The organism is Nocardiopsis codii (assembly GCF_036327455.1).
In the GTDB taxonomy this organism is placed as follows: Bacteria; Actinomycetota; Actinomycetes; order Streptosporangiales; family Streptosporangiaceae; genus Nocardiopsis; species Nocardiopsis codii.
On sequence record NZ_JAUZMY010000003.1, the window covers coordinates 115,344 to 172,749 of the forward strand.

General features: G+C 71.1%; 48 protein-coding genes and 1 pseudogene (1 of these 49 running past the window's edge). 16 read left to right on the plus strand and 33 right to left on the minus strand.

Annotation, left to right across the window (positions count from 1 at the left end):
• From Q8791_RS04275 to Q8791_RS04300, 6 genes are all read right to left on the minus strand, one after another.
• Nucleotides 1-633, minus strand: the beginning of a protein-coding gene (locus Q8791_RS04275) for a 3' terminal RNA ribose 2'-O-methyltransferase Hen1 (RefSeq protein WP_330090243.1). Its footprint begins 969 nt before the window's first position; only the first 633 of its 1,602 coding nucleotides appear in the window; its start codon is at nucleotides 631-633; its stop codon lies beyond the left edge, outside the window.
• A gap of 124 nt (nucleotides 634-757) precedes the next feature.
• Complete coding sequence (locus tag Q8791_RS04280; RefSeq protein ID WP_330090244.1) at nucleotides 758-1,240, minus strand: transporter; 483 nt, start codon at nucleotides 1,238-1,240, stop codon at nucleotides 758-760.
• A 149-nt stretch (nucleotides 1,241-1,389) separates the two neighbouring features.
• The gene (locus tag Q8791_RS04285) at nucleotides 1,390-2,427 is read right to left on the minus strand and encodes a hypothetical protein (protein ID WP_407941953.1); all 1,038 of its coding nucleotides are present in this window, start codon (nucleotides 2,425-2,427) and stop codon (nucleotides 1,390-1,392) included.
• 67 nt (nucleotides 2,428-2,494) lie between these two features.
• Nucleotides 2,495-4,795 (minus strand): TRAP transporter permease, encoded by a 2,301-nt coding sequence (locus Q8791_RS04290; RefSeq protein ID WP_330090246.1) that lies wholly within the window; start codon nucleotides 4,793-4,795, stop codon nucleotides 2,495-2,497.
• A gap of 74 nt (nucleotides 4,796-4,869) precedes the next feature.
• The gene (locus Q8791_RS04295; protein ID WP_330090247.1) at nucleotides 4,870-5,427 is read right to left on the minus strand and encodes a DUF1850 domain-containing protein; all 558 of its coding nucleotides are present in this window, start codon (nucleotides 5,425-5,427) and stop codon (nucleotides 4,870-4,872) included.
• A 13-nt stretch (nucleotides 5,428-5,440) separates the two neighbouring features.
• Nucleotides 5,441-6,466 carry a TAXI family TRAP transporter solute-binding subunit gene (locus tag Q8791_RS04300; RefSeq protein WP_330090248.1) on the minus strand — a complete coding sequence of 342 codons (1,026 nt, stop codon included), beginning with the start codon at nucleotides 6,464-6,466 and terminating at the stop codon, nucleotides 5,441-5,443.
• Nucleotides 6,467-6,672: 206 nt separating this feature from the next.
• Between Q8791_RS04300 and Q8791_RS04305 the strand changes: the two genes are divergently transcribed.
• Nucleotides 6,673-7,800, plus strand: coding sequence for a TAXI family TRAP transporter solute-binding subunit (locus tag Q8791_RS04305; protein ID WP_330090249.1), 1,128 nt, complete (start codon nucleotides 6,673-6,675; stop codon nucleotides 7,798-7,800).
• Here the strand turns inward: Q8791_RS04305 and Q8791_RS04310 are convergent.
• From Q8791_RS04310 to Q8791_RS04325, 4 genes are all read right to left on the minus strand, one after another.
• The gene (locus Q8791_RS04310; RefSeq protein WP_330090250.1) at nucleotides 7,712-9,121 is read right to left on the minus strand and encodes a sensor histidine kinase; all 1,410 of its coding nucleotides are present in this window, start codon (nucleotides 9,119-9,121) and stop codon (nucleotides 7,712-7,714) included. The genes Q8791_RS04305 and Q8791_RS04310 overlap by 89 nt on opposite strands.
• Nucleotides 9,122-9,151: 30 nt before the next feature.
• The gene (locus tag Q8791_RS04315) at nucleotides 9,152-9,895 is read right to left on the minus strand and encodes a response regulator transcription factor (RefSeq protein ID WP_330090251.1); all 744 of its coding nucleotides are present in this window, start codon (nucleotides 9,893-9,895) and stop codon (nucleotides 9,152-9,154) included.
• Nucleotides 9,896-10,062: 167 nt separating this feature from the next.
• A complete protein-coding gene (gene glpD / locus Q8791_RS04320) occupies nucleotides 10,063-11,784 on the minus strand; it encodes a glycerol-3-phosphate dehydrogenase (RefSeq protein WP_330090252.1) in 1,722 nt (573 codons plus the stop codon).
• 178 nt (nucleotides 11,785-11,962) lie between these two features.
• Nucleotides 11,963-13,471, minus strand: a complete 1,509-nt coding sequence (locus tag Q8791_RS04325) for an MFS transporter (RefSeq protein WP_330090253.1) — start codon at nucleotides 13,469-13,471, stop codon at nucleotides 11,963-11,965.
• A 109-nt stretch (nucleotides 13,472-13,580) separates the two neighbouring features.
• On the opposite strand from Q8791_RS04325, the gene Q8791_RS04330 reads away from it, so the two are divergent.
• Complete coding sequence (locus tag Q8791_RS04330; RefSeq protein WP_330090254.1) at nucleotides 13,581-14,291, plus strand: MarR family winged helix-turn-helix transcriptional regulator; 711 nt, start codon at nucleotides 13,581-13,583, stop codon at nucleotides 14,289-14,291.
• Nucleotides 14,292-14,400: 109 nt separating this feature from the next.
• Here Q8791_RS04330 and Q8791_RS04335 read toward each other — a convergent pair whose 3' ends face one another.
• The 3 genes from Q8791_RS04335 to Q8791_RS04345 all read right to left on the minus strand — a co-directional run bounded on the left by Q8791_RS04335 (nucleotide 14,401) and on the right by Q8791_RS04345 (nucleotide 17,565).
• Nucleotides 14,401-14,973: a hypothetical protein gene (locus Q8791_RS04335; RefSeq protein ID WP_330090255.1), complete on the minus strand. Its 573-nt coding sequence runs from the start codon at nucleotides 14,971-14,973 to the stop codon at nucleotides 14,401-14,403.
• Between the two features lie 357 nt (nucleotides 14,974-15,330).
• A complete protein-coding gene (locus tag Q8791_RS04340) occupies nucleotides 15,331-16,209 on the minus strand; it encodes a lytic transglycosylase domain-containing protein (RefSeq protein WP_330090256.1) in 879 nt (292 codons plus the stop codon).
• A gap of 249 nt (nucleotides 16,210-16,458) precedes the next feature.
• Nucleotides 16,459-17,565 (minus strand): GuaB3 family IMP dehydrogenase-related protein, encoded by a 1,107-nt coding sequence (locus Q8791_RS04345; RefSeq protein WP_330090444.1) that lies wholly within the window; start codon nucleotides 17,563-17,565, stop codon nucleotides 16,459-16,461.
• A 192-nt stretch (nucleotides 17,566-17,757) separates the two neighbouring features.
• On the opposite strand from Q8791_RS04345, the gene Q8791_RS04350 reads away from it, so the two are divergent.
• Nucleotides 17,758-18,069 (plus strand): nuclear transport factor 2-like protein, encoded by a 312-nt coding sequence (locus Q8791_RS04350; protein WP_407941954.1) that lies wholly within the window; start codon nucleotides 17,758-17,760, stop codon nucleotides 18,067-18,069.
• Between the two features lie 87 nt (nucleotides 18,070-18,156).
• Here the strand turns inward: Q8791_RS04350 and Q8791_RS04355 are convergent, their stop codons facing one another.
• The 5 genes from Q8791_RS04355 to groES form a co-directional block, all read right to left on the minus strand.
• Entirely contained in the window at nucleotides 18,157-19,374 is a 1,218-nt protein-coding gene (locus Q8791_RS04355; RefSeq protein ID WP_330090258.1) for a right-handed parallel beta-helix repeat-containing protein, read from the minus strand.
• Between the two features lie 166 nt (nucleotides 19,375-19,540).
• The gene (gene guaB / locus Q8791_RS04360; protein ID WP_330090259.1) at nucleotides 19,541-21,031 is read right to left on the minus strand and encodes an IMP dehydrogenase; all 1,491 of its coding nucleotides are present in this window, start codon (nucleotides 21,029-21,031) and stop codon (nucleotides 19,541-19,543) included.
• A gap of 384 nt (nucleotides 21,032-21,415) precedes the next feature.
• Nucleotides 21,416-22,057, minus strand: a complete 642-nt coding sequence (locus tag Q8791_RS04365; protein WP_407941955.1) for a sigma-70 family RNA polymerase sigma factor — start codon at nucleotides 22,055-22,057, stop codon at nucleotides 21,416-21,418.
• Between the two features lie 207 nt (nucleotides 22,058-22,264).
• On the minus strand, nucleotides 22,265-23,872 hold the full coding sequence (groL, locus tag Q8791_RS04370; protein ID WP_330090260.1) for a chaperonin GroEL: 1,608 nt from the start codon (nucleotides 23,870-23,872) through the stop codon (nucleotides 22,265-22,267).
• A 114-nt stretch (nucleotides 23,873-23,986) separates the two neighbouring features.
• On the minus strand, nucleotides 23,987-24,298 hold the full coding sequence (gene groES / locus Q8791_RS04375; protein ID WP_330090261.1) for a co-chaperone GroES: 312 nt from the start codon (nucleotides 24,296-24,298) through the stop codon (nucleotides 23,987-23,989).
• Between the two features lie 299 nt (nucleotides 24,299-24,597).
• Between groES and Q8791_RS04380 the strand changes: the two genes are divergently transcribed.
• Both Q8791_RS04380 and Q8791_RS04385 read left to right on the plus strand, forming a co-directional pair.
• Complete coding sequence (locus Q8791_RS04380) at nucleotides 24,598-25,896, plus strand: class I SAM-dependent methyltransferase (RefSeq protein WP_330090262.1); 1,299 nt, start codon at nucleotides 24,598-24,600, stop codon at nucleotides 25,894-25,896.
• 371 nt (nucleotides 25,897-26,267) lie between these two features.
• Entirely contained in the window at nucleotides 26,268-28,472 is a 2,205-nt protein-coding gene (locus tag Q8791_RS04385; protein WP_330090263.1) for a hypothetical protein, read from the plus strand.
• A 267-nt stretch (nucleotides 28,473-28,739) separates the two neighbouring features.
• Here Q8791_RS04385 and Q8791_RS04390 read toward each other — a convergent pair whose 3' ends face one another.
• Nucleotides 28,740-29,708: a zinc-binding dehydrogenase gene (locus Q8791_RS04390; RefSeq protein WP_330090264.1), complete on the minus strand. Its 969-nt coding sequence runs from the start codon at nucleotides 29,706-29,708 to the stop codon at nucleotides 28,740-28,742.
• 159 nt (nucleotides 29,709-29,867) lie between these two features.
• On the minus strand, nucleotides 29,868-30,626 hold the full coding sequence (locus tag Q8791_RS04395) for an NUDIX hydrolase (RefSeq protein ID WP_330090265.1): 759 nt from the start codon (nucleotides 30,624-30,626) through the stop codon (nucleotides 29,868-29,870).
• A 116-nt stretch (nucleotides 30,627-30,742) separates the two neighbouring features.
• Between Q8791_RS04395 and Q8791_RS04400 the strand changes: the two genes are divergently transcribed.
• The 3 genes from Q8791_RS04400 to Q8791_RS04410 all read left to right on the plus strand — a co-directional run bounded on the left by Q8791_RS04400 (nucleotide 30,743) and on the right by Q8791_RS04410 (nucleotide 34,594).
• Nucleotides 30,743-31,504 (plus strand): hypothetical protein, encoded by a 762-nt coding sequence (locus tag Q8791_RS04400; RefSeq protein ID WP_330090266.1) that lies wholly within the window; start codon nucleotides 30,743-30,745, stop codon nucleotides 31,502-31,504.
• Nucleotides 31,505-31,635: 131 nt separating this feature from the next.
• Nucleotides 31,636-33,591: a hypothetical protein gene (locus tag Q8791_RS04405; RefSeq protein WP_330090267.1), complete on the plus strand. Its 1,956-nt coding sequence runs from the start codon at nucleotides 31,636-31,638 to the stop codon at nucleotides 33,589-33,591.
• A gap of 97 nt (nucleotides 33,592-33,688) precedes the next feature.
• Nucleotides 33,689-34,594, plus strand: a complete 906-nt coding sequence (locus tag Q8791_RS04410; RefSeq protein WP_330090268.1) for a 5'-methylthioadenosine/S-adenosylhomocysteine nucleosidase family protein — start codon at nucleotides 33,689-33,691, stop codon at nucleotides 34,592-34,594.
• A 91-nt stretch (nucleotides 34,595-34,685) separates the two neighbouring features.
• Here the strand turns inward: Q8791_RS04410 and Q8791_RS04415 are convergent, their stop codons facing one another.
• The 7 genes from Q8791_RS04415 to Q8791_RS04445 all read right to left on the minus strand — a co-directional run bounded on the left by Q8791_RS04415 (nucleotide 34,686) and on the right by Q8791_RS04445 (nucleotide 43,393).
• A complete protein-coding gene (locus Q8791_RS04415) occupies nucleotides 34,686-35,993 on the minus strand; it encodes an outer membrane protein assembly factor BamB family protein (protein WP_330090269.1) in 1,308 nt (435 codons plus the stop codon).
• A gap of 88 nt (nucleotides 35,994-36,081) precedes the next feature.
• Nucleotides 36,082-37,332: a hypothetical protein gene (locus tag Q8791_RS04420; protein WP_330090270.1), complete on the minus strand. Its 1,251-nt coding sequence runs from the start codon at nucleotides 37,330-37,332 to the stop codon at nucleotides 36,082-36,084.
• Nucleotides 37,333-37,463: 131 nt separating this feature from the next.
• A complete protein-coding gene (locus tag Q8791_RS04425) occupies nucleotides 37,464-38,543 on the minus strand; it encodes a hypothetical protein (RefSeq protein ID WP_330090271.1) in 1,080 nt (359 codons plus the stop codon).
• Between the two features lie 94 nt (nucleotides 38,544-38,637).
• A complete protein-coding gene (locus Q8791_RS04430; RefSeq protein ID WP_330090272.1) occupies nucleotides 38,638-39,954 on the minus strand; it encodes an outer membrane protein assembly factor BamB family protein in 1,317 nt (438 codons plus the stop codon).
• Nucleotides 39,955-42,375, minus strand: coding sequence for a TPR repeat region-containing protein (locus tag Q8791_RS04435; RefSeq protein ID WP_330090273.1), 2,421 nt, complete (start codon nucleotides 42,373-42,375; stop codon nucleotides 39,955-39,957).
• 48 nt (nucleotides 42,376-42,423) lie between these two features.
• On the minus strand, nucleotides 42,424-42,756 hold the full coding sequence (locus Q8791_RS04440) for a hypothetical protein (RefSeq protein WP_330090274.1): 333 nt from the start codon (nucleotides 42,754-42,756) through the stop codon (nucleotides 42,424-42,426).
• A 259-nt stretch (nucleotides 42,757-43,015) separates the two neighbouring features.
• Entirely contained in the window at nucleotides 43,016-43,393 is a 378-nt protein-coding gene (locus Q8791_RS04445) for an ATP-binding protein (RefSeq protein ID WP_330090275.1), read from the minus strand.
• A gap of 273 nt (nucleotides 43,394-43,666) precedes the next feature.
• Between Q8791_RS04445 and Q8791_RS04450 the strand changes: the two genes are divergently transcribed.
• The 3 genes from Q8791_RS04450 (at nucleotide 43,667) to Q8791_RS04460 (ending at nucleotide 45,557) form a co-directional block, all read left to right on the plus strand.
• Nucleotides 43,667-44,473: a helix-turn-helix domain-containing protein gene (locus Q8791_RS04450; protein WP_330090276.1), complete on the plus strand. Its 807-nt coding sequence runs from the start codon at nucleotides 43,667-43,669 to the stop codon at nucleotides 44,471-44,473.
• Entirely contained in the window at nucleotides 44,470-44,652 is a 183-nt protein-coding gene (locus tag Q8791_RS04455) for a DUF397 domain-containing protein (RefSeq protein WP_330090277.1), read from the plus strand. Before Q8791_RS04450 ends, Q8791_RS04455 begins: the two co-directional genes overlap by 4 nt.
• A gap of 305 nt (nucleotides 44,653-44,957) precedes the next feature.
• Nucleotides 44,958-45,557, plus strand: a complete 600-nt coding sequence (locus tag Q8791_RS04460; protein ID WP_330090278.1) for a hypothetical protein — start codon at nucleotides 44,958-44,960, stop codon at nucleotides 45,555-45,557.
• A 168-nt stretch (nucleotides 45,558-45,725) separates the two neighbouring features.
• On the opposite strand, the gene Q8791_RS04465 is transcribed toward Q8791_RS04460, so the two are convergent.
• The 6 genes and pseudogenes from Q8791_RS04465 to alr form a co-directional block, all read right to left on the minus strand.
• Nucleotides 45,726-46,556 carry an SDR family NAD(P)-dependent oxidoreductase gene (locus Q8791_RS04465; RefSeq protein WP_330090279.1) on the minus strand — a complete coding sequence of 277 codons (831 nt, stop codon included), beginning with the start codon at nucleotides 46,554-46,556 and terminating at the stop codon, nucleotides 45,726-45,728.
• Between the two features lie 315 nt (nucleotides 46,557-46,871).
• Entirely contained in the window at nucleotides 46,872-47,906 is a 1,035-nt protein-coding gene (gene tsaD, locus Q8791_RS04470; protein WP_330090280.1) for a tRNA (adenosine(37)-N6)-threonylcarbamoyltransferase complex transferase subunit TsaD, read from the minus strand.
• Nucleotides 47,899-48,333: a ribosomal protein S18-alanine N-acetyltransferase gene (gene rimI / locus Q8791_RS04475; RefSeq protein ID WP_330090446.1), complete on the minus strand. Its 435-nt coding sequence runs from the start codon at nucleotides 48,331-48,333 to the stop codon at nucleotides 47,899-47,901. The genes tsaD and rimI overlap by 8 nt, the downstream gene beginning before the upstream one ends.
• 59 nt (nucleotides 48,334-48,392) lie before the next feature.
• The gene (gene tsaB / locus Q8791_RS04480; RefSeq protein ID WP_330090281.1) at nucleotides 48,393-49,070 is read right to left on the minus strand and encodes a tRNA (adenosine(37)-N6)-threonylcarbamoyltransferase complex dimerization subunit type 1 TsaB; all 678 of its coding nucleotides are present in this window, start codon (nucleotides 49,068-49,070) and stop codon (nucleotides 48,393-48,395) included.
• A 130-nt stretch (nucleotides 49,071-49,200) separates the two neighbouring features.
• A pseudogene (gene tsaE, locus Q8791_RS04485) lies at nucleotides 49,201-49,701 on the minus strand (tRNA (adenosine(37)-N6)-threonylcarbamoyltransferase complex ATPase subunit type 1 TsaE); the annotation flags it as partial.
• Between the two features lie 211 nt (nucleotides 49,702-49,912).
• Nucleotides 49,913-51,043, minus strand: coding sequence for an alanine racemase (gene alr, locus Q8791_RS04490; protein ID WP_330090282.1), 1,131 nt, complete (start codon nucleotides 51,041-51,043; stop codon nucleotides 49,913-49,915).
• Between the two features lie 193 nt (nucleotides 51,044-51,236).
• Here alr and Q8791_RS04495 point away from each other — a divergent pair, with 193 nt between their 5' ends.
• The 5 genes from Q8791_RS04495 to Q8791_RS04515 all read left to right on the plus strand — a co-directional run bounded on the left by Q8791_RS04495 (nucleotide 51,237) and on the right by Q8791_RS04515 (nucleotide 57,392).
• On the plus strand, nucleotides 51,237-51,956 hold the full coding sequence (locus tag Q8791_RS04495) for a DUF6069 family protein (protein ID WP_330090283.1): 720 nt from the start codon (nucleotides 51,237-51,239) through the stop codon (nucleotides 51,954-51,956).
• A gap of 473 nt (nucleotides 51,957-52,429) precedes the next feature.
• A complete protein-coding gene (locus Q8791_RS04500; RefSeq protein WP_330090284.1) occupies nucleotides 52,430-52,780 on the plus strand; it encodes a hypothetical protein in 351 nt (116 codons plus the stop codon).
• Nucleotides 52,777-53,154, plus strand: a complete 378-nt coding sequence (locus Q8791_RS04505; RefSeq protein WP_330090285.1) for a DUF6507 family protein — start codon at nucleotides 52,777-52,779, stop codon at nucleotides 53,152-53,154. Before Q8791_RS04500 ends, Q8791_RS04505 begins: the two co-directional genes overlap by 4 nt.
• A gap of 63 nt (nucleotides 53,155-53,217) precedes the next feature.
• Complete coding sequence (locus Q8791_RS04510; RefSeq protein ID WP_330090286.1) at nucleotides 53,218-56,496, plus strand: hypothetical protein; 3,279 nt, start codon at nucleotides 53,218-53,220, stop codon at nucleotides 56,494-56,496.
• A gap of 5 nt (nucleotides 56,497-56,501) precedes the next feature.
• Nucleotides 56,502-57,392, plus strand: coding sequence for an immunity 49 family protein (locus tag Q8791_RS04515; RefSeq protein ID WP_330090287.1), 891 nt, complete (start codon nucleotides 56,502-56,504; stop codon nucleotides 57,390-57,392).
• The last annotated feature ends 14 nt before the right edge of the window (nucleotides 57,393-57,406 follow it).

Sequence of the window (57,406 nt, forward strand, 5' to 3'; positions counted from 1 at the left end):
CCCTCCGGCGCGGAGGAGCTTGTCGACCTCGCTCCGGTCGACCCAGTAGTGCTTGCTGCCGTCCATCGCGGGGAGCAGCACGTACAGGTGGCTGAGGGCCTCGGACAGGCGCATGGTCCCGGTGAGGGCGAGGGTCAGGTAGTGGGAGTCGCCCCAGCCCGGCAGCCCGGGGTCGAGCGGGACCGGTGCGGCGTCGACCGCCCACCCGAGGGGCTCGAAGAGCGCGCGGGCCCGTTCCGCACCGGCCCGGCAGGGGACGGCGGGCATCCGCAGTTCCAGGGGGAGGGGGGTGCTCGCCAGTGCGGGCCGGGGCGCGCACACGCCCCGGAGGGCGGAGCGGAAGACCCTCCCCAGTGCGACCGTGAACAGTGACGACGTGGCGTAGGGGCGGTCGTTGACGTACTGGGCGAGCGAGAAGTCGGGCGAACTCACCGAGGTGCGGGCGCGCAGGAGGGCCTGCGCGTCGACGTCCAGGAGGAGCGCCGCGGTGCAGCGCTCCTCTGTCGCCTCGGGGTAGAAGACGTGGGCGGTACCGAAGGACTGCTCGAAGCCCTGCGCCCTGTCGGGGTGCTTGTGCAGCAGGAAACCGAGGTCCGTCGCCGGGTTCGCCGTGGTCGTGATCGTCAGTAGCACCCGTGCATTGTGTCCGCTCGCCGTGGCGCGGTGCCAGGGATTTTCCGTCCGCGGCCGGCCGGAGCGGCGCCCCCGACGTGGCTCCCGGGGGCCACCCGGGCGGGCCGCCGGGGACGGTCGGGGGTCAGCCGGCGGCGCCGTGCTCCCGGGCGTGCCTGGCGGCGTGCATGCGGGAGGTGACCAGGGCGGCGATCGCGAGGGAGGCCGCGAGGACCACCGCGTCGACGGCGCCCGAGGTCAGCAGCGGGTCGATGGCCGTGTACGCGGAGTCGACGGGCATGCGGAGGTCGACCTCCACCCACAGCATCATGCCCGCGAAGGACAGGACCAGGAGCGGGGGCACGGAGATCAGCGCGGTGAGCCCCGGGTACGGCAGCCGGACGAGGCGCAGGAGTGGCCAGGCCAGGAGGGGGGCGAGCACGACGGGCAGGGCCGTCAGGAGCATGCCCGCGCCGATGTTGGCGTCGGGGGTGGGGTGGTAGGCCGCGATGTAGGCCCGCAGGCCCCAGGCGGCCAGGAGCAGCAGCACGGACGCGATCAGGGCGGCCACCGCGGCGAGGAGGATCGCGCGGGGCGCGGAGACGGGGGTGAGGGGGCGGTAGGTCATGCCCCCAGCCTGCCCCGGTTCCGCCTCTCCCGCATGAGTAGGGCTACTCATACCGGCCCCGGCGCGGGTGTCCCGCCCCGCACGCCCTCGCCCGGCGGGGCGGCGCTCCCGGGTGCGTTCCCGTCCCGGGTCGAGCCGGATCCGGCCGGTCAGGACGGGAGCTCTCCGCCCGCCGTCCGCGCCGGATCGACGCCGAGTTCCTCCATCGCCAGGGCGACCCCGGCGCGGGCGTTCCCGAAGAACGACCACGGCTGGTCGCAGTAGACGTTGCCGACGGCGGAGAGGTGCCAGTGGGCCGCCTCGGCCATGCCCGCCCGGTGGAACGCCCACCCGAACAGGTGGTGCGCCTGGACGTCGCGGGGGTGCGGCACGGACGCCGTCGCCCACCCCTGCGCGAGGTCGAACAGCTCCCGCGCCGACTCGCCGTGCAGGCGGCCCAGGGCGTTGTGCACGACCAGGGGGGTGTTGCCCTCGGCGCCGAGCCTCTTCTGCTCGGCGCGCACGTGCTCGGCGTGGGCGAGCGCCAGCACGGACGGGAGCGGGTTCCCCTCGGGCGCGGTGTCGGCGGTGGCCCCGGCGAAGGCGAACATCTCCTCGGTGGAACCTCCCCTGGTCGCGGACAGGGAGCGCGTCCGGATCATGTGCGCGGGGAACAGGTGCGGCGCCCGTTCGGTGAGCTCCCGCCAGAGCCGGTCCTTCTCCTCGCGGTCCGCGCCCAGCCCCATCGCGATGGTCTGGAGGCCCGCCCAGGGGGCGGCGTCGTCGGTACGCAGTCGCGCGGCGGCCTCCAGGGGGATGCGGGCCTCGTCCAGGGCGGCGGCGAAGGCCTTGCGGTCGGCCTGGCGGGTGGCGGCGCCCCCGGCGGGCCGGCGCAGGGCGCGGGCCAGGAGGGTGTGCCCCAGCCAGAGCATGACGTCGGCCCGGTCCGCGCCGTTCCCGACGAGTTCGACGACGGTCTCGGGCCGTTCGGCGGCGGCCCTGCCGAGTGCCTCCGCCTGGACCACGCGGGTCTCGGGGTCCTCCCGGGACTCGGCGAGCAACGGCAGTCCGGCCTCGGCCTCGCCCTCGCGCACGGCCTCGCACCCGGCCCGGAGCAGGGGGTCGGCTCCCAGGGACGCGGACACCAGGCGCGCCTCGATGTCGGTGCCGCGAGGCACCCTTGCCGGGTTCCGTGCAAATCGCCACATGTGTGCGAGCGTAGCGGGCCCGTCGTCCCGGGGACGACGGGCCCGCGAGGGATCCGGCGAGGTCAGGCTACGGCTGCCTGGAGGCGTGCACCCCGTCCCGCTCCGCCGGGTCGGCGCCGGCGGCCGTCCCGGCCTCCGGGGCCGCGGTCCCGCCGGGTGCCTCCGCCACCGGGCCGGGGGCCGCGCCGCGGGCCTTGTCCCTGCGGTGGTTGACGACCTGGAGGACGATGAGCACGACGCCGAGGACGGAACCCGCGAACACGAACCAGTTCGGGTCGACGGACATCGACAGGGCGGCGCGGAAGAGGGCGCTCCACTCGGGGGCGATCATGACGAGCGCGGCCGCCAGGATGAGGGCGAGGCGCTCGACCAGCATGGTGGGCCGCAGGAAGTGGCCCTCCAGGGCCATCGCGGCGACCGCCAGGGCGATGCAGCCGCTGATCACGGCGACGGCCAGGTTCGACACCGGGCCCTCGACGGCCATCAGGGCCGAGTAGGCCATGAGGACGGGGATCAGGTACAGGCCCTTGGCGAACTTCCACGCGGACAGGCCCGAGCGCATCGGGCTGGCGTTGGCGATGCCCGCGGCCGCGAACGCCGCGAACGCCACGGGGGGCGTCACGTTGGAGTCCTGGCTGTACCAGTACACGATCATGTGGGCGACGATCACGGCCAGCCCCAGCTCCTCCAGCGCCGGGACAGCCAGTACCGCCAGCACCACGTAGGAAGCGGTGACCGGCAGGCCGATGCCCATGACCAGGGACGCCAGCGCCACCATCAGCAGGGTGAGGAGCAGGCTGCCCGCGAAGGCCGTCACCAGGACGTCGGAGAAGACGAGCCCGAGTCCGGTCAGGCCGACCATGCCGACGATGATGCCCGCCACCGCGCAGGCGACGGAGACGGACAGGGTGCTGTTCGCGGCGAGGACGAACACCTCCAGGAAGTCCTTGACCGACAGGCGGCTCCCGGCCCGGAGCATCGCCACCACCAGGAGCGCCCCGCAGGCGTACAGGCCCGCCTGGGTCGGCGGCACGTACTGGAGCAGCAGGACGACGAGCAGGATCAGCGGGGCGAGGAAGTGCCAGCCCGCCTTCATCACCGCGCCCAGGGTGGGCAGGTCCGAGTCCTTCGCGAGACCGATGCCGTACTTGCGCGCCAGGATGTCCACGAACAGGAACATGACGCCGAAGTACATCAGCGCCGGGATGATCGCGACCTTGACGATGTCCGCGTAGGGGATTCCGGTGCGTTCGGCCATGATGAACGCGCCCGCGCCCATGATGGGAGGCAGGATCTGCCCGCCCGTGGACGCCGCGGCCTCGACGCCCGCCGCGTCGTGCTTCCTGTAGCCGACCTTCTTCATCAGCGGGATCGTGAACGGGCCGGTGCTGACGACGTTGGCGATGGCGCTGCCGGAGACGGAGCCCATGAGGGCGCTGCCCAGGACCGCCCCCTTGGCGGGGCCGCCGACCATGCGGCCGGTGAGCACGTAGGCCAGTCCGACGAAGAAGCTGCCGCCGCCGGTCTTGGACAGGAGGGCGCCGAACAGGATGAACACGAAGACGAAGGTGACGACCACGCCGAGGGTCATGCCGTAGATGCCGTCGCCGAGGTAGCTGTGGGTGGCGATGCGCTGGATGGTCGCCCCGGAGTGCCCGAACTGGCCGGGGATGAGCGGGCCGATCCAGGCGTAGAACACGAAGACCGCGACCATCACGACCATGATCATGCCGACCGTCCGCCGGGTGGCCTCCAGCAGGAGGAGCATCGCGACCAGTCCCATGATCCAGTCGGTCTCGGTGTAGGCGCCGGCGCGGGACGCCAGTTCCGCCTGGAGGACCATGGGGTAGAAGCTGACCGCCACGGTGCCCGCGATCAGTGCGAGGTCGAGCACCAGGGCCGGGACGGAGCGCCCGGCCTTCCCCTTGAGGGGCGGTTTGACCAGGAACACCAGCACCATGACGAACATCAGGTGGATGAGTCGCTGCTGGCGCGCGTCGAAGCCGGCGCGCAGGGCGATGTAGAGCTGGAAGAGGGTCAGTGCGGCGGCCAGGGCCAGGACCGTGACGCCGACGGCGGTGGCGAGGGGGCCCTCTCCCCAGCGGGCCGAGGCGACACGGCGCCAGGCGGGTTCGGTGTGCCCGTCCTCGCCGTCCACGTCGGGCAGGGCGTCGGCGGACGTGCCGGTCCTCCGCTTCCCCCTGCCGGTCGCGGGCCCGGGGTCCTCCCCGCGACCGGCCGGACCGGGGGCCGCGGGGCCCTCGGGCCGGGGCCTGGTGGACGGTCCGGTGTGCCCGACGGCGGTGCCCGCGGGGGCGGGGTCGGCGGGCGGGGTGTCGTCCCGTTCCGGTGGGGGTGTCTCGGCCATGGTTCTTCCTCGGTGTTCTCTGGGCTGGGGCGTGGTGCGGCCGGTCGCGGGTGCCGGCGCGGCGGTGGGCGGGGTCAGCACTCCGGTGCGGGGACGCCGGAGAAGGGCAGCAGCAGGGTGGGCAGCCGGACCGGTCGGACGTGCACCCGGTGGGCGGCGAGGCACGGGGACAGCCGCACCTCGGCTCCCGGGGTGCGGATCCGGTGGTCGACGGCGGGGGCGCCGACCCTGATGGTCAGCTCCGTGCCGATGTCGCGCCCCATGTTCTCGACGACCCACCACTCGCCGTCGGCGCGGCCGGTCCCCTCACCGGGGATCTGTCCCATGCCCGCGCCGAACTGGCGGAGGCGGGTGGAGTCCACGACCAGGCGGCCGTCCCGGACGACGAGGTTCTCCTCGATCGGCAGGTGGTCGATGGAGTGGACGTAGGAGATCGTGAGGGGCTCGCCCTCGGCCAGGTCCAGGTAGCCCATGGTGTCGCCGCCGTCGCTGATCCTGAGCGCGGGCCAGACGGGAAGCAGCAGGGCGGCTGTGAGTGCGGCGCCCGCCCACGCGAGCGCGGCGGTCCGCGGGCGCCGGGCGGCCCCGGCGCCCGCGGACCGCCTCACGTTCGGCGCGGACGTGGTCCCCATCGCGGTGCGCCCCCTACGGGAGCAGGTCCTCGGGGATCTCGACGCCCTGCTCCTCGTAGAAGCGCACGGCCCCGGGGTGCACCGGCACCGGGCTGTTGACGATGGTCTCGGGGACCAGGTACTCCTCGCCGGGGGCGTACACGTTGAGGACCTGGTGGATGTTCTCGAACATGGCCGAGGTGATGTCGTAGGCCTGCTGCTCGTTGAACTCGCCGGACACGACGAGGGCGTTCCAGACCGCGATGGTCTCGACGTCCTCGTCCACACCCGGGTAGGTGCCGCCCTCGATGACGTGCTCGGTGTAGCCGCCGTACCCGTTGACGACGGCGGAGCGCTCGTCGTCGCACAGCGGGATGATGGAGATGTCGTCGGTGGTGCCGAGCTCGGTGATCCCGGCGTGGCCCTCGCCGACCACCCAGGAGCCCGCGTCGAGCTGGTTGTTCTGGAGCGCGCTGGCTGTCTCGGCGTAGCCGAGCTGGTCGATCTCGATCTCGGTGAGGGCGATCTCCAGCGACTCGAAAACCTGGTTGGTGGTGGCCTCGTTGCCGCTGCCGACGTCGCCGACGGAGTAGCGGTTGCCGATCACATCGCCGAAGCACTCGAAGCCCTTGGCCTGCGCGATGGACGCCAGGGTCACCGCGTGGAAGACGTTGGGGTAGAGCACGGCCAGCGAGTAGGTCTGGACGGGGTCGCCCTCGAAGTCGGCGCTGCCCTGGGCTGCCTGGTCGGCCGCGTCGCCCTGGACGATGCCGAGGTGGCCCTCACCGGAGCCGAGCAGGCGGATGTTCTCCACGGACGCGCCCGTGGCCTCGACCGAGCCGGTCTGACCGTCGACGTTGTCGCCGATGATGGTGCTCAGGGCGCCGCCGATCGGGTAGTAGACGCCCGCGGTGCCGCCGGTGACGATACTGAGGCGCTCGTGGACGGGGCCGGCTCCGAGCGCGACCGCCTCGTCCCCGGACTCGGCGGGCTGGGCGCAGCCGGCCAGCAGCAGTGCGCCGGCGGGGAGCGCGGCCAGTGACAGCATCGAGCGTCGCATGGTCGGGGGTGTCCTCTCGGGGGAAGGCGGGGGCTGTCGTGGAGCGGCCCCGACCGGGGCCGCGAAACGCACCCCGAACAGGAAGAATGTGGCACACGCCACTCCACGGACCTGAAACGTAGCCGTCACGCGCGCGCAACCTGTAGCCGGCGGAACGGGATTTGAGCCTCTCCTGAGGTTTCACGGGCCTTGCTAGTGTTTGGCCCATGGCGCGATCCCCCGCCCAGTGGCTTTCCACGGCCGCCGGGCTCCTCCTCGCGGTCGCGGTCACCGCTCCGCTCCTCACCTGGTCGCAGACATGGGTGTCCGATCCGCTCCGCCTGTCCATCGGCACGGGCGGCGAGGGGGGCGTCTACCACGTCTACGGCTCGGGGCTCGCCCAGATCGCGACCGCCCGCCCGGACACCGAGATCACGGCGCTCACCACCGCCGCGAGCGTGGAGAACAACCTGCTGGTCGCCTCCGGCTCCCTCGACGCCGCCTTCACGCTGGCCGACGTCGCGGCGCTCGCGGTCGCGGGCGACCCTCCCTTCGAGGAGCCCCTGCCCATCACGGCGATCGCCCGCCTCTACGACAACCACACGCACCTGGTGGTGCGGGCGGACTCCCCCTACGAGAAGGTGGCCGACCTGGCCGGCGCCACCGTGTCCGTGGGGGCCAGGGGCTCCGGCACGGAGATGATGGCCGACCGGCTCCTGGACCTGGCCGGTCTCCGTGCGGCGCCCGCCGGGACCGGCGCCTCCCCTCCGGAGGACGGGGCCGTCCGGCTCCAGCTGAGCATCGGGGCGTCGGCGCACGCCCTGGAGAACGGGGACGTCGACGCGTTCTTCTGGTCCGGCGGCCTGCCCACCCAGGCGGTCACCGACCTGTCGGAGCGCACGCCGATCCGGCTCGTCGACCTCGCGGACCACGTTCCCGCCCTGGTGGGCGCGTACGGGGAGTACTTCTCGGAGCTGCCCGTGCCCGCGGGCACCTACCCGGGTGTGCCCTCGGTGCGCACCATCGGGGTGCCGAGCCTCCTGGTCGCCGGCGCCGCCATGCCGGACGACTCCGCGGAGGACCTGACCCGGCTGCTGTTCGAGTGGCGGGAACAGCTGGTCCGGATCCACCCGGTCGCGCTGCACCTGCACACCCGGTCGGCGATCGCGACCCTGCCGATCCCCCTGCACCCCGGCGCCGCCGAGTACTACCGCGAGGTCAAGTACGCCTACGACGGGCCCGAGCGCGGCGGGACGGGGGACGCGCTCAGACCGGCAGCCGGATCCGCGCGTCGATCCCGTGCGGGGAGGCCGGCCGCAGCGACAGGTGCGCCCCCTGGAGTTCCAGCAGGGTGACGACGATGGACAGCCCCAGCCCGGAGCCGCCCACACCGTCGTGCCCGTCCCGCCAGAACGGCCGGGCCGCCTGCTCCAACCGGGGCTGGGGGAGGCCCGGGCCGTCGTCCACCACGTGCACGTCCACGTGGCCGGGCCCGTCGGGGCCCGCCTCCGTACGGCCCACCCGCACCGTGATCCGCACTCCGGCCCCGCCGAACTTCAGGGCGTTGTCGATGAGTGCGTCCAGCGCCTGGTCCAGGGTGCCCTCCACGCAGCGGACGCGCACTCCCGCGTCCCCCTCGCACACGAGCACCGCGCCCGCCCGCTCGGCGATCGGCGCCCAGGACGACAGCCGGTCCTCGACGACCTCCACGACGTCCTCCCACACCAGGGAGTGTTCGGTGTCCTCGGTCCGGGCGAGGGTGAGCAGGCTGTCGCAGATCCGGGCGAGCCGGTCCACCTCGTCCAGTGCCATCCTGTGGTCGCGCACGCCCTCCGGGGTGAGGTGCCTGGACAGGGAGTCCACCCTCAGCCTCAGGGCCGCCAGGGGGTTGCGGACCTGGTGGCCCGCGTAGGAGACGAAGGTGCGCTGGCTCTCCAGCATGGAGGTGATGGTGTCCGCCATCTGGTTGAACGACTCCCCCAGGCGGCGCAGCTCCACGGGTCCGGCCTCCGCGCGCACCCTGGTGTCCAGGCTGCCCCCGCTGACGGCCCGGGTCGCCTCGTCGAGGTCGTCGATGGGCCGCAGCACCCAGCGCGTGAGGGGGCCCGCGGCGGCGAACCCGGCCCCCATGAGGACCGCGACCGCCGCCCAGGCCACGCACCACTGCACGAGGGTGGAGCGGCGCAGGGAGCCGGTGGGAGAGGCCGTGACTGCCGCGCCGACGACCTCGCCCGAGCGGCCGATGGGTTCGGCGACGACGAGCGGCCCCCGCTGCCAGGGGTAGACGACCCGGTCGGCGCCCATGCGGTTGCCCGCGAGCGCGGTCCGGACCGCCTCGGGCAGTTCGCCGTCGTGGTCCCACCCGTGTGCGGGCCCCAGGTCCGCCAGCTCGGAGCCCTCGCGGGAGGAGGCGACGACGACGCCGTCCCGGTCGACGATGACGGCGGTGATGCCGTACAGCTGGTCGTAGGCGGTCAGCTCACCGGTCAGGCTCGTCGCCGACCCGGTGAGCACGCTGGGCTCGGCGAGCCCCGCGAACCGGGCCGTGTCGTTGATGCGGTCCAGGAGCATGTCGGAGGTGCCCCGGGCGGCGATGCTCCCGCACAGGGGCAGGGCCAGTCCGAGGCAGGCCGCGACCAGGAGGGTCGCGTACACGGTCAGCACACGTCGGCGCATGGAGGCGCTCCGGGTGGGGGCGGGCCCCGGTCAGGGCCGCCGGGCCGGGGCGGCGGCCGCGGCCGGGGCTCGGTCGGGGGACGGTGCGCGACGGGACGCGGCGGAGCCGTGTCCGTCCTCCACCAGCCGGTAGCCGACACCGCGCACGGTCTCGATCAGCCCGGGCAGGCCGAGTTTGGAGCGCAGGGTGCCGATGTGCACCTCCAGTGTGCGCAGCGTCCCCGGCCAGGTCGTCTGCCACACGCGCAGCAGCAGGTGTTCACGGGGCACGACCGCGCCCGCCTCCCGCACCAGGGCGAGGAGGAGGTCGAACTCCTTGCGGGTGAGGTCGACGGGTTCGCCGTCGCAGGTGACGGCGCGCGTCGCCCGGTCGACCCGCAGGGGGCCGACGGCCAGGGGCCCCTCCACCCGCGTGCGCGTGCGGCGCAGGACCGCCTCCATCCGCGCGCAGAGCTCGTCGACGGCGAGGGGTTTGACGACGTAGTCGTCGGCCCCCGCGCGCAGGCCGCGGACGCGTTCGCGCTGCCGGCCGCGGGCGGTGACCATGATGACGCCCGTGTCGCCGGCGTCGTGGCGTTCGCGCAGGCGGCCGCACAGCTCGATGCCGTCCATGTCGGGCAGCCCGAGGTCGAGGAGGACGAGGTCGGCGGGCGCCGCCGCCAGCGCGCCCTCCGCGGTGCGGACCTGGTCGACCGAGTAGCCGTTGGCCTCCAGTGCGCCGGCGAGGGCGTCGGCGAGCCGGACGTCGTCCTCGACGAGGAGCACCTTGATCATGGGGTTCGCGTCCTTCAGGGGGGAGACGGCGGGGGGTCGCTACCGCACCCTAGCCGGAGAGTGTGCTCCGGACCACACCCGAGGGCCCGCCGTCCGTGGACGGCGGGCCCTCGTGGCCTCGTGCGACGGGGCCGGCGCGGGCGCCCCCCGCCGCGCTCCGAACGTGCTCAGCGCCGGGTGATGCGCGCCTCCGGGACGATCTCGGGGGCTCCGTGCTGGATGGCGTCGGCCTCCTGGTCGGTGTCCTGCTCCTGCGCGGCGCGCTCCGCCTCGATCCCCTTGCGGTAGTACTCCACCTCGCGTTGGACCTGCTCCCCGCTCCAGCCCAGCGGACCGGAGAGGAGTTCGGCGGCTTCCTCGGCCGCGGCGATCCCGCGGTCCCAGGTCTCGAAGGAGATCCGGGTCCGCCTGGACAGGACGTCCTCCAGGTGGCGCGCGCCCTCGGCCTCGGCCGCGTACACGATCTCGGCGCGCAGGTAGTCGTCGGCCGCCGCGAGCGGGCGCCCCAGGTCGGACCGCTCCTTGACCAGGTCGAGCAGGTCGTACACGGAGGAACCGTAGCGGCGCAGCAGGTGGGTGACACGCGAGACGTGAAGGCCCGAGTCGCGGGCGAGCCGGTGGCGCTGGTTGTAGAGCGCCGCGTAGCCGTCCGCGCCCACCAGGGGCAGGCGGTCGGTGACCGAGGGCGGAACGCTGCTGCCCAGGCCGTGCGCGACCGCGTCCACCGCGTCCTTGGCCATCACTCGGTAGGTCGTGTACTTGCCTCCCGCGATGAGGACCAGGCCGGGCACGGGGTGGGCGACCGTGTGCTCGCGGGAGAGCTTGGACGTCTCCTCCGACTCACCCGAGAGCAGGGGCCTCAGCCCCGCGTACACGCCCTCGACGTCGTCCCTGCCCAGGGGCGTGCGCAGGACCTGGTTGACGTGGTCCAGGACGTAGTCGATGTCGGCGCGGCTCGCCGCCGGGTTCTCCTTGTCAAGGTCCCAGGCGGTGTCGGTGGTGCCGATGATCCAGTGGCGGCCCCACGGGATGACGAACAGGACGCTCTTCTCCGTGCGCAGGATCATGCCGGAGGAGGCCTGGATTCGGTCGCGCGGCACGACCAGGTGGACGCCCTTGGAGGCGCTGACGTGGATCTGCCCGCGGCCTCCGACCATCTCCTGGATGTCGTCGGTCCACACACCGGCGGCGTTGACGACCTGGCGGGCGCGGATGTTCAGCTCCTCGCCGGTCTCCAGGTCGGAGACGTGGGCGCCGACGACGTGCTCGCCCTCGCGCAGGAACCCGACCGCCTGGACCCGGGACGCGATCCTGGCGCCCAGACCGGCGGCCGTGCGCAGCACGCTGGTGACGAACCGGGCGTCGTCCACCTGGCAGTCCCAGTACTGGATGGCCCCGGCCAGGGCGCTGCGCTTGAGCGCCGGGAAGACCCTCAGCGCGCCGGACCGGGTCAGGTGCCGGTGCGAGGGCAGTCCCCGGTTGTTGCGCGAGGTCATGGCCAGGGCGTCGTACAGGGTGACGCCCGCGCCGATGTAGGCGCGCTCCCACTGGCGGGCGAACGGGAAGAGGAACGGCACCGGTCGGACCAGGTGCGGCGCGATGGTGGTGAGGAGCAGTCCGCGTTCGTGCAGTGCCTCGCGGACGAGCTCGAAGTCGAACTGCTCCAGGTAGCGCAGCCCGCCGTGGATGAGTTTGCTGGATCTGCTCGATGTGCCCGAGGCGAAGTCGCGTGCCTCGACGAGGCCCGTGGACAACCCGCGCGAGACCGCGTCCAGGGCGATACCCGCCCCGACGATGCCTCCCCCGACCACGAGGACGTCGAGTTCCTCGTCCTTCATCGATGCGAGCGCCTCGGTGCGCCCCTTCGGTCCCAGCCAGGTCGTAGCCATCCGTCGTCCTCCGTCTCGATGGTGTTACTCCCAGGCGCATACCCACCAGGGGCCCGTGTCCATCGGGGCGATCAGAGGGAACCAGGCTAGCCGTCCGACCGGGGGCGCGCCGTGCGCCCGCAGTCGGACCGGCGTGTCTCGCGTTTCCGGGCGGCTCCGGGGGCGGGCGCCGCCCCGCTCACGGCGCCGGGGGCTTGCGCAGCGCCAGGGCGAGGAAGGCCGCGGCGACGGTGACCGCCCCTCCGGTGAGGGAGACCGCGCCGAGCCCGGAGGAGGCGGGGCCCGCGGCGGCGTCGGCGACGGCGACGGCGACCAGAGACGCCAGACCCACGGCCGCGCCGATCTGCTGCGTGGTGGAGACCATCGCCGACCCGACCCCCTGCTCGTCGTCGGCGACGCCCGACGCCGCCGCGGCGAACACCACCGGGTAGGTGGTGCCGGCGGTCACTCCGAGCAGGACGACCGCCGGGAGCATCGCCCAGTAGGAGTCGGCTGCGACGGCCAGGGCGAAGAGCGCGGCGGTGAGGCCCGACGCGGCCATGCCGGCGAAGAGCGAGCGGCGCACGCCCCACCGGTCCAGCAGAGGGGGCAGGAGCAGGGCCGAGCCGAGCATGGCGGCCAGCCCCTGCGGCAGGAAGCCGAGCCCGGCCGCGAGCGGGCCGAGGCCGAGGGTGCCCTGGACGTGCGTGGTGTACACGTAGTGCAGCGTGTTCACCGATCCCATGAGCACGAAGACCAGCACCATCGTGACCAGCAGGGGCCGGTTGGTGAGCAGGCGGGCCGGCAGCAGGGGGTCGGCGGCCCGGCGCTCGACCAGGAGCAGGGCGCCCAGGGTCAGCAGGCCGAGGAGGATCGCCCCGGTGCTCTGCCAGGAGGCCCATCCGACGCTCTGGCCCAGGGAGATCCCGAGCACCACCAGGAGGGACCCGGCGGTGACCGTCGCCGCCCCGGGAAGGTCGAACCCGGCCGGGCCGGTCCGCCGCCCGTCGGGGGGCAGGACGCCGGGGGCCGCGAGCACGACGGCGAGGGTGGCCGGGACGAGCGCCCAGAACACCGAGGTCCAGCCGAACGCGCTGGTGAGGATACCTCCGACGGCTCCTCCCGCCAGCGCGCCGAAGGCTCCCGCGGTACCCCACACCGCCATGGCGCGGGTGCGCTCGGGCCCCGCCAGGAAGGCCGTGTTGAGCAGGGAGAGGGTCGCGGGGAAGAGCGCGGCCGCCCCGAGCCCCTGGAGGAAGCGGGCGCCGACCAGGACACCGGGGTTCCCGGCGAGCGCTCCGACGACGGAGGCCGCTCCCATGAGGACGGCGCCGGACACGAGCATGCGGCGGGCGCCGAGCCGGTCGGCGGCCCGGCCGCCGAGGAGCAGGAAGCCGCCGTAGCCGAGCGAGAAGGCGATCACCACCCACTGGAGCGAGGCCTGGCCGAAGCCGAGGGCGGTGCCGATCTGCGGCAGCGCGATGTAGACGATGTTGAAGTCGACCGAGATCGTGAAGTGGGCCAGGGCCAGGACCGCGAGTGCGGGGAGGGCGCGGCGGGGGCGCTCGGGGACTCCCGTCCCGCCCCGGGGTGCGGGGCGGGCGGTGGAGGAACCGGCGGAGGCCGGGGGCTCGGTTCCGGTGGTTCCGGGTTCTGCGGGCGCGGTGCCCGCGGGTCCTGTGGGCTGTGCGGGTTGGGTGGGGTTCATGGTCGGGCTCTCCGAGGGGCTGCGCTTTTTATCCAGCACTGAACTATTCGGCACGAGAGTAAATCAGAATGCTTCAGTGCGCAACATTCCAGAGTGATAGCATCTGCCCATGAGTGAGCACTGCGGGATCAGCACGGCCGAGGAGCGGACCTGGGACGCCGCCACACTGGCCTTCCGCCTGTTGGACCAGCGTGTGGAGCGCGACGTCCAGCAGGAGGTGGACCTGCCCCTGACCTACTACGAACTGCTCGTCCTGCTCTCGAAGGACGAACACGGGTCACTGCGGATGAGCGACCTCGCCGAGCTGACCCACACCAGGGCCAGCCGGATCTCGCACGCGGTGAAGAAGCTGGCCGAGGCGGGCCTCGTCGACCGCGTGCACTGCGAGGAGGACCGCCGCAGCTGGTTCGCCGTCCTCACCGACAAGGCCCGCGGGGTCCTGCGGGAGGCGGGGGCCCGGCACGTGGTCAGCATGAGGGAGAACCTGCTCGACGTGCTGAGCGCCGAGCAGCGCGACCAGCTGCTCGACATCAGCCGCACGCTGCTCGCCCGGCTCGCGCCCGAGAGCGCCCTCGCCCGGGAGGGGATCCCCACCCGCGAGGAGAGCAACGCCCTCGCGCGGTCCGGCGGGACGGCGGAGGCCGGAGGAACGGCGGCAGTCGGCGGGACGGCGGAGGCCGGAGGAACGGCGGCAGTCGGCGGGACGGCGGAGGCCGGAGGAACGGCGGCAGTCGGCAGGACGGCGGAGGCCGGAGGAACGGCGGAGACAGGCGGGACCGCGGGGACCGGCACGCCGAAGGAGTCCGGGGTCCTCGGCTGAGGGCGGGCACGGCGGCGCGGAGCGGCCCCGGGGACCCCCCGATTCCAGACAACCACGAGGAACCGCGCCGCGGGAGACCCCGTCCACCTCCTGTGGACGGGGCAGTCCCTCAGGAGGCGGTTCCCTCGCTCCCGGCCCCCGCAGCCTCGGCCGGCCGGGTCACCTCCGGCCGGGTCCCCTCCGCGCCCAGCGCCTCCAGGCGGCGGATCATCCGGTGGACGATGTACAGCGGGATCACGCCGAACACGCCGAACGAGATGTCGACGAGCTGCCACGGGAACGGGATGCCCCGGATCGGGCCGCAGATCAGGGCCAGCGGCACGATCATGGCGCAGGCGATCATCCCGAACTGGATGACCCACACGTTGCGCACGGGATCGCGGTACGGCCCCACGAAGGCGACCGCGATGACCAGGTGGGCGAAGGCCAGCCAGTCGGTCCCGTACAGGACGAAGGGGTAGGCGGCCTCGGTCGCGTCCAGACCCTCCCGCACGCGGGTGATCCACTCGGCCAGGCCCGGCAGCGCCTCGGCCACCGGTGCCAGGGGGCCGGACAGCAGCGTGTCCAGCAGTCGCAACTCGGCGGGCAGGGGGAACGCGGTGACCCCGCTGATCACGAGGCCGACGACGAACAGGGCGATCCAGATACGGATTCGGCGCAGCAGCACCTGGGAGATGTCCACGACACAGACACTAGGGCGCCCTCGACGGAACCCCGGATCGCCCTACCCGTAAGGGATTTCGCCCAGTTCGAGGCCGGTGCGCCCGTGCGGCCGGGGCGGACAGGTGAGCCCTCTGCGCCCGTGCGGCCGGGGCGCCGGTCGGGCAGGTGGGCCCGGTCGGCCCGGTGGGCTGCGGGCGGCACACGGCGGGCCCCCGACCGGGGTCGGGCACGGCTGCGCGGAGCGGCCCTGGGGACCCCCCGATTCCAGACAACCACGAGGAACCGCGCCGCGGGAGACCCCGTCTCCCCCTGTGGACGGACGGGTCAGCCCGGCGAGTCAGCCCGACGGGTCAGGCGAACACGTCAAGCCGACGGATCAAGCCGACGCGTCGGCGTAGGCGTGCGCGTAGGCGAGGACGTCGTTGACGTACTCCCTGGACCGGTTGTACTCGAGGATCGCGGACTCCCAGTCGGCCGCGTCCGTCAGGTCGCGCCCCTCCGCGCACAGGTACCGGGCGGCGGACAGGGCCGCGTCGTCGATGTTGTGCGGGTCGGAGTCGCCGCCCTCCAGCGAGACGCCCCAGCGCGCCCACGTTCCCGGGATGAACTGCATCGGGCCGATCGCCCGGTCCCACTGGGTGTCGCCGTCGTACTCGCCGCCGTCGGTGTCCGGGATGGCCTGGGTGTTGTTGGTGCCGTCCAGGGGGATGCCGATGACGTCCACGGTCGTGGTGCCGTCCGGTCCCAGCTCGCCTCCGGCGTAGGTGCCGTGGCGCGACTCCACCATGCCGATCCCGGCCAGGGTCGGCCAGGACAGCTGGCAGGAGGGCTGCTGCTCGGCCATCACCAGCTGCGCGCTGGCGTACCCCTCCATGGCGCGGCTCGGGATGGTCGTCGCCTCGGCCACCTGCTCCACCCAGTCACCGTCGGCGCGCAGGGCCGACGGCTGCGGCGTGTGCTGCTCGTCGGCGCCCGGGTCCTCGGACGCCTCGGGGTCGGTCTCGGCGGCCGTCACCTCGGACCGGTCCGGCGGGCCGGTGAGCTGGTCGTGCGGTGGCGTCTCGATGGTTCCGGCCTGCGGCTCGGTGGTCGGCCCGCTGGGCGGGGACCAGTCGTTGAGGGCGTCGGACACCCTGCCGACCAGGAAGAACACGCCCCCTGTCACCAGCAGGCACAGTGAGAGCGCCAAGCACACGGCGATCACAGGACCCCGACTTCGACGCCTCCCGGTACCGGTGGCCCGTCGCCTGCCCATCTGGCACCCCGATCGTCAAGAAAAGGTCAAGTTCACATCATGCGACACCAAAGTACGCGACAGGGGGCAGCGCGTGCTCACCACGTACGGGTCCGGTCCTCTTCTGCGAGGTCACAGGCTTCGTGACCCTGGACACGGGTTGGCCGCGCAGGCCGCCCGGTCCGTGCCCGGACCGACGGGGGCGGCGTGGCGGCCGTGCCGGGCGGCACGACCGCCGCGCCCCTCCCCCGCCGGGCGGGACGCGTGCGCCTAGCGGTGCGGGTTGACGACGACCTCGACCCGCTGGAACTCCTTGAGGTCCGTGTAGCCGGAGGTGGCCATCGTGCGGCGCAGGGCTCCCATGAGGTTCATGGACCCGTCGCTGGTGTCGGCCGGGCCGTGAAGGATCGACTTCAGGTCGCCGATCGTCCCCACCTTGACCCGCTCACCGCGCGGCAGCTCCTCGTGGTGGGCCTCGCTGCCCCAGTGGTAGCCGCGACCGGGCGCCTCGGTGGCCCGTGCCAGCGGCGAGCCCACCATGACGGCGTCGGCGCCGCAGGCCAGGGCCTTGGCGATGTCACCGCTGCCGGTCATGCCGCCGTCCGCGATGACGTGCACGTAGCGGCCACCGGACTCGTCCAGGTAGTCGCGGCGCGCGGCGGCCACGTCGCCGATGGCGCTCGCCATCGGCACGGCCACACCGAGCACGGAGCGGGTGGTGTGCCCCGAGCCGCCCCCGAAGCCGACCAGCACACCGGCCGCGCCGGTGCGCATCAGGTGCAGGGCGGCGGTGTAGGTGGCGCACCCGCCCACCACGACCGGGACGTCCAGGTCGTAGATGAACTGCTTGAGGTTGAGCGGCTCGGCGCGCCCGGACACGTGCTCGGCGGACACCGTGGTGCCGCGGATCACGAAGATGTCCACCCCGGCGTCGACGACCGCCTTGTGGTACTGGGCGGTGCGCTGCGGCGACAGCCGCGCGGCCGTGACCAGGCCCGCGTCCCGGATCTCCTCGATCCGGCGTCCGATCAGCTCCTCCTGGATGGGGGCCGCGTAGATCTCCTGGAGCCGCTTGGTGGCCGCGACGTCGTCCAGCTCGCGGATCTCCTGGAGCAGCGGCTCCGGGTCCTCGTAGCGGGTCCAGAGTCCTTCCAGGTCGAGCACGCCGAGGCCGCCCTGCTCCCCGACGGCCACGACCGTCTGGGGTGAGGCGACGCTGTCCATGGGGCTGACCACCAGCGGCGTCTCGAACCGGTAGGCGTCGATCTGCCAGGCGATCGACACCTCCTCCGGGTCCCTCGTGCGTCGGGCAGGCACGATCCCGATCTCGTCGAGCTCATAGGCCCGGCGCCCGTTCTTGCCCAGCCCGATCTCCACCTGCGCCAACGTTTCGATCCCCTCTGACGTGCGGTACCGGCTCGTCTACCGGCGTCTTTCCTGCCGCCGAGAGTCTATCCGCCCAAAAGTTGGACCGGGTTTGACCCGCTCCGCACCCCCGCGCGGCGCGGCCTGTCGTTGACTGGCCGGTGACTTCGCACCGAAGAGAGCACCGGAGGGACCATGACCGCGGTGGACAAGCTGAAGGACCCGACCGTGCGGGCGCTGCTGGAGGCCGTGAACAGCGGGGACCGTGCGGGCTTCCTCGCCCTGCTCACACCGGGTGCCGTCCTCTCCGACGACGGCACGGAGCGGAACCTGGAGGAGTGGATCGACAAGGAGGTCTTCGACTCCAACGGGCGCATCGAGGTGCGCCGCGAGGAGGCCGACGGCCGGCGCCTGCTCGCCCGCTTCCGCAACGACACGTGGGGGGAGATGTCCACCCGGTGGGCCTTCGAGGTTGAGGGCGACCGGATCTCGCGCATCGAGACCGGCCAGGCCTGACCCCGTGCGGGGGCGGTCCGCACGCCCCCCGCGGGCCCGACGGGCGCCGGTCGCCGGTGGCGCCCGTCGGTCCGGCCGGGGCGGCTGTCAGAAGCGGGCGCCCATGGACGGGTGGTCGACGGGGACCAGGTAGTCGGAGGACGGAAGGGAGCCGTCGGGCGCGCGCGGCCCCGTCAGGACGGACGGGTCCGTGTCGGCCAGGTCGTCGTCCCCCCACGGGCCGGGCAGGTCCCAGGAGTTGCCGGAGCCCGTCGAGGAGCCCGGGCGCGCGTCCGTGCCGTTGCCCACGGCGAGGTTGGCGGTCGGCACGGAGGAGGAGCGGTCCAGGTCGAACCCGTCCCCGTCGTTGCCGTAGGCCGTGTTGTTCGCGAGGCGCATGGCCCCGGGGTTGCCGTTGTCGTCGTAGCCGTCGGCGGCGTTGCCCCAGGACATCGTGTTGGTGACGGTGTGGTCCACGGCCGGGGCCGGGTTTCCGCCGCCGAGCTTGAAGCCGTTGCCGTCGCCCGCGAAGTCGGGCAGGTCCCACCGGTTGAACCCGTTCCCGTAGGCGACCGAGTCCTCGATGGTCACGGGGTCCTCGAACAGCCAGGCGTCGAACCCGTCGTCCACGTTGTTCCACAGCCGGGCTCCGCGGACGACGTTGCCGGTTCCCGAGCCCTCCTTGATCGCGAGGCCGTCGGCGCTCTCGCCGTTCTTGCGGGGGTCCCGGTTGCCGTGGCTGTCCAGGTTCAGGATGAGGTTGTCGGACGACTCCCCCTGCAACTGGAAACCGCTTTCGAAGTTCTCCCTGGTCACGAGCCCTTCGAAAACGTTGGAGTCGCACCCGGCGCAGTAGTACCCGTACGGGCCGTTGACCAGCTCCAGCCCGCGCACGATCCAGTGCGAGGCCTCCTGGTGGATGGTGCCGCGCTCGTCCCGCGGGATGGAGCCGCCGACGGGGGTGGAACTGGCGGGGAGCGCGGCCCCGTCGATGATCACCCTCTCCCCCTCGTGGGCGGCGAGGGTGATCGGGGCGTCGGCGGTCCCGCTCACCGTGATGGTGATGTTGTCGTCGTCGAGGGCGTAGGTTCCGCCGCGGACCGCGATCACGTCGCCGGGTCCGGCGAGGTCGACGGCGCGCTGGACCGTGGCGAGGGGTTCCGCCAGGGTGCCGGGCGCGGAGTCGTCCCCGTCGGTGGCGACGACGAGCGTCGGCTCGGCATCGGTGTCGGTATCGGTGTCGGTGTCGGCGGTCGCGGCGGGGGGAGTGAGGAGCAGCCCCGCCGCCAGGCAGGCGGCGAGGGCCAGGGGGGTCGTGCGCTTCACTGCGGGCCTCCAGAACTTGGGCAAGCGCTTTCCAGCACCGCTCAGACTGCCACCGGACCACCGAAAGGGCCAGGGGGGCAAAAAGCGGTACGGGCCGCCCGGGAGGAGTCCTCCCGGGCGGCCCGTACCGCCGTGACGCCGACCCGGCCGACCGGGCCGGGCCCGGTCAGCGCGCGTTGTAGTTGGGCGCCTCGACGGTCATCTTGATGTCGTGCGGGTGGCTCTCTCGCAGGCCCGCGCTGGTGATCCGCATCAGCTGGCCGCGCTCGCGGAGCTCAGCCACGGTCCGGGTGCCCGCGTACCACATGGACTGGTGGAGGCCTCCGACGAGCTGGTGGGCGACCGCGCGGAGCGGGCCGCGGAACGGCACCTGGCCCTCGATGCCCTCGGGGACGAGCTTGTCCTCGGAGGCGACGTCGGCCTGGGCGTAGCGGTCCTTGGAGAAGGACCGGCCGCGCATGGCTCCGAGCGAGCCCATGCCCCGGTAGGCCTTGAACTGCTTGCCGTTGATGAAGATGAGTTCGCCCGGGCTCTCCTCGACCCCCGCGAGCAGGCTGCCGAGCATGACCGTGCTGGCTCCCGCGGCGATGGCCTTGGCGATCTCGCCGGAGTACTGGAGCCCGCCGTCCGCGATGAGCGGGACGCCCGCCGGGCCGCAGGCCTTGGAGGCCTCCAGGATGGCGGTGAGCTGGGGTGCGCCGACACCGGCGACGACGCGGGTGGTGCAGATGGAGCCGGGGCCCACGCCGACCTTGACGGCGTCGGCTCCGGCGTCGACGAGCAGCTGTGCCCCGGCCCGCGTGGCGATGTTGCCCGCGACGATGTCGGCACGGGAGTTGGCCTTGAGCTTGGCGATCATGTCGGCGAGCCCGGCGGAGTGGCCGTGCGCGGTGTCCACGACGACGAAGTCGACCCCGGCCTCGACGAGCAGCTTGGCGCGCTCCTCGGCCTCGGGACCGACGCCGACGGCGCCGCCGACGACCAGGCGCCCGTCGGCGTCCTTGGTGGCGTCGGGGAACTGCTCGCTCTTGATGAAGTCCTTGACGGTGATCAGGCCGCGCAGGCGGTTCTGGCCGTCGACCAGGGGCAGCTTCTCGACCTTGTGCTTGCGGAGCAGCTCGAAGGCCTGCGCGCGGCTGACGCCGACGGGGGCGGTGACCAGGTTCTCGGTGGTCATGACGTCGCGGACCAGCCGGGTGCGGTCGCTCTCGAAGCGCATGTCCCTGTTGGTGACGATGCCGACGAGGGAGCCGACGGCGTCGGTGACGGGGACGCCGGAGATCCGGTAGTGGGCGCACAGGCGCTCGACCTCGGCGAGGTCGTCCTCCGGCTTACAGGTGACGGGGTCGGTGACCATACCGGCCTCGGAGCGCTTGACCAGGTCGATCTGGCTGGCCTGGTCCTCGGCGGAGAGGTTGCGGTGCAGGACGCCCGCGCCGCCCTGGCGTGCCATGGACACGGCCATCCGGGCCTCGGTGACGGTGTCCATCGCCGCGGAGAGCAGGGGGATGCTCAGGGTGATGTTGCGGGACAGCTGCGTGGTGGTGTCCACATCGCCGGGCTGCAGGTCGGAGTAGGCCGGTACGAGGAGCACGTCGTCGTAGGTCAACCCCGGCGGCAGCAGTTTGTCCCCGTAGTCGCTGTACTCCTGGCCCATGACACAACCTCCGCTTTCCCGGCACACCTGCGCGGTTTCGCCCCCGCGTGTCGTCTCATCCTAGGTCGTCACCCCGTGCGGCCCAGGTGCAATGAGGTGTTTGACCCGTCACCCCGGCCCGAAAGTGATCGGTATCACGGTTTGGGTCCGGCGTGTGGGAGGGCGGCTGCGCTGTCCTCGCCGTCGTGCGACGGCCCGGGCCGGGGGCTTCCACGGCGTGCGCCGAAGGGCGCGTCCCCGCCGGTCGGCCGGGCCGTGCGGCGGAGCGGGGCTCAGTGCCAGCTGGAGCGGCGGCGCACGGCAGGACCGGGGTAGCGGCAGTGGCCGTGGGCACTCGGCCGGTCGGGGCACACACGGCGCCCGGGGCGGGGGCGCCCGCCGCGTTCAGGGGAGGAGGCGGTTCGCCACGGCCACCTGCCGAAGCCGAGCAATAGCTCGGTGCTGGGCGACCCGTACCGCGCCCGCCGACATTCCCAGTACATGTCCCGTCTCATCCGCTGTCAGTCCTGCGATCACCCTCATGACCAGGAGCTTGCGCTGCTGCTCCGGCAGCTCGTCCAGAAGCTCCCTCGCGCGCTGGGCCTCGATCACCCGCACCGCCGACTCCTCCGGCCCCGGGTCGTCGTCCGGCTGCTCGGGCACCGTGTCGGTGGGCACCGTCTCCACCCTGCCCGCGACGCGCAGGGTGTCGGCGACCTTGTGGGCGGCGATCCCGAACACGAAGGCCGCGAAGGGCCGGCCCCGGTCCTGGTAGCGCGGTACCGCGGAGAGCAGCGCGATGCACACTTCCTGTGCCACGTCGTCGGAGTGGTGGGCCAGGCCCGAGACCCGGGCGAGGCGCGCGTGGCAGTACCTCACCACCATGGGCCGGACAGCGCGCAACAGCGAGTCCATGGCCCCGTCGTCCCCCCGGACCGCGAGCGACCCCAGATGGTTCAACCCTGTCTCGCGGGCGGCGGAGTCCGCCTGCCCGTGCGTTCTTGGCCGCTGCGCGGTAGCGCCCCCCCGGGCGCCTGCATCCGTCACGTTAGGAATGATGCCCCCACTGCGGGACCCAACCGCTCCAATCACCAGCTACGGAATGATCACGTTTTGGGAAAATCGCCCGAAAACGCCACACACTCCAGAGTGAAAAGTGGGATGCGCGTGGTAGTGCGCGGGGGCGGGACACTGTCGTGTCCCGCCCCCGGGCCGAGCTCACACCGGGCCCGTCACCGGGCCTGAGGCGTGTGGTCAGTGACCGTGGCCGTGGCCGTGGTCGTCCGCCTCCTCCTCGGGCTTGTCCGCCACCAGGACCTCGGTGGTCAGGAGCATGCCCGCGATGGACGCGGCGTTCTGGACGGCCGAACGGGAGACCTTGACCGGGTCGAGGATGCCCTCGGCGGTCAGGTCGCCGTAGGTGCCCTTGGCCGCGTTGTAACCGTGGCCGACCTCCAGCTCGGAGATGCGGTGGGTCACGACGTAGCCCTCGGCGCCCGCGTTCTCCGCGATCCACCGGGCGGGCTCGACCAGGGCGCGGCGCACGATCGCCACACCGGTGGCCTCGTCGCCGGTCAGCCCGAGGTCGTCCAGGGCGGACGCCGCGTGCACCAGGGAGGCGCCGCCGCCGGCGACGATGCCCTCCTCGATGGCCGCGCGGGTCGCCGAGATGGCGTCCTCGAGGCGGTGCTTCTTCTCCTTGAGCTCCACCTCGGTGGCGGCGCCCACGCGCAGGACGGACACGCCGCCCGCGAGCTTGGCCAGGCGCTCCTGGAGCTTCTCGCGGTCCCAGTCGGAGTCGCTCGCCTCGATCTCCTTGCGGATCTGGCGGACGCGGTCGTCGATCTCGGACTGCTCGCCCGCACCGTCCACGACCGTGGTCGCGTCCTTGGTGATGACGGTGCGCCGGGCGCTGCCCAGCGCGTCGAGGTCGGCGTTCTCCAGGGTCAGGCCGACCTCCTCGGCGATGACCTGGCCGCCGGTGAGGACGGCGATGTCCTGGAGCATGGCCTTGCGGCGCTCACCGAAGCCGGGCGCCTTGACGGCGGCGACGTTGAGCGTGCCGCGGATCTTGTTGAGCACCAGGGCGCCCAGCGCGTCGCCGTCGATGTCCTCGGCGATGATCAGGAGCGGCTTCTTGCTCTGGACGACCTTCTCCAGCAGGGGCAGCAGCTCGTTGAGGCTGCTGATCTTCCCCTGGTTGATCAGGATGAGGGCGTCCTCGAGCACCGCCTCCTGGCGGTCGCCGTCGGTGACGAAGTAGGGCGAGACGTAACCCTTGTCGAACTGGAGCCCCTCGGTGAAGTCGAGGTCCATCCCGAAGGTGGGGGCCTCCTCCACCGTGATGACGCCGTCCTTGCCGACCTTGTCGAACGCCTCGGCGATCAGGTCGCCGATCTGGGCGTCCTGGGCGGAGTTGGTCGCCACGTAGGCGATGTCCTCGCGCTCCTCGACGGGGCGGGCGCGCTCCAGGAGGATCTCGGAGACGCGGGCGGCCGCGGCGTCGATGCCCCTCTTGAGGGAGAGCGGGGACGCGCCGGAGGTGACGCTGCGCAGCCCCTCGCGGACGAGGGCCTGGGCGAGGACGGTCGCGGTGGTGGTGCCGTCACCGGCGGCGTCGTTGGTCTTGGTGGCGACCTCCTTGACCAGCTGGGCGCCCAGGTTCTCGTACGGGTCGTCCAACTCGATCTCACGGGCGACGGTCACGCCGTCGTTCGTGATGGTGGGGGCGCCGAACTTCTTGTCGATGACGACGTTGCGGCCGCGCGGGCCGAGCGTCACCTTGACGGCGTTGGCGAGGCGGTCGACGCCCCGCTCGAGGGCGCGACGGGCGTCGTCCTCGAACTCCAGGATCTTCGGCATGTGGGTGCTTCCTCTTGAGGCTGGTCGAAAACGAGCATCCCGCCCCGCCCGGCGAAGTGCCGACCGGTGCGGGATGCCTGGCTCCGAGCCCGGCGGACCGGGCCCCGTCGAGACCTACTTCTCGACGACCGCGAGCAGGTCGCGGGCGGAGAGGACCAGGTACTCCTGGCCGTCGTACTTGACCTCGGTGCCGCCGTACTTGCTGTAGAGGACGACGTCGCCGACCTTCACGTCGAGCGGGATGCGCTTGTCGCCCTCGTCGTCCCAACGGCCGGGACCCACGGCGAGGATCTCGCCCTCCTGGGGCTTCTCCTTGGCGGTGTCCGGGATGACCAGACCGGAAGCGGTGGTCTGCTCGGCCTCCAGCGTCTTGACCACGACGCGGTCCTCGAGCGGCTTCAGCACGGTCTTGGTGGCGGTCGACACGGTGTGACCTCCCCCTTCAAGGTTTCGGTGTACTGGCTCCGGCCCGCGCTTGTACGCGGACCGACTGCGAAAAAGGGGCGACAGAGGCGGCCTGTCGTCGCGGGTGCCAGACCGGCGTCGTCGCGATTAGCACTCTACCCCCGAGAGTGCCAGAATGGAAATGAGACCGTGACCCCCGGTCAGGGACTTCCGCCGGGCGCAGGACGCCCCGCTCCGCCGACCGCCCCGTGGCGTCCCACGGGACCGGTGGGGCTGGAGCCGCTTCCCGCCCACCGCTCTTCGACGCTTGAGGGGAACCCATGCGCGTGCCCGCCTTCGAGGCGCTGCTGACCGACGCGGGCCGGGAGGTTCTGGCGGACGTCGATCCGGGGAGTGCCGTCCGGGACCAGCTGGGGACGGCGTCCCTGTTGCGCGCCGACCCGCGTGTGGCCGCCCTCGACCCGGACCTACCCGTCTCGGAGCTCGTGAACGCGCTCCTGACGCAGGTCTCCCTCCGCGAGCGCGGGCGGGCCAAGTTCGGCGACCGCGCGCGGCGGATGTTCTTCACTCCGAACGGCCTCGAACAGTCCACCCGGCGCGTGGTGGCGGACTACCGGGCGGAGCGGACGGCGGCGGTGGCCGGGGCGGTGCCGGAGGGCGGCGTCGCGGGCGACCTGTGCTGCGGGATCGGCGCCGATCTGCTGGCGCTGGCCGGGCGTGGCGTCCCGGTGGAGGGTGTGGACTCCGATCCGCTGACGGTGGCGGTGGCCCGCGCCAACATCGAGGCCCTGGGACTGTCCGGGACGGCCCGGGTCCGCGAGGGCGAGGTCGACGCGGGGGCGGTGGGCCGCTACCCGCTGCTGTTCTGCGACCCGGCGAGACGGGGCGGGCGCGGCCGGGTGTTCGACCCCGCCGCCTACTCCCCTCCGTGGGACGTGGCGACGGAGCTGGCGGAGGGCGCGGAGGCCGCCTGCCTGAAGGCGGCGCCCGGCATCCCGCACGAGGTGCTGCCCGCCGGTGCGACCGCCGAGTGGATCTCGGTGGACGGCGAGCTGAAGGAGACGGCGCTGTGGTTCGGCGCCCTGGCCGGGGACGGCACGGGCGGAGGGGCCCCCGCATCGGGCGTGCGGCGGCGGGCGACGGTCCTGCACGAGCGCGAGGGGCTCCTGGCCCGCGAGGGGGCGGTCGCCCACCTGGACGCGGATCCCGACCTGGGGCCGGCTCCGGTGGCCCCGGCACGGCGCTACCTGTACGACCCCGATCCGGCCGTGGTGCGGTCGCACCTGGTGGCGGAGGCCGCCGCCCGGGTGGACGGGGCGCTGCTGGACGAGCGGATCGCGTACTTCACGGCGGACACCGCGGCCGTGTCACCGCTGTGGCGGGTGCTGGAGGTGGTGGAGGTGCTGCCGTTCTCGTTGAAGCGCCTGAGGTCTGCGGTGCGTGCGCTGGACGCCGGAACGGTAACGATCAAGAAACGCGGATCGGCGGTGGACACGGAGAAACTGCGCCGCGACCTGAGGGCGTCCGGCCCGGCGTCGGTGACGGTCGTCCTCACGAGGATCGGTGACCGGCCCTTCTGCCTGCTGTGCCGCGAGGCGGGGTCGCCCTCCCCCGCGTGATCCCGCGGAGGCGGCCGCAGTCCCTCCCTGCCCGATGAGAGGCGCAAGGACCCCATATCGTTACCTCTCTCACCCAGATCTTTCGCCGTCCCCTGGGGGCGGAGGTGCCCCGGTCGTTAAACTGACGACCGCTGAAGTCTTTCCCTTCTCATGGATTCACCCGGAAGGCTCATGTGAGTGGCCCGCCCCGAGGTTCGGTCGGATCCTGGACCCTGCCCCGGGCATATACGGACAGTCACACTCCAGTCACGATGAGGCGGTAACCGTCGCGGGAGCGCCGCCCGCCCGGGGACCATCGGGAACCCGACCCGTCCGGAACCGTCCACTCCCCCGTATGGGCACGGGAGCGCCAGAACCAAAGGAGCACCTCGGTGGAACAGACCAACCACAACTTCCTCAACGGGGGAGGTCAGTCCGGTGTCTCCGACCGGATGCGCGACCTGCTCTCCCAGGCCGCCCAGGAGCACGTCTCCGAGCAGAAGTCGCAGGGCGCGGTCAGCGAGGAGATGCGCCAGCGCCTCGAAGGGATGGAGTGGCTGCTCCGCGAACTGCGCGAGCGCGAGCTCACCTCCCTCGCCGAGGCCGTCACCACGGTCAACGGACGCATCGACGACTTCCTGGCCCGCCCCCCGGAATGGGCCGAGACCCTCGCCGAGCACATCGAGGTCGTCGGGCAGCAGGTCAAGCCGCTGTCCGACATGCCGTCCCTGCGGGCCGACACCCAGCGCATCGCCGGCCACCTGGACACCGCGCTCACCCGCCTCCAGCGGATGGCCGAGACCGGGAACCGGACCGCCGAGCAGGTCACCGAGCTCGGCGAGCGCCTGAACGGGCTGAGCGAGACCGTGGGCACGCGCCTGGACTCCCTCGACACCGCCCTCGCCGCCCTCACCGCCAAGACCGAGGCCGTCGAGGCCTCGCTGGCCGCGCTGTCCGAGGTCTCCGGCGAGAGGCACGAGGCCGTCGTCACCGTTCTGGCCGAGAGCCGCACCGAGCTCTCCGGCTCCCTGGCCGAGAGCCGTACCGAGCTGGCCGAGGCGCTGGCCGCCGGACGGACCGAGATCACCGCGGCCGTCGAGGCCGGGCGCGAGAGCCTGGCGGACGCCGTCACCGAGAGCCGCGAGGCCCTCGTCGCCGCCGACACCCGCCTGGGCGAGACCGTCACCGCCAAGGTCGCGGAGACCTCCGACGAGCTGCGCTCGTTCGTGGAGGAGCGTACCGGCGACCTCCGCTCCTCCGCGGAGGAGCAGGCCGCCGAGCTCCGCACCGCCATCGCGGAGCGCACGGCCGAGCTGCGCGCCTCCGTGGAGGAGCGCACCGCCGAGCAGCACGAGACTCTGCTGTCCCGCCTCCAGGAGAACACCGGCGAGCTGGGCGAGCGCACCACCGCCCTGGCCGGGGAGCTCACCGCCCTGGCGACCGCGTCCGGCGAGCGCCACGAGGCCCTCACCGGGAAGCACGAGGCGCTGACCGCCAAGGTCACCGAGAGCATCGGCTACCTCAGCACGCAGGCCGAGGAGAACCACGCGGAGGCGACCGCCGCCGTCGCCGACGTCACGGGTTCGCTCTCCAAGCTGCGGGAGAACCACGAGTCGTCGCTCGCCGAGCTGCGCACCCACCTGCGCCAGCGCCTGGCCGAGCTCAACGAGGAGATGGAGCTGGGCCGGACCGAGACCCGGGAGCACGCCGAGTCCACGTCCGAGCGGCTGCGCGAGGCGCTCGCCGAGCGCACCGACGCCCTGGGCACGCGGATCTCCGAGGACTCCGAGCGGGTCACCGCCGGGTTCGCGCAGCTGCGCGAGTTCGTGCGGGAGTCCGGCGCCACGCTGTCCACGGAGTCCGAGGACCGGCACCGTTCGCTGACCGCGGCGCTCACCGAGCAGGTCGAGGGGCACCGCAGCGCGCTGGACGAGCGTCTGGAGCGCCAGCGCGAGGCGCTGACGGGCAAGGTCGACAACCACCTCTCGCAGATCACCGGCAAGGTGGACCACGAGCTGGGCCGCCTCACCGACAGGTTCGACACCTTCGAGGGGCACTTCGAGGGAAGCTTCGAGTCCGTCGAGGGCAAGATCGACCGCATCGACGGCCGGATGGACGGTGTCAACGGCCGCCTGGACGGCGTGGACGGCCGGATCAACGGCGTCGAGGGCCAGTTCGAGGGTGTCAGCGGGCACTTCGACGGCGTGGACGGCCGCATGGAGGCCATCGACGACCGGCTGGAGGCGCTCAACCAGCGGCTCAACCAGCTGCCGCAGACCATGGAGGTCAGCGAGCTGCACCGCCGTCTGACCGACCTGGTCGACCGGCCGCAGCTGGACCACTCCGGCAAGCTGGACGAGATCGACGAGCACGTCACCTCGGCGGTGGCCCCGGTGCTGCGCGAGCTGAAGCAGCGCCCGGACCGCCACGAGCTGGAGGAGACCGTCACCGAGGCGGTCGAGAACTCGCACGACGACATCACCAAGCGGTTCTCCTCCCTGGAGGAGACGGTGCTCGCCCTGGCCGAGGCGCTGCTGCGTCCTGGCCGGGACGGCAAGAAGAAGCGCCGTCGCGACGACGACGAGGACGACGAGTAGCGAGCGGGCCGGGCGGGGCGAGGGCGGCAGGCAGGCCGTCCCCCCGCTGACCGCCGCGGGGAGGGCCGGGACGCCGACCGCGTCCCGGCCCTCCCGTGTGCCCGGGCCCGGACCGTCCCGCCTGCGCGGCGTGGACGGGGCGGGGAACCGGGCCGCCCGGCGGGGCGGGGCCGGCTCCCACGGGCGGGACGCTCGCGTCCGGGCGCCGGTGGCGGGCGCGGGGTTCCACCGGGTTGAGCGGGGGTTGTGCGGGCTGCGCGGGCAGGATCAGACGGTGAAGACGACCTTGCCGAAGAGGTCGCCGTCGAGCATCGCCTGGAAGCCCTCCCTGGCCCGGGCCAGGGGGAGCACCCGGTCGATCTCTGGGCGCACCCCGGTCCGGGCGCACATCCGCGCCAGGGCGTCCAGTTCCTCCCTGGTGCCCATGGTGGAGCCGATGACCCGCAACTGGAGGAAGTACACCCGGTTGAGTTCGGCCGAGGGGGCGTCGCCGCTGGTGGCGCCGCAGGTGATGATCGCGCCGCCCGGTGTGAGGGAGCGCAGGGAGTGGCCCCAGGTGGCCTGTCCGACCGAGTCGAAGACGGCGTCGACCTTCTCCGGCAGCCTCTCGCCCGTGGGCAGCGCCGCGTGGGCGCCCAGGGCGACGGCCCTCTCCCTCTTGGTCTCGCTGCGACTGGTGGCGTACACGCGGTGTCCGACGTGCGACGCCAGTCGGATGAGGGCCGCCGCCACCCCGCCCCCGGCGCCCTGCACCAGCACGGTCGAGCCGGGCCGCAGGCCGGCCTTGCCGAAGAGCATGCTGTAGGCGGTGAGCCACGCGGTGGGCAGGCAGGCGGCCTCCTCGAAGCTCAGCTCCGGCGGTTTGGGCACCAGGTTGCGGCGGGGCACGGCGATCCTCTCGGCGAGGCCGCCGTCGTACACCTCCGAGAGCAGCGACCTGCGGGGGTCGAGGGTCTCGTCGCCGCCTCCGGCCGCGGGGTCGCCGATGACGCCGTGCACGATGACCTCGTTGCCGTCCTCGTCGACGCCGGCCGCGTCGGTGCCCAGGACCATCGGCAGGTTCTTCTCGCTGAGCGCCGCGCCGCGCAGGCTCCACAGGTCGTGGTGGTTGAGGGCCGCCGCCCTGACGTCGACCACCGTCCACCCCTCACGGGGTTCGGGGTCGGGGCGTTCGCCCGCCTCCAGTCCGGAGAGCGGGTCCTCGGGCGCGATGCGTGCTGCGGTGATGGCGAACATGACGGTAGCCAACCACGCCGCCCGAACCGGGTTCTACCCCCGGGGCCCGGCGGGTCCCGGTGCGTCGTCCCGGGCTTCCCGCCCGTTCCCGGGCCGCTCGGGCCCCGCTCCCCCGCCGTCCGCCCTGCGCGCGGGCGCACGTGCGGTCTCCCGCCGGTGTCACCCGCCGCCGGGCTCGCTCCCGGTTCCCCGTGCCTTCCGGGCGATGTCCCCGGAGCGCAGGAGCGGCGGGTACATCACCTCGGCCCCGCCGAACCGGTACAGGGCGGCGGGTCGGCCCGCCTCGGCGGTGCGGCGCTCGCCCGTCGGTTCGAGGAAGCCCGCCGTCTTCGTGACCTTGCGCCGGAAGTTGCTGGGGTCCAGGGAGATCCCCCAGATCACCTCGTACACGTGCCGCAGGTCGCTGACCGTGAAGGGCTCGCGGCAGAAGCTCGTGGCCACGGTCGTGTACTCCAGTTTGGAGCGGGCGCGCTCGACCGCGTCGGCCAGGATCGTCGCGTGGTCGAAGGAGAGGCCGAAGCCCGCGCCCAGGGCGTCCTCCACGGGGGCCCAGAAGGCGTGGGCGGCGTCGGTTCCCGCCACCGGGACGGGGAGGTCCGGACCGAGCGCCAGGTAGGCGACGGTGATGACGCGGCCTCTCGGATCGCGGCCGGGGGTCCCGTAGGAGCGCAGCTGCTCCAGGTGGAGCCGGTTGCCGTCCAGGCCGGTCTCCTCCCGGAGTTCGCGGAGCGCGGCCTCGTCCAGGCCCTCGTCGGGGCGCACGTAGCCGCCGGGGAGCGCGCTGCCGCCCAGGAAAGGCTGCTTGCCCCGTTCGACGAGGAGCACGTGGAGGGCGTCGTCGCGGACGGTGAAGATGACCAGGTCGACCGTGACGGAGACCGGGAACCGGGGAACTGCGGGTGGGGCGCTGTGCGTCATTCTGCCAACCTACTCAAGGTCTCCTTGACCAAAACTCGGACTGCCATTATGGTCAAGATGACCAGAAAAATTCCCTACCGATCGAGGACAGTCGGAACCCACGCGAGGAGCCCACGTTGACGGAGTTCATGCTCGGTGTCACCAGTTCGCTGGCCGCCACGGCCGTCACCGTCGGACTCGGGGGTCTGCTGTCCCGGCGTCTGCGCCGGTGGCTCCTGGCCGCGGTCGCCCGCCTCAGCGGGCTCGGAGTACTGCGGGTCCACCGGCACCAGGACGACGCGAGGGCCGAGCTGTCCGGCGAGATCCGCCGGGCGCGCTGGCTCCGCGTCATGGTCGGGCGGGGAAACGAGCTCACCCGGGACGGCTTCGCGCCGTTGTGGAGCGGCGGAGGACGGCCGCCGGACCACGTCCGGGTGCTCCTGCCCGACCCGGTCTCCACCGGGTCCGACCCCTCTGCCTCGCCCGAGGCCGCAGGGGAGGGCCCGGTGGAGCGGCAGGGCTCCGCCGCCGCCCTCCGCGACGGGGGCCCGGCGTCCTGGCTGGACCGGCGGGAGGCGGAGCTGATCTCGCTCGACCCCGGTTTCGGCCGCGGCCTGCTCGCCGAGCAGGTGCTCGCCAACTTCCACTACCTGTCCGAGGCCACCCGGGACCTGGCGAACACCGAGATCAGGTTCTACGAGCTGCCGCACCTGTACCGGATCATCGCCACCGACAATCTCGTCTTCCTCACGCTGTACCAGAACGGGGCACACGGGCGTAACTCCCCGTGTATCGTCGCGCACCGATCCGGGTCCCTGTACGACTTCGCGCTCCGGATCTTCGACACCGCGTGGGAGTCCGGCAGGATCCCCGACGCCGCGTCCGCACCCGGCGCCTGACGGACCCGCGACCGGGGTCCGCGGCTGCGACGGCAGCAGGGCCCCCGCCCGGGTCGCCCCGCGACCCCCTTGTCCCCCATCCGTCCGAGACCGGGCGCCGTGAGGCGCTCCGGAATCAGAAGGAGCCAGTCGTGACCGAACCAAGAGCAGAGCACAACGGGCACTCCGCCCGGCAGGAGGCCGGACCTCCCGGCGGACACCACCCCCACGGTCCCGACGGTCGAACCGGGCCCGTGCCCGAGCCCGTGTCGAGCGTGGAGGCCGCGGCCGGACCTCCCCAGTACGACTCGACCACCCGCCTGAGCTGCGCCGCCTGGACGGACGCGGCCTTCCGCGCCGACGTCCTCCGGGAGCGGCAGGAGAACCCCCACCGCACCCTGGCCCGGGAGCCCGGGCTGGACGCCGGACGGGTCACCGAGGAGTGCCGGAGGGCGCGCAACGTCCGGGCCGCGGCGGGCGCCTGGTTCCTCGGCCTCGCGGTCGGCCTCCTCCTCTTCAACTTCCTCGCCGGGGCGACCGCCCTCGTCCTGTCCGCGGTCCTGGGCGGCGTGGCACGCCACCGCGCCCGCCGGGGGTCGACGGCGCGGTTGGGCTGCGTGGCCTGGGTGCTCATCGTGGTGGTCGGCTCCGTCGCGGTGTTCGCGCTCCTCGGCGCACTGCTGGAACCGTTCACCGGCTCCGACGATCCTTTCGGCTCCTCCGGCGGGCTCTCCCAGGATGCGGGCGACGTGGGGCTCGGCGGCCTGATCCCGACCTGGCTCGCCTTCCTCCTGCTGCTCTCCGCCGTGGTCGGCCTCGGCTACTGGGTGCGGCTGAGGACCAACACCGCGCTCCAGGCCATCCGGACAGGGGCGGGACGCCCGTGGAAGGGCAGCGGTGTCGGTACCGTTCCGGTGGCCTTCTACAGCGAGTTCACGCCCTTCGTCGGCGCCGGGGTGTCCTACGATTCCTGGCCGGTGACGCTCAAGCTCCTCCCCGCCGCGACCGTCGACGAGCGCACGGCGCCGCCACGGGGGCATGGCGGACCGGCCGGGGCCGCTGGTGCCGCGGGCGCCCCCTACGGCTCGGACACCGGGGAGGCGGGCGAGGACGCGCGGGACGCGGACGGGACCGGTCCCACGGTGGTGGGCTCCGCGCTGATCGAGCGCCTCTACGGCAGGCTGCGCGTCGAGATGCCCCTGCTCTCCGGTACCGAGGGCACCCGGACCACCACCCGGCGCGAGGTCGAGGTGGCCGACTGCGTGTTCCTCCCCGGGGTACGGCAGGACGACGTCTCGGTTCTGGCCCCGGTCCTGATCGACACGGACCGATGGGCACTGCGGGAGGCGTGGGTCAGCGGATTCGTCGAGGCCTTCCACGAGCGCGCCCGGCACTTCCTGGAGATCGGCGTCAGCATGTGGGAGAGCCAGGTCGTGGTCACCGTGTTCGTCAGGCTGACCACCCAGGGCGGGCTTCTGCACATCGAGGGCGAGACCGTGGTGATGCCGCCGATCTCCCCCGACCACCAGGTCCCCTACGGTCCCCTCCCCCTCGGCTCGGACCCGGCCGACGTGGGACGGCTGCTCTGGGCCTCGGTCCGCGGTGTCCCCGAGGACCTCTGGGCCCTGCCGGCCGAGGCTTTCGCCTGGAACAGGTCCCGGGCAGCCACCGACGCGAACAACCGGCTGTACTCCTGGGCCCGGGTCAACCAGGACTTCTTCGACTACTCCCCCCGGATGGGCGTCCGGGAGCGGTCTGCCACGACCCGGCTGGACCAGCTCTTCCAGGCCCACGACATCAGGCGCGTCACCGCGGCCGTTCCGGAGAAGGTACTCGTCTGCGTCCGGGACGTGCTGCGGGAGACGGGCTACAGCACCGAACAGGTCGCCCAGATCCTCCAGAACATCAACAACAACTTCGGAAACCAGGTCTTCGGCACGCAGAACGCCGACGGCATGAACTTCGGCTCCGGCAGCACCACCGTCAACAAGGGGGCCGGGCAGGGGCCCGGCGGCGGCAGGGGCGCCGCACCCGCCTCCGGGCCCGCCGTCTCCGGCCGGGGTTCCGGGGCGGGCAGGGGAGGCTCCGGCCGCCCCGCCCCGAGGTAGGCCCTCCGTTCCCGGGGCCGCACCCGTGCACGGGTGCGGCCCCGGACGCGGGCACACACGCAGGCAGAGTCACGGATGAAGGTGTGGAGACAGGAACATGGGCGACATCAACCACGGCAACCAGGTCTACGGGACGCAGAACGCCGACGGCATGAACTTCGGCTCCGGCAGCACCACCGTCAACAAGGGGCCGGCCGCGCCCGAGCCCTCGGCGGCGGCGTCCGGCGGACGGCACGCCCGACGCGGCCCGGTGGCGGACGCGGTCGTGGTCACCGCGATCGACAGTGAGTACGCGGCGGTGGCCGCGCACCTGACCGGCCCGTTCGAGGAGCACGGCGAGAACGGGACCCTGTACCGGATCGGCACGCTCAGCGGGGACCGCCGGTCCCGCAGGGTCGCGCTGGTGCAGGTCGGACCGGGCAACGTGGACGCGGGGGTGTCCCTGGAGAGGGCCCGCACGGCCTTCGCCCCCGAGGTCATCCTGTTCGTCGGGGTGGCCGGCGGCGTCAAGGACGTCCGGCTGGGCGACGTGGTGGTGGCCGACGCCATCTACGACTACGAGACCGGCAAGGAGGACGACGGGGACTTCCGTTCGCGGGCCAAGACGGCGGCCCCGTCCCACGCCGCCGTGCAGCGGGCCATGGACGTGGTGTTCCGACAGGAGTGGAACCGGCGTGCGCTGACGAGCCGCCTGCCGGAACCGCCCAGGGCCTTCGTCAAGCCGGTGGCCTCGGGGAACAAGGTCGTGGCGCACCGGGACGCGCTCACCGCGGAGCGGCTGCGGAAGCACTGCGGCGACGCGGTCGCGGTGGAGATGGAGGGCTACGGGTTCCTGCGCAGCGCCTACCTGTCGTCGGGGACGCACTCCCTGGTCATCCGGGGCGTCTCGGATCTGCTCAGCGGTAAGGACGAGGCCTCGGACACCCTGTGGCAGCCGATCGCCGCCGCCCACGCGGCGGCCTTCGCCGCCGAGTTCCTCGACCTCTTCGGCTCCGAGGGGTAGGGGCCTCCGGTCCCGGGCGCGGGGACCAGCCCCGCGCCCCGGACGGCCGGTACTTGGCAACGGTGCCCTCGTGCCGTCCGCTCCGGTCGGCCTACTGCAGGCCCATGACCCCACTGCTTCCGGAGTGGTCGATGTAGGAGACGGCGACGGCGCCCGGCACGACGACGGTCTCATCCACCTCCATGGAGGCCTCGGAGTCCCACGAGAACGTGACCGGCACGGTCTCCTCGAAGCCCTCGAAGGCGGCCAGTTCCGTCTCGCCCGCCCCACCCTCGAAGAGGTCTCCCATGTGGAGCACCCCGCCCTCCAGCCCGACTGTCTCGATATCGCCCTGAAGTGCGTTGATGATCGCCGTGCCCGCACCGGCCCGGCTGTCGCCCAGGCTCTCCCGCACCTCTCCGCCGGACTCCTGGATCCGGTAGCCGCGCGTACGCCCGTCCCACATCCCCACGAGGGAGCCGTCGTCGCTGGACCAGAGGACTTCTCCCCCGTCCAGGGCCTCGACGTCACCCGTGTCGGCGTCGATGACCTGCCCGACCTGTTCGTAGGGGTAGTAGGCCGTGACCATCCCGCTCTCGTGGACTGTGAGATCACGTTCGTGTGCGTCCCCGGGGAACATGCCCATCGGTGCCTCGGTCCGCCACAGTTCGTCGCCCGTCGCCGGATCGAACCCCGCGAACCCCGACGCGAACTCCTGCCCCTCGGTCATCTCGACAGGGGCCTCGTCCTCCGGCTGCTCGTAGCACGTGAATGCCGCCACCAGGACGGCGTCCGTCGCAGCGGTCCGGTCGACGCTGCCGACGTCATCGCATCCGGCCACGTTCGGAACAGTCCAGGCGGGCGAGTCGCTGCCCAACTCATGGGCCACCAGGGTCTCGTCCTCCTCCACGGTGATCCAGTGATCACCTGCGACGCCGGACAGTCCGCCCCTCACGAGCCCGGACGCGCTGTCCCCGTCCCGCAGTTCGTAGTCGTGGACGGACTCACCCGTGGAAAGGTCGACGACGATCATCCTCGGCTGCGTCTGCGGGGCATCGGGGTCCAGGACCTGGAGCACGAAGTACCGCCCCTGGCCCGCCACCGCACCGAACACCTCGCTTCCAGGTACCCGGTGCTCCCACATGACGCCGCCGTTCTCCCCCGAGAGACCGATCACCCCGTCGTCCACCACAGCGGCGACACCGCCGGGAACGGCATGGACACCGGCGAGGTCGGCGACACCCTCGGGCGCCTCCCACGTCCACGCGACGCCGCTGACGGAGCCCGGCCGTTCGAGGTCCGCGATCTCCTCGGGCGACCCCGACGAGCCACCCGATCCGTCCTGGCCCTGACCACCGGTCGATGCGCAGGATGTGAGTAGAAAAGCGGCCGCCGCAGCGACGGCTACCCCGTGTCTCATCAAGGAGTTCCCTTTCGGAATCGCGATGTACCAGCAGCAGGCCCGAACCCGGGACACCGGTCCCTGACACGCTCAGGAGCGGGGGCACTCACTGGTAGGCGACCAACTGCGTGGGCTCCGACGACCTTCCGTCCACCAGCACAACAGCGCCGGGAACCTCGACCACCTGCCCCGTGAACCTGTCGAAATAGTCGTCGGCGCCGATCGGGAAACCGGCGTCGAGCACCTCGGTCTCAGCGGCGCCCCACGGAGTGAAACCGAGGGTGAGCCCGGACGAGGCACCGCCCTCCTCCAGGAACTCCACACTGACCAGACCGTCACCGAGAGGGAGGACGTCCTCCTCGCTCACGAGGGACCCGCCCGAACGGGAGAGTTCGACGGACTCCACCGTTTCCAGATCCGACCCGAGCAGGTCGTACCGACCGCCGGCCCCGGAACTTCCGTCCCACGCCAGGATGTCGCCACCGAACATCCCCACCACGTCTTGCGGAGTGCTGGCAACGATCTCCCCGGCAGAGGCATCGATGACGTGTGCCTCAGGGAGCTGCACCCCCTGGAGGACGACCGCGTCTCCCTCAAGGGAGATCGAGGTCACGGGGAAGGGGCCCGCCGCCTCGTAGGTGAACTCCTCCCGCCAGAGCTCGCCACCGTCCCCAAGGTCCAGGCCGACGACCGCAGTGGTCACCTCCATGGACTCCTCTTGCTGCTCAGGGCTGCACGTGACCAGGACCGCGAGCACTGACTCGTGCAGCAGCGCGTCGACCTGCTGGGCTGGAAGCCCTGGTGCGGCCTCGCACTCCAGTGATTCCTCCTGCTCCCACCGCAACTCACCGGTCCCCACCTCAGCAACCGAGATCGGACGGAACTCCTCTGACACGCCGGCCGGACGGGACACCCGCTCATCGCGGCTGACCCGCCACAGGCCCCAGGGCGCCGTGTCCTCCAGGACCCGGAACTCTCCCTCTTCCGCCCCCGTGGCGGCGTCGAGCACCACGCTCTCCTCAGGAACAGCGACATCCTCGGCGCCGTGGGCGACCAGGAAGGCCGAGCCGTCGACAGTGCGGGTCGCAGTGAACCTCGCCCCGGTCGGGGCCAGGTGGCTCCAGACCTCATCGCCGGTCTGCCCGTGCAGGACCACGACCCCGGTGTCCAACACGACCGCCGCCCCGGCCGGAACGGGCTCCACCCTCTCGATCGTGCGGCCTTCGGGTGCCTCCCACTCCCATCCGATACCGCTCACCGACGCGACGGCCGACGGCTCCGGGACCTCTTCCGCGCCTTCCGGATCGGCGTCCCCGCCGGGGAGCGAGCAGGAGGTGACGAGCAGGGAGAAGGACATCACCACAGGAACAGCGGCCGAGACGCAAAAGAGCCTTCTGCCTGCGGACACCGCATTCCCTCCACCGGACACCGATCATCCTTTCTCCCCGAAGGGCACCTCTTTGCACGGCCCACTGGAACAAGGTCGGGCTAGGAGAAGGTCTCCTCGACTTCGACCAGAAGAGCCGAGACGTCACCGGGTGCTCCCACCGTCCACTGACGGGGATTCTGCACGACCTCACCGTCGATCAACAACGATTCATCGATGTCATCCATGGAGAAGGGGACACCGTCCTCCTCGACCAACCACCGGACGGCGCTCAGGAGAACGTGGTCGTGCATATGCGCTCGGGGAACTGAGTGCAGGACGAGCTCACGGGGTGCCACCTCGAAGTCCTCCAGGAGCTCGGCCGCGTACTCGCCCACCCCCGGCGCGCTCCGCCAAGGCTCGGGGACGAACGGTTCCACTCCATTCGTCTCGCTCCCGTACACGAAGAGGAACTCACCGCTCAAATCCTCGGCGAGCATCCGGGAGACCGGGTCGTCCGTGCCTCCCGGAACCGTGTGCTCATGCACCACGTTGACTCGGGGCGCTTCAGCGCCCGTCCAGGTCTGCTCCCAGAACGGTTCTCCCGTACCACCGTCGAGCATCGCGGCGTGAGCCGTGCCGTCCTCCTCGCAGGCGTAGGCGATCAGCAACTGGATCCCGGCAGCCGCGAAATCGATGTCCTCTGTCTCCCCGGCGGAGCACATCCCGGCAAGGCTGTGTTCCCATGCGATGTCACCGTCAGAGATCTGCCGGGCCCTCAGCACGTCCCAGGATTCAGCCGTCACCCATACGTCGCCAAGCAACTGGCCCTCCCCCGGAACCGGCTCACCCCTGTCGATGTAGGACTCCAGGGTTCGGCCCCGGTCTGCGTCCAGCACCGTGACCCGCTCACCTGACACGGGCCCCACATCGGCTCCGTACCGCAGCAGTACAGACTCTCCGGTGCTCGCCACGGACACGTCACGCACAGGCTCCGAGATCTCGTGACACCAGGCCTCCGCTACCGGATCCACGCCGAAGGAGCCGACCTGGTCGTCGAACAGGGCGAGCACCCCGGAACCGGTGGCCAGCAACTCCGTTGCCGGCCCCCGCGGGTGGTCCGCCAGGAACTCCTCCACCGCCCCCACCTCAGCCATGGTGAACGCGCCACGTGCCTCGTCAGCGACCTCGGGATCCGCCACCGTCTCCCCCTGAGCCGCGCACCCGGCCCCCAGTACCACCACGGCGATCCCGGCAGCCGCATACGCCCAGGGGTGCAGGCGCCCCGGACATCCTCTAGCGCAGTCCGATGACACCGCTCCGTCCTTCGCCGTCGGTATAGGAGACCGCAACAGCACCGGGCACGGACACAACGTCGTGGACCTCCGTCCTCTGCGCATCCCAGTCGGCTGTGATCTCGGAAGCCCCCTGAAAACCGGCGAAGTAGGCCAGCACCGGCGCATCCTCCCCTCCTTCGACCTCCTCCGCCAGGTAGAGGACTCCGTCCTCCAGACCGAGGAACCCACCGCCGCTGACGGTGGGCGCGGGCGCGGCACCGGCCTCCTCCGTGAAACTCGCGAGAACCTCACCGGAACGTCCTTCGTGTCGGTAGTCCCTGGACTCGGCGTGCCAGACCCCCAGTTCGGAGCCGTCGGAATTCGACCACAGGACGTTGTTCCGTCCGAGATCCGTCACGTCACCAGTGGAGGGGTCGGCCAGCTGACGGACCTCTTCGTAGGGGTACTCGACGACGATCAAACCACTGCCCTGAACTGTCAGCACCCTGCTGTGGGAGTCTGCTGGGAACAATCCGGCCTGGCCCTCGGACCGCCACAGCTCCTCACCAGTGGTGGGATCGATCCCCGCCAGCCCTGAGACGAACTCCCGTCCCTCCGTCATGTCGACCGGATCTTCGCCTTCCGGCTGCTCGTAACAGGTGAAGGCGGCGACCACGACGTCTTCGAGGACCGCGAGGTCATCGACGGATCCGACAGCCGCACACGCGGCCAGGTCGGCCGTGGCCGACGACCACAGGACCTCGCCGTCCTCCAACTGGTGGGCGGTCACCCCCGCCTCGTCCTGGACGACCCAGATGTCGCCCGTGACGCCGCTGAGAGACTCTCCGATCTGCGGGGCGAAGCCGACACGTTCAACAGCCTCGACATCGCTGGAGTCGAACTCGCGCACGATCTCGCCGGTGCCCGAGTCGAGAACGGTCAGCTCCGTCCCTCCCGTGCCCTCCCCGGTGTCGCCTTCCGACCGGAGCACGACGTGACGGCCGTCGTCGGAGACGTTTCCCGAGACCTCCCCCTCGGAGATCCGGTACTGCCAGAGCTCCTCACCGGTCTCCCCTGACAGGACGACGACTCCGGCTGCTTGGAGGACCGCCACGCCGCCGGGTACCGGGAACACCGCAGACCGTGAACTGTCTGGCGCAGCCCAGTCCCACGCGATCTCACTCACGGCCGACCGGTGTTCCAGCTCCACGACGGATTCCGTGACCTCGTGCCCTTGGGAAGAACACCCGACGATGAAAATCGGGAGAAAGAAAATAGAGAATCGAATTCGCACGGATCTTCCAGATCGATCGAGCCAAACCATGTCGTGTTCCACTCAGTTCTCAGGCCTCCACACGGAAACCGACTCCCATTTATCCCCGGTCCTGTCAAACGCACTCAAGTAGTTGTGAACCGCATTCGCCATACTCCCCTCACCGTCCAGCCATGGCCTCTCATCCAAGCTGTCGAATACCGTCTGGAAGGTGCCGTCCGAATTCTTCCCATCCCATTGAGCATGATCCACAGGGACATACCGACCCCCTCCATCGTCTTCCCGCACCGCCCCCAACTCCACGAGATCATCCATAAGATCAGGATCTGCATTCGCCGCAGCAGAGATAGCAAATCCCATCAGCTTCTCATCGTGAGCCCAATCCTCGATAACGGGAACCCGGGTCTCCTCGGGATTCTCGGGAATCGACAGGGATTCCTTGGCAGCAAACTTTGCCATCTCGACGACGAAGCCGGACACATTCCTATCCCCAGCCAAGCCACCGATCACATCCACAGCCGCACCCGTCACCTTGTTATGGTACGCGGCAGCATCGTTATGCACATGCGAACGAATCGCACTTTCATTCAACAGCGCATTATCGACGAGCCCCTGCAGACTCCCCGAAAGGACCGTGGGAGTATGATCCCTTTCACCGCTACTGTTCGCATAATTTTCCATACCCTCCGCCGTGTGCATGGACACCTCCCCGTACACCCGCGCAGCAGCATCCGGGTCTCCCATAATGAACTGGGTGAATGCCAAACGACTCTCTGCCGAGAGCTCAACGCGACCGAGTTCTTCATTCCAACCGTGGCCAACATCCTTGTTTCCCGGAAGCCCGTCCGAGTCCGAGAACTCGTCCATGTAGGAAATAAAGATATCTCCGAAGCCATCGGCCAGCTGCCCGTTCAGGTAGCCAGCCGACACGTCCATCCAGAGAACTTCCTCTTCCGAATCCCCACTGCCCACTTGTTCATTGATATTATGGCCGGTCGCAAAAATGGCCTCCTGGAACTCAGGGGTCTCCATCGTCGCCATCAGGCTCGCCAGAGCGGTCCCCCGGATCTCGTCGGTGACCTCACCGACGTCCACGCCCCTACTCTGGCCGATCCAGTCGGTGATGCCACTCACTGCAGCACCGTCGTCTTGCCAGTCGTGGGTGTAGAAGGTCTCCAGGATCTTCTCCGGGGTGAGGTTCCCGTGGCTCTCGTGGTGCTCGAACTCGTTCCCCTCGAAGTCCTCGCCCGTCAGGATGATGTAGTTCGCCTCGTCGTTGCGCGAGGCGACCTCGATGACGTTCTGGAAGTGCTCGTCCCCGGGCTCGCCGGCGGCGAAGTAGGGGATGTCGAGCGTGGCGGCCACGGTCCCCATCAGCGTGGTGGAGAACTCCGTTCCGCCCTGCATTCCGGGCCCGGCGCTGTCGAGGAAGTTGCTCAACGTCGTGAAAGGCTCGCCCCAGTCGCTGTAGGCGTCCATGAAGCCGTAGGCGTCCGAGTCGTGGTGGATGGAGTTCACATCGGGGAAGTCGGGCACGTCCATGACGTCGACGACGTCCTGCGGAAGCCGGTCCATGCCGCCGCCGATGTTCTCGTCGGAGAGCACGAGCATGGAGTTCGCCAGATTTCGGTTGAGGTCCTCACGGAGCGAGTCGCTGATGTGCTCGCTGGAGTTCACCTGGTCCATGAAGGCAAGGAAGCCGGGGTCGTCACTGTTGACGGCACTCAGATCACCGAAGAGCGTCTCCAGGAACTCGATCTCACCGTCCAGGAGCTGGTCGCCGTTCTGCTGGGCGGTCTGTGCGCGTGAGACGATGTTCCCGATGAGGGCAAGGTACTCGGGGTGGTCCTCCAACGCCTCGATGCTTCCGTCGTAACCGTGGAGGACCGCGTTCTGGATGTGGATCGCGATCGTCTCGGCCTGGCTCTCGTCGACGTAGAAGTAGTCCAGGTCATTGGTGGTGTAGAAGCCGATGAGGCCGTACTCCCCCAGATGCCCGCCCTCGGCCAGGGCACGGATGTTCTCGGGTGTCGGGCCTCCTCGCAGATTCTCCTCGGACACGTCACATCGGGTCTCCAGCTCCCGCCACGCTTCTGCGGCCTTCTCGTTGTGGTAGGTGACGATCGGGTTGATGACGTTCGCTGCATCCGGATCGCTGGAGTTCGCCACTTCGGTTTCGAGGCTTTCTTTGAGTGCCTCGATCCTGTCCTCGTACCACTGGACGTCCGTACTGACCTTGTCGAGGACGCCGGAGGCATGAGTACACGCCATCATCGCGCTGCTCCAGGAGGAGTGGTTCTCCTCGGCGGCACTCCTCAGGCCTTCCCCGATCAAATCCGTGAACTCGAACCCCACCGGCTGGGTAATGGTGTTGTACTCACCTGATCGGCCACTGATCGTGGCATGCAACTCGTCGAAAGTGGTTCTGGCAGTTGCGACAGCACCTCGGTCGATGTCGCATTCGGTATAGGTGAGCGTGGCCAAGGAGTACTCCAAAAGCTGGGGGCATAGGGGATCGCGTGCGGGATACGCCTAGAAGGGCTGGGGGCCGTTGATGGGGATGTGGTACTCCTCCGCCGCTTCGATGTCCGTCACTGCGGCTTCGTAGGAGCCGTCCTGGATGTTCTCCGCGAGGGTCCTCGCGTGCTCCTTGACGTCGACCATGTGCTGCGTGTGGTCCGCCCCGAAGGAGCCCCATCCCGTGACGCCCGGAGCGGGGCTCACCGCGCTCTTGGCAGCCTGGACCGCCTCGTCGAAGTCGGTCGGTAGATCCCGGAGCCGGGCCGCCGCATCTGCCGAGGCCGAACCGCCCGCATAGGCGTCGTCCGCGTTCACACCAGTGCCGCCGGACACAGGCTCACCCACTTCTCTCTTCTGGACTGCGAATACGTTCCGGCACAACCGGAAGACCCAGTCGTATTCAGCCGATTACCGGCATCCAAGATATCCAGGCACGGGGGCAGGTCGGGCAGTCACTCCCCCTGACCTGGGGCAAGACGCCCGAGGTGACCGGAAGTGGTCAGAGGGATGGCGAGGACGGCAGCGGAAGCGCGTGCAACGGTGGAGGGGAGGGCCTTCGGCGCAGCGCTCCCCTCCCCCTGGCTCCCGCCGGGTCTGGGGGATGTCACCCGGTGGTGCGGGGGTCGATGACCGCCCACACGGTGAGCGGGTGCCCGGGGGCGCCGGACCAGCCCCACTCGGCGGCCAACCGTTCCACGAGGCGCAGGCCGATACCGTCCCCCACTTCGGGGATGCCGTGGGGTGCGTCCGCGGGGGCGCCGTCGTCGGTCACGGCGACCCGGAAGAGCCCTCGGTCCTCCTCCATCTCCATGCGCACCCGCCCGCACGGCCGCCCCGAGGCGCTGTGGCGCAGGGCGTTCGTGTGGAGTTCCGACAGGACGGCGATGAGCGGGTAGGCGCGGTCGTAGCTGAGCCTGGTCCCGTTCCAGCACCAGTGCCGTGCGGAGGCGACCTGTTCGGGCAGCGACCCCCAGCTCACCATGCGGACTCCTGGAAGGCGCGGCGGAATCCTCCTGGGGAGTTCCGCCCGCCTCAACGCCCCGCCGTTCCCCTGACCGTCGTTCATCGCTGCCACTCCCTCGACCTGCGCTTCGCCGTCGTTCGTCAGCTTGGCAACGGGTCGGGGGCTCCGCCTCACCCCATGGTGTTTCCGTGAAAGTCCATTCGCCCGGATGGAGTTCTCGCGAAATTCCATCGGGCGAAAAGAAAGAACGGTAGTACCGTTTTGTCCATTTCGGATGTGCAAACATCAGGCATGACGAAGGCGAGCACAGATATCCGTGAGCGGTGGGGCGCGATTCTCAAGGAGCGCAGGGACGCCGCCAGACTGACCCAGGAGACGTTGGGCCGGGCCCTGGGGGTGAAGGGTTCGGCGGTGTCCAACCTGGAGTGCGGCCGGACCTCCCCGACCGATGACGTCCTCGCGACCCTGGACGATGTCCTCGGCACCGGTGACGAACTGGCGAGGCTGTGGGACGACCTGTCCAGGGCGGGCAAGATCCCCTGGCTGGGGCAGATGGAGGATCTGGAGAAGAAGGCCGCCTCCATCCTGGAGTTCCATCCGTTCCTGGTGCCCTCGCTGCTCCAGACGTCGCGCTACGCGATGGCGGTCATGCGCGCGGGCACTCCGTGGGAACCGCATGCCAAAACCGAGGCGAGCGCGGGAGAACGCATCGCCCGCGGTGAGCGCTTCCAGAACGCGGAGACCCCCGTGATGATGGTGGTGATCGGCCGTGCGGTTCTGATGGATCCCATCGATTCCGGGCCGATCATGCGGGAGCAGCTCCGGCACATCCATGGTCTCGCCGAGAGTGAGCGGATAACCTTGCAGATCACGGGCGAACCCCTGCATCCCGGGCTGGTAGGACCGTTCAAGGTGCTCGATCCCTCCCCCGACCGGGAGATCGTGTACGCGGAGTCGGCCTACAAGGGCCAGTTCGTGCACGACGCCGACGCCGTGGGAGAGTTCAAACTGAGGTTCCACCGCCTGCAGGCAGCGGCCATGACTCCGGGACAGTCGCTGCGGCTGGTCGAAGAGACGATAGAGGGATTTCCGCTATGAGTGACGTCCAGTGGCACAAGAGCAGCTACAGCGGGGCTTCGCACCAGGACTGCGTCGAGGTCGCCGAGGGCCCGGCCAGCACGCTGGTCCGCGACACCCAGAACCGCGACCTCGGGCACCTCAGTTTCGGTAGCCCCGTCTGGTCCGGCTTCCTCGCGACCCTCAAGGGCGACCGCTAACCGCCTTCGCTCCACGACGGCCTTCGTCCCAGTACCTGGGAACGGGGGCCGTTTCGCGTTCCTCGTCCCAGGAGAACCATTCGCCACTTTCGCGAAAAAAGTTCCGACCCCCGCCCTCACCTGGGAAAAGCGGGTCCGCGCAGAATTTTTCCCCACCACTTCACCGAAACCCCGCCCTCTCCCCACCCCCTCCCCCTACTCTGGCCTCGAACACACAACTCAACCCACAAATGGCCCCGCGACGGATAGAACCGCCCGGGGCCGTGGCCAGCAACTACCACCCTTTACAGACAAGGATTGCCAGCATGCGCCAGTTTAGCGCTGCCCTTCTGAGCCGTGCCCTCCGCCCGCTCACGGCCCTCCTCGCGCCGCCGCGCGGACGCCACGCCTCCCCCGCAGGACTCCGTCGCCGCAGGTCCACCCGTGTGCGCCGCTACGCCCCCGTTCCGGCACCGGTCGAGGCCACCACGCCTCCCCCGCAGGTCGAACCGGCCGCCGGGCGTCCGACACCTCTCCTCCCCGCGCCCCGCCCCGTGGTCCAGCGCGCGTGGCTCCCCTCCGACGACCCCGCCTTCGTCCGGCCCTACTTCGAGGCCCACGAACGCGAACTCGACCGGATCCAGGCCGAGGCGACCGCACGCATCCACCGCTGGTCGGCGAGGGCGATCCCGCCTCCCGGTGACCTTCTCGCCGCCGAGCCCCGCACCGCCGACCCCCGCGCCGCCGAGCCCCGCACCGCCGAACCCCGTGCGGCCGACCCCCGCGCCGCGAGTCCGGTTCCGATCACGGTCCCCGCCCCGCGCGCACCCTCCCCCAGCTGCGACGACCCCGACGACTGGCGTGCCTTCACCCGCCTGACCCGCGTCTGGCTCGACCAGCAGACCAGGAAGGACGTGGCCGCATGACCCCACCCCCATCACCGTGATCTTGTACTTATAGCCCCTCTGGAGCGTCGAGATCGGCTATAAGTACAAGATCATCCGGCGCAGAGGCCCTCACGCCACACCGGCAACGGGTCCGGTCTGCCCTTCAGAAAAGGCCGGTCGGCCGTCCGGAAAAGGCCGATCGGCGCTCTAGAAGGGGCTCTTGGCCCCGGTGAGCTCCAGGCTCGCGTTCCACAGGGCCTCGACCGCCTGGCCGTCGTACGCCTGGTCGTTGGCGCGCCTCTCGGTCGTCCCGTTGAAGAAGCGCCCGGTGGTACCGGCCAGCTCCGGGGCTGAGACGAGCCGGCGGGTCGCCTCGACCCCCTGCTCCAGGGTGTCGACACTGTGGTCGGTCATGTCCCGGATGATCTTGGTCGGCATGAAGGTGGCGGGGTGCAGGCTGTTGACCGCGACCTCGTCGGCGGGCAACCGCGCGGCGAGCTCGAACCCGGCCATGATCTGGGCGAGCTTGCTCTGCCGGTACGCCCGGGTGCCGTCGTAGTCGCGCTCCAGCATCAGGTCGTCGAAGTCGAGCGCGGTCTGGCCGAGGGAGGCCACGTTGACCACGCGGGCCGGGGCCGAGGCGCGCAGCAGCGGCAGGAGTTCGAGGGTGAGCAGGAATCCGGCGAGGTGGTTGACGGCGAAGCGCAGTTCGTACCCGTCGGCGCTGGTGCGGCGGGTACGCCCGTCGGGCTCCCCGGCCCCGATACCGGCGTTGCTCACCAGGACGTCGAGGCGGCTCTCCGAGGCCCGGATGTCGGCGGCCATGCGGCGGACCTGGTCGAGGTCGGCCAGGTCCGCGACCACCGTGCGCGGCCTGGCCGCGCCGTCGGCCCCGATCCGGTCGGCGACCCGGTCGAGTTTGTCCTGGCTACGGCCGTGCAGGATGAGGTCGGCGCCGTCGGCCGCCAGGGCCTCGGCCAGGCCCAGACCGAGTCCGTCGGTGGCGCCTGTGATGAGGATGGTGCTGGAACGGGTCACTGCGGTTCTCCTGAATCGCTCGCTGTACCGGCGGGGTGGTGGCGTCCGCGTGAGTGGCGGCGGGGCCGTCGTCGGGCTCGTCTCCTCCGGGCTGCCGTGCGCCCGGAAGCCGCACCCATAAGGTATCGAACACCATATCGAGCCCTGTCGACCCGACGGCGGAACACCGCGCCTCAGGTCCCCCGCCTCTCCGGTCCACCGCGTCGACGAGCACCACCGGACCGATCCGGTGCTCCCCGCAGGAACACGCGAGGGGCGGAACGCGTGTGCGTCCCGCCCCTCGGCGTGTCCGTCGCGGTCGGTGCGACCGGCCGCTTACGTCGCCAGCGGGGACTCCACCGGCAGGGACGTGTCCGTGGCCAGGTCCAGCGCCGACGGCGGCAGACCGGCGGCGACCACCTCGGCGCCCAGGGCGGCGATCATCGCGCCGTTGTCCGTGCACAGGCGGGGGCGCGGGACGCGCAGTTCGATCCCGGCCTCCTGGCAGCGCTGTGCGGCGAGTGCGCGCAGGGCCGAGTTCGCCGCCACGCCGCCGCTGATGACCAGGGTGCTCACCCCGTGCTCGACACAGGCGTCCACGGCCTTGCGGGTCAGCACGTCCACCACCGACTCCTGGAAGGCGGCGGCGATGTCCGCGACCACCAGGGGCTCGCCCTGCCGGTCGGCGTCCTCGACGTGGCGGGCCACGGCGGTCTTGAGACCGGAGAACGAGAAGTCGTAGGTGCCGTCGCCCCACTTGCCGCGCGGGAACCGGATGGTCTTCGGGTTGCCGCGCTGGGCCGCCTGGTCGATGGGCGGACCGCCGGGGTAGGGCAGTTCGAGGAGCCGCGCGACCTTGTCGTAGGCCTCGCCCGCGGCGTCGTCCACGGTGTCGCCGAGGGACACCACGTCGGTGGCCAGGTCGTTGACCAGCAGCAGCGAGGTGTGGCCGCCGGAGACGAGCAGGGCGATCGACGGCTTGGGCAGCGGGCCGTGCTCCAGCTGGTCCACGGCCACGTGGCCGACCAGGTGGTTGACGCCGTAGAGCGGTTTGCCGAGCGCCATCGAGTACGCCTTGGCGGCGGACACGCCCACGAGCAGGGCTCCGGCCAGGCCGGGGCCGGCGGTGACCGCGATCGCGTCCACGTCGGACAGCTTGACCCCGGCGTTGTCCAGCGCCCGCCGGACGGTCGGCGTCATCGCCTCCAGGTGCGCGCGGCTGGCCACCTCGGGCACCACCCCGCCGAAGCGAACGTGCTGGTCGACGCTGGAGGCGACCGAGTCGCCGAGCAGCTCACAGCCGCGGACGAGGGCCACGCCGGTCTCGTCGCAGGACGACTCGATCCCCAGGATCAGCGGCAGGTCACTCATGGGTCCCCTTCTCCACGACGCGTCGCATGACGAACGCGTCGGCCCCGTTGTAGTAGCCCCGGCGGACACCGATCTGCACGAAGCCGAACCTCTTGTACAGGTCCTGGGCGCGCGGGTTGTCCGAGCGCACCTCCAGGAACACGTGGGTGGCGCCCCGGGCGGCGGCCTGGTCGAGGAGTTCGGTGAGCAGCGCGCTTCCGATCCCCTTCCCCCAGGCCTGCTCGGACACGGCCATGGTCTGCACGTCACCCTCCGGGGGGACGAACCGCAGCCCCGCGTACCCCACGACGGTGTCGCCGGTCTCGGCGACCACGTAGTGGCGGGTGGGTTCCGCCAGCTCGTCGCGGAGCATGGCCTCGCTCCAGGCGTCGAGCGGGAACAGGGCTCGCTCCAGCGCGATGACCGCCGGGACGTCGCCGGTGGTCATCGGGCGCAGCCGAACGGCGGGCGCCCCCGGAGTGCCGGGGGCCCCGCCTGTTCCGTCGTTCACTTCACCCACTGGCGCACCTTCTTCGGGGCTCCGGGCTCCACCGCGTCCGGGCGGCGCAGGTAGAGCGGGTTGGGGTCGGGGAGCTCGGCGCCCTGGGACAGGCGCAGCAACGCCAGTTCGGCCATGGCGGCGGCGTCCGGGTGCAGCGGCTCCGGGGCGTCCGCACCCGCGCCGAAGACGTCCGCGTACATGCGGGCGCCGTCGCCCACCAGCGGGAGTCCGCCGGTGTCGAGCTCGGCGGGCCTGGCGACCTGGACCTCGCCCACGCGGGTGAGGCGGTCGTCGTAGCGCGCCCAGAACACCTCCTTGCGGCGGGCGTCGGTCATCGCGAGGAACGGTTCGGTGCGCCCGGTCGCGAACGCGAGCGCGTCCAGGGTGGTGACCCCGTGGCAGGGGATGCCGAGCGCGTCGGCCAGGGCGTGCGCGGTGGCCAGCCCGACCCGCAGCCCCGTGTAGGGGCCGGGGCCGATCCCGACCGCGACGGCGTCCAGGTCGGCCAGGGTGATGCCGGCCTCCTCGGTCAGCCGCTGGAGAGTGGGGCTGAGCAGCTCGCCGTGGCGGCGGGCGTCAACGGAGGAGGCTGCGGCGCGCAGGGTGAACGCCCCGTCGGGGGCGCCCTCCCCGATCGCGGCGGTGACCGCCGGGGTGGCGGTGTCGAAGGCCAGGAGCAGCACGGGTTTCCGCCTATCCGCGCCCGGCGTCCGAGCCGGGCAGGTCGTTGGGAGCGTCGGCCGGGGAGTCGTCGCCGGGGCGGGAGCCGTCGGCCGGCGCGGCTCCGGGAGGCCCGTCCTGCACGGGGGGCGGGCCGGACGGGGTCCCGTGGGGCAGGTCGGCCCGGGCCCACCGGGCGCCGACGGCGCGCAGGTGCACGGTGCGGGTGTCGTCGCGGTGCCGTTCGATCCGGATCTCCAGGCGGTCCTCGGACAGCTCCTCGGCGACGCCCTCGCCCCACTCGACCACGGTGACGGAGTCGGGCAGGGTCATGTCGAGGTCGATGTCGTCGATCTCGTCCGGTCCGCCGAGCCGGTAGGCGTCCACGTGCACGAGGGCGGGTCCGCCCACCAGGGACGGGTGGACGCGGGAGATGATGAAGGTCGGGGAGGTGACCGACCCGCGCACGCCGAGGCCGGCGCCGAGGCCCTGGGTGAGGGTGGTCTTCCCCGCGCCGAGCGGCCCGGACAGGATCAGCAGGTCGCCGGGGCGTGTGAGGGCCGCGAGGTCGCGGCCGAGGGCGCGCATGGCGTCGTCCGTGGCGGCGGTGACCTCGCGGACTGTGGACACGGTGGGTGCTGTCACGTCTGTCATCGGGCTCGCAGCTCGTCTTGGGATGTGGTCGGTCGGTGTCCGGGCACGCCGGGTCCGGGGGCGTTCCGGAGAGGACGTGCCGGTCCGCGCGGCGTCGCCCGCGCGGGATCGGTCCCGCCGGGGCGCCCCTGCGGCGGGGCGTGCCGGAAGTGACCTCTTCACCCAGGTTAGGCGGGGTGGGGGACGTCTGTGACCGGTTCTCCGTGTCCGGTCAGGATCCTTCGCCGACGTACTCGCGCGGGACCCGGGGGCCCACCCTGGTGACGATCTCGTACGGGATCGTGTCCAGGACCTCGGCCCAGTCCTGCGCGGTCGGGACGCCCGGGGTCTCACCCGGGTCGCCGAACAGTACCGCGTACTCACCGGCCTCCACCCTGTCGTCCCCCACATCGAGAACGAACTGGTCCATGCAGACTGTTCCCGCGATGGTGCGGACGCGCTCTCCGAGGAGGACGGGGCCCTTGTTGGTGGCGGCCCGGGGGACGCCGTCGGCGTAGCCGAGCGGAACCAGGGCCAGGGTGGTCTCGCGGTCGGTGACGTAGCGGTGGCCGTAGGAGACCCCGCTTCCCGCTCCCACGCGCTTGGTGAGGGCGACGCGGGAGCGCAGGGTCATGGCGGGCCGCAATCCGGGCAATGAGAAATCGGGGATTGGGGACAGGCCATAACTCGCGATCCCGCCGCGCACGAGGTCGAAGCGCGTCTCGGGGAGCGTGAGCAGCGCGGCCGAGTTCGCGATGTGCCGGACCTCGGGGGTCAGACCGACCTTGTCGGCGATCTCCAGCGCCTCGTGGAAGTTGGAGAGCTGGAAGGCGATCGAGGGGTGGCCGGGTTCGTCCGCGCAGGCGAAGTGCGACCAGATCCCGGAGACCCGCAGGTGCCCGTCGTCCTCCGCGCGGGCGGCGACCTCGGTCAGCTCCGCCCAGTCCGCCGCGCTGACCCCGCCCCGGTTGAGGCCGGTGTCGATCTTGAGCTGGACGCGGGCGGTGCGGCCGAGGCGGCGGGCCTCGGAGACGACCGTGTCCAGGACCGCCCGGTCGCTCACTCCGAGGTCGATGTCGGCCTCGACAGCCGCGCCGACGGGCTCGCCCGGGGGGATGATCCAGGCCAGGACCGGGGCGGTGATCCCGGCCCGGCGGAGTTCGAGGGCCTCGCCGATGAGGGCCGTGCCCAGCCAGGTCGCGCCGCCCGCGATCAGGGCACGTGCGGCGGGGATCATCCCGTGTCCGTAGCCGTCTGCCTTGACCACCCCCATCAACGGGGTACCGCCCGCGTGCTCGCGGAGCAGGCGTGCGTTGGAGGTGAGCGCGTCGAGATCGACGCGAGCGTGCGCGAAGTGAACCATGTCCCCAGTGTTCCACGTGTGGGTTACCCGTGTGGAGCTGCGGGTATGTGGCCTGCGACCGAGTTCGGACGTATCGGTCCCATGCTGATTTACACCGAATGACCAGGAACGTCGCTGTTTTTCATGGTCACTCGTAGTAAACGGAAGGATGCAGGGTATGACCGGCCTCGACGCCGTATCTGGGGGTACCGGCATGACCGAGTTCGGAAGTGAACGACCCGTCAACACCACGCGTCTCTGGTCGGGTGGCCTCGCCACCGCGGTCGTCGCGGCTCTGGTGATCTTCGCGGGCGCCCTGGTTTTCCGAGGGGTGTTCGATGTCCCGGTGCTCGCACCGGAGGAGGCGGGGAACCTGGGCGACGCGAGCACTGTCGCGTACGCGCTCATGGCCGCGGTCGCGGCCCTGCTCGCCACCGCCCTGATGCACCTGCTGCTGCTCTCGGCCCCGAAGGCGGGGACCTTCTTCGGCTGGATCGTCGGTCTGGCGACCGCGATCGCGGCCGTGACCCCGTTCAGCCAGGGTGCCGAGATGCCGAGCCAGATCGCGACGGCGCTGATCAACCTGGTCGCGGGAATCGCGATCATCACCCTGCTGCGGAGCGTGGGGCGCGCCTCCACGCTGAGCAGGCGGAGCGCCGGAGTGTCTCCGACGGCCCAGAACACGCAGGCCGCGCAGACGCCCGGAGCGACCGTCACCCCCATCGGGGAGACCCCGCCGCGCCCCGGCGACGAGCAGGAACACGTGGTTCCCGCTCACCCCGAGGAGCCCGCCCTGAAGCACGAGGGCATCCTGCCCGACGTGAGCCAGGAGGAGTACCACCGCACCCAGGTCCGCGCTCAGGACCAGGACGCGGAGGAGGAGCAGGCCAGGGTGGAGATCATCAGGGAGGAACGGGCCCGACAGGACCCGTGAACCCCGGAGGCGCCTCCCGACAGGGACGTGTGGAACAGAGATAACGAGTGATGAGGGGCGGAGCCGATCGGCTCCGCCCCTTCCGCGTGGCCGCTCCCGGCCACGCGCGCGTGTCCTGGACCACAGTCCCGGGAGGGGCTCCGGCTCAGCTCCCGCCCGCTGTTCCCCGCTGAGCTCGCACGATGCCAGTCGCACACCCACAGACCCGTGCCCGCGGGAAGACCACCGCCTCGCAACCACTCCACTCGGGTGTCGGTGGAGCACGCTAAAAAGGAACTATGCCTACATTCCGTGCGTCATGTATGCCGGATGGTGAGGGCTCGTCCTAATGGTCGGACGGGCCGTGAGGAGTCCGGCCCGCACACGTGGAGAGGGGCCGAACGCCTCGCGAGAGGCACGACGATCCCGGCGCCGCGGAATCCGCGCGCCCTCCCCGCGTCCGACGCGGTGACGTACCCAGGAGAGGACCGCCGGTGAAGTTCGACCACGTGGCCCCCGATGACGACGGCGGGGCTCCGGCCTCCGGCGCCCGGTTCCAGGAGGAGGACCGGGCCCCGGCGACAGAACCCTCCCTGCCGCTCCACCTGCTCAGGCTCCAGCGGTCCTCCGAGTACATGCGTCTGCGTTCCCGCGCCGACTTCGCGCGGGTCCGCCCGGCGCTGAACCGGTTGCTCCACACCGTCGAGGTCGCCCGAGCCGAGGCCGCGCCGGGCCCCGAACCCGATGCCGCCGACGCAGCGGAGGTCTTCCGTCCCGAGAGCTTCCGTGCGCGGACCCGCCCCCGACCCGACCCACCCGCGACCAGTGACCGGAGGACACCATGACCGCCTGGGACATCCAGCCCTCAGAGGTCGGCACCGTGCTCACCACCACCATGTCCTACCTCGGCGAGGAGGGCGGAGGCGACGGCCTGTTCGGTGACATGGAGACGATCGAACGACGCGTCACCACCCTCAGCACCCACATCAACAGCACCCCCATCGGGATCGCCCTGGGCGAGTTCGCCGGACACTACTTCGGTCTCATGGGCGACATGCTCGCGCTGACCTCCAACGCCGTCCGGCAGACCAGCGAGGCCACCACGGCCTACGTGGAGGGCAACCAGACGATGGCGCTGGAAGCCCAGCAGAACGCGGGTGTCATCCCCGACCCGCCCCCGCCCCCGCCCGGCCCGGGTCAGCACGCGCAGATGGTCTGACCCCTCCCCCAACCTCCCCCGGCCCCGCCACCCCGGAGTACCCCCGTGCCCCCAGCGCCTGACGTGTCGACCTCGACCACGCCCCTGACCACCGATGAGCAGCTCGACATGCTCACCGACGGCGACGAGAAGATCAGCCCCGCGACCTTCCCGGTCCCCGCTCCCTCCCCCGACTACATCGAGACCCTCGCCGCCGATCTGCGCACCGCCGGCCAGTCGGTGGCCGACAACGGGAACGACATCAACTCGTCCTGGGGTGCGCTCACGTCCAGCTACAAGGCCCCCGAGGCGGAAGAGCTCCACACGGTCCTGGGCCCCGTGGCCCGCGACGGCGACGATGTCCTGACCGGTCTGAACAACGCCGCGAACGCGCTGGAGAACTTCGCCGAGGACCTGCGTGACATCAAGCGCCGCTGGTCCTCCCTGCGCACCGAGGCCTACACGTTCCGGGCCCGCATCGACGCGAAGGGCGACGATTGGCGCGACGCCGAGGGCGTGGCCGGGTTCTTCGGCATCGGCGAGAGCCCCGACGTGGCGGAGAACAGCCGCCTCATCAGTGAGGGCACCGGCATCATCGAGGACTACGAGGCGGCCGAGCGCGACTGCGCCAACCAGGTCAACCACTTCGTCCTCGACCGCACCAACTTCGAGGCGATGCCCTCCGGCGGGGGCGACCTGGACCCCGACGTGTTCTACCACGGGTACGAGGACAGCCTGTCGGACCTGGCCGTCGAGTGGGACATGGGCGGTGCCACCACCAACGAGCACTGGTGGGTCGACGCGGGCGCGGCCGTGTGGGACTTCGGGGTCGGAGCGGTCGAGGGCACAGGGGCGATGCTGGGCATGCACAGCTCCGAGGGCTGGTTCCAGGCGTCCTGGGGCGACGCCCTGTGGGAGTACCACGAGGGCAACGTCCAGTCCGTGGCGTCGCTGGTGGGAATGTACGACGGCGAGTCCGACAGCTGGGGCTGGGCGGGCGGGGATTCGCTCGGCTCCGCGTGGAAGGACCTCGCCCACTCGGTCGTGCCCTGGGAGGAGTGGGGCGAGCGGCCCGGTTACGTCATCGGCACCGCCGCGCTCAACATCGTCTCGATGGTCGGCGGCGCCGCCCTGACCGCGACGGGCGTGGGCGCGGTCGTGGGCGTACCGCTGATGGCCTGGCGCGGCATGGCGATCGTCGACGGGATGGGCGGCGGGCGCGGCGGATCCGGCGGCGGGTCGGGGGTCGACGTGGACGTGAGCCTGCCACCCGGCATGCCCAACTACGGCGGGCTCAACTCCCCGATCGCGAGCCTGGACATGAGCTCGTTCAACCGGGGTGACTACAGCACCGCGCAGTGGACGGAACTCCAGGGCCACATCGACCGGTGGAGCGCCTCCTCCGGCGGTGGCGAGACCTCGGACCCCGGCGGTCGGCCGGTCGCACCCGGTCGGCCCGCGCAGGCGCGGAACGACCGCGACGGGCAGGACCCCGCCCGGCCGGTCGATCCCACCACCCAGCAGCTGGCCGAGAGCGAGGCGTTCTGGGACATCGTGGACCAGCCGGAACTGGCCGAACTCGGTCGTGAGACGGCGCGGGACAACCAGCCGCGGATCGAGGAGGTCGACCGCGAGAACAAGACCGCCCCGGGCGGCGGGCGCGGTTCCTGGGAGGCCAACCAGATCGAGCCGGACCGCCCGAGGGGCCCGGAGGCCGCCGGTGACCGGGTCCCCGCCGGCGTGGGCGGACGGGGCGACGACACCCTGACCGCCGAGCGCAGTGTCCCCGCCTCGGTCCCGGACCGGACGGTCAATCTGACCGACAGCACCGGACGCGGATCCGACGGGGACCGTATCGGTGAGCGTGACTCGCGTACCGGTCCGGAGTCCGGGAACCGGAATGGGGACGGCCCCGAGAACCGGCGCGGCGTCCCGGCCGACCGGCACGGCGCCGACCTGCGGGACCGGACCCCGACCGTCCGCAACAGCGCGGAGGGCGACGGTCCTCCCAAGGGCAACCCCTCCGGCGGGGACCGGGACGGTACCCGTGTCGACGCACGGACGTCCCACACAGACCCCGACGGCAGGAACGGCACGGACCGGCCGTCCTCGGACTCCAGGACGCACCACGATGCTCAAGACGGCGGACCCGTCCGCCCGGCTTCCAGCCCCGACTCCCCCGACACCCAGCGAGACGGCGGCAAGGACGACCAGTCTCCACCGGTCCCCGAACGGAGCAGGCCAACGGGACGCCCGATCACCCCGGAAAGGGCAGCACTTCAGGAGAAGGCCTACGCACTGCTGCGAGGCATGGACCTCGGCGACGGCTCGGACTTCGTCCGCAAGTTCGTCGACGTGGTCAACACTCACTTCATCGACTCGCCAGCGAACAAGAGAAGCCTCCTGCGGGAGGCCTTCTACGAGAAGCGCGGGCACAGGTTCAGAGCGGACACCATAGTCAATGGCGAAGTCATCCCTCCCCTCATCTGGGATGGGTCAGCGGGCAAGTGGACTGCAAGGGAGGCTCTCCCACCCCCGGCTCCCCCCAAGTACCTCGGGAGCGCGATCAGCGGAGTCAGAGTAGGAGCCCCGGACGGCATCAGAAGGACTCTCGACAACCTCGCAGACATGCGAGCCAAAGCCATCGAGAGGTTCAAACCCTTCAAAGAGAAGGTCCTGAGATACAAAGCAGCACACAAAGCTGATCCCACCGAGCTCAACACCAGGAAACTCACTGAGGCGCGCGCGGAACGCAAGCCTTACTTCAGAGATGTCACGAACAGGTCGGAGGATTTCGGAGAAGAGGCGGCGAAACAAGCAGTTCGGGAGAACTTCGACGGAACCAAGGAAATCGAGTACCACGAACCAGCCAAAGACACTGCCGGGAATGCCCGTCCAGGCGATCAGGCGGACGGTTCACCCAGGAAGAAGATTCACCTGCCCAAGCTCAGGGAATCAACTCCCGAGAACCCGAACCCCATCGACTTGGAAGGGCTCGGCCCTGGGAACGGCAACGACCAGTTCGACCAGATCTGGGAGATCGACGAGGCCGACGGTGGCGGATTCGTCGTCGTAGAGGCCAAGAGCAGCCTGAAGACCGAGCTCGGAGATAGAGTAATCACCGACTCCAGGGGCACGCTCAAGAGAGTGAGCCAAGGCACCAGGGAGTACTTCGACGACATCCTTCAGGAAATGGAAGACCGAGGAGGAAAGGAAAAGAAGCTTGCACGAAGAATCAAGGAATCAATGAGCGAAGACCCAACAAAAAACAGGGTGCACTACGTAGAAGCGAAGGGAAATCCCCAAGGCGGAAAATACGAAGGAAATTCCCTGAGACTTTTCGACAACCGAAAGAGAAATTAATCAGCGTGAGTCACTACATTACCCGACACGACTTGGGACGAGCACCAGAAGAGGATCTCTGGGAAGAGAACAAATCCAACCGGGACAGGTGGTCCGAACGCCTCGACACCGATGCCAGTGCAATCGACATGTCCCTGTCCTCGTTCTATCTGGATGCGATGTTCAGCATTCACGAGGACCCGGACGCGGCCGAGTTGGAGACCTGGGAGGCGTGGGTCGCCGCCCTGCAGATGCATCACGCCATGTTCATGATGGCCACCCACCCACAGGGCACCGAACTCGAGGTGATGTTCAACCACAAGATCCGTCGACCGCGGGCGACCGGACCGGAGTACTGTGCCAACGCCGGAAACTGGACTACGGCTTTCTTCCTCGCCGTCATCTGCCGTGACCAGCAGCGCTACCGGCAGTTGTGCGAGATCCCCGTGGAGTTCCTGCGGGAAGCGGGTGAGTCCGACGGTACTCAGTACAACCCGTTCACCTACCACTGGATCTCGGCCCTGCAGGCGTTCGTTCTCAATCGACCAGGGTTGGATGAAGAGCTTCTGGCAGCGATGGAGCTGTCCACTCCCGAAAACGCCGACTTCGGATCGCCCGAGTTGATGGAGATGATCATCTTCCCCCCGATGAACATCTTCCTGCGACTGGTCGAACGTGACAGCGCCAAGTTCAATGACTCGCTCGCCCAAGGCCTGGAACTCTTCCGCGACTACCAGACCGCAGACGAAAAACGGAATCACAGCATCAAGGGGGTCGTGTCTCTCCCCCTGCTGGCCATGGCTTGCCTGGCCTACGACACCGCGGAGCAGGACCCGGACTTCCGGCTCGAGGTCGAGTCCGGCTACCTGCCCAAGCACCTCGTCCAGCGCAGCTGGTACGGCGAGTTCCCGACCTGACGCCGACAGGGGCA

What these genes read in the sequence shown, in the direction of transcription:
- Q8791_RS04280 (WP_330090244.1), bottom strand. Translation starts at nt 1,240, where the DNA reads ATGACCTACCGCCCCCTCACCCCCGTCTCCGCGCCCCGCGCGATCCTC.
- Q8791_RS04285 (WP_407941953.1), bottom strand. Translation starts at nt 2,427, where the DNA reads ATGTGGCGATTTGCACGGAACCCGGCAAGGGTGCCTCGCGGCACCGAC.
- Q8791_RS04290 (WP_330090246.1), bottom strand. Translation starts at nt 4,795, where the DNA reads ATGGCCGAGACACCCCCACCGGAACGGGACGACACCCCGCCCGCCGAC.
- Q8791_RS04295 (WP_330090247.1), bottom strand. Translation starts at nt 5,427, where the DNA reads ATGGGGACCACGTCCGCGCCGAACGTGAGGCGGTCCGCGGGCGCCGGG.
- Q8791_RS04300 (WP_330090248.1), bottom strand. Translation starts at nt 6,466, where the DNA reads ATGCGACGCTCGATGCTGTCACTGGCCGCGCTCCCCGCCGGCGCACTG.
- Q8791_RS04305 (WP_330090249.1), top strand. Translation starts at nt 6,673, where the DNA reads ATGGCGCGATCCCCCGCCCAGTGGCTTTCCACGGCCGCCGGGCTCCTC.
- Q8791_RS04310 (WP_330090250.1), bottom strand. Translation starts at nt 9,121, where the DNA reads ATGCGCCGACGTGTGCTGACCGTGTACGCGACCCTCCTGGTCGCGGCC.
- Q8791_RS04315 (WP_330090251.1), bottom strand. Translation starts at nt 9,895, where the DNA reads ATGATCAAGGTGCTCCTCGTCGAGGACGACGTCCGGCTCGCCGACGCC.
- glpD (WP_330090252.1), bottom strand. Translation starts at nt 11,784, where the DNA reads ATGGCTACGACCTGGCTGGGACCGAAGGGGCGCACCGAGGCGCTCGCA.
- Q8791_RS04325 (WP_330090253.1), bottom strand. Translation starts at nt 13,471, where the DNA reads ATGAACCCCACCCAACCCGCACAGCCCACAGGACCCGCGGGCACCGCG.
- Q8791_RS04330 (WP_330090254.1), top strand. Translation starts at nt 13,581, where the DNA reads ATGAGTGAGCACTGCGGGATCAGCACGGCCGAGGAGCGGACCTGGGAC.
- Q8791_RS04340 (WP_330090256.1), bottom strand. Translation starts at nt 16,209, where the DNA reads ATGGGCAGGCGACGGGCCACCGGTACCGGGAGGCGTCGAAGTCGGGGT.
- guaB (WP_330090259.1), bottom strand. Translation starts at nt 21,031, where the DNA reads ATGGGCCAGGAGTACAGCGACTACGGGGACAAACTGCTGCCGCCGGGG.
- groL (WP_330090260.1), bottom strand. Translation starts at nt 23,872, where the DNA reads ATGCCGAAGATCCTGGAGTTCGAGGACGACGCCCGTCGCGCCCTCGAG.
- Q8791_RS04380 (WP_330090262.1), top strand. Translation starts at nt 24,598, where the DNA reads ATGCGCGTGCCCGCCTTCGAGGCGCTGCTGACCGACGCGGGCCGGGAG.
- Q8791_RS04390 (WP_330090264.1), bottom strand. Translation starts at nt 29,708, where the DNA reads ATGTTCGCCATCACCGCAGCACGCATCGCGCCCGAGGACCCGCTCTCC.
- Q8791_RS04395 (WP_330090265.1), bottom strand. Translation starts at nt 30,626, where the DNA reads ATGACGCACAGCGCCCCACCCGCAGTTCCCCGGTTCCCGGTCTCCGTC.
- Q8791_RS04410 (WP_330090268.1), top strand. Translation starts at nt 33,689, where the DNA reads ATGGGCGACATCAACCACGGCAACCAGGTCTACGGGACGCAGAACGCC.
- Q8791_RS04415 (WP_330090269.1), bottom strand. Translation starts at nt 35,993, where the DNA reads ATGAGACACGGGGTAGCCGTCGCTGCGGCGGCCGCTTTTCTACTCACA.
- Q8791_RS04420 (WP_330090270.1), bottom strand. Translation starts at nt 37,332, where the DNA reads ATGTCCTTCTCCCTGCTCGTCACCTCCTGCTCGCTCCCCGGCGGGGAC.
- Q8791_RS04445 (WP_330090275.1), bottom strand. Translation starts at nt 43,393, where the DNA reads ATGGTGAGCTGGGGGTCGCTGCCCGAACAGGTCGCCTCCGCACGGCAC.
- Q8791_RS04450 (WP_330090276.1), top strand. Translation starts at nt 43,667, where the DNA reads ATGACGAAGGCGAGCACAGATATCCGTGAGCGGTGGGGCGCGATTCTC.
- Q8791_RS04455 (WP_330090277.1), top strand. Translation starts at nt 44,470, where the DNA reads ATGAGTGACGTCCAGTGGCACAAGAGCAGCTACAGCGGGGCTTCGCAC.
- Q8791_RS04460 (WP_330090278.1), top strand. Translation starts at nt 44,958, where the DNA reads ATGCGCCAGTTTAGCGCTGCCCTTCTGAGCCGTGCCCTCCGCCCGCTC.
- tsaD (WP_330090280.1), bottom strand. Translation starts at nt 47,906, where the DNA reads ATGAGTGACCTGCCGCTGATCCTGGGGATCGAGTCGTCCTGCGACGAG.
- rimI (WP_330090446.1), bottom strand. Translation starts at nt 48,333, where the DNA reads ATGACCACCGGCGACGTCCCGGCGGTCATCGCGCTGGAGCGAGCCCTG.
- alr (WP_330090282.1), bottom strand. Translation starts at nt 51,043, where the DNA reads ATGGTTCACTTCGCGCACGCTCGCGTCGATCTCGACGCGCTCACCTCC.
- Q8791_RS04495 (WP_330090283.1), top strand. Translation starts at nt 51,237, where the DNA reads ATGACCGAGTTCGGAAGTGAACGACCCGTCAACACCACGCGTCTCTGG.
- Q8791_RS04505 (WP_330090285.1), top strand. Translation starts at nt 52,777, where the DNA reads ATGACCGCCTGGGACATCCAGCCCTCAGAGGTCGGCACCGTGCTCACC.